General features: G+C 41.8%; 53 protein-coding genes and 1 pseudogene (2 of these 54 running past the window's edge). 53 read left to right on the top strand and 1 reads right to left on the bottom strand.

The features are described 5' to 3' along the window. The 42 genes and pseudogenes from trmD to FYJ75_RS00835 form a co-directional block, all read left to right on the top strand. A pseudogene (gene trmD / locus FYJ75_RS14985) lies at positions 1–417 on the top strand (tRNA (guanosine(37)-N1)-methyltransferase TrmD) (its annotated part extends 273 nt beyond the left edge of the window); the annotation flags it as partial. 441 nt (positions 418–858) lie between these two features. After that, entirely contained in the window at positions 859–1,182 is a 324-nt protein-coding gene (locus FYJ75_RS14990) for a GNAT family N-acetyltransferase (protein WP_456300121.1), read from the top strand. A gap of 116 nt (positions 1,183–1,298) precedes the next feature. Continuing rightward, the gene (gene rplS, locus FYJ75_RS00640) at positions 1,299–1,652 is read left to right on the top strand and encodes a 50S ribosomal protein L19 (protein WP_154427796.1); all 354 of its coding nucleotides are present in this window, start codon (positions 1,299–1,301) and stop codon (positions 1,650–1,652) included. Positions 1,653–1,753: 101 nt separating this feature from the next. Beyond that, positions 1,754–2,338 carry a signal peptidase I gene (gene lepB, locus FYJ75_RS00645; RefSeq protein ID WP_328596800.1) on the top strand — a complete coding sequence of 195 codons (585 nt, stop codon included), beginning with the start codon at positions 1,754–1,756 and terminating at the stop codon, positions 2,336–2,338. 16 nt (positions 2,339–2,354) lie between these two features. Further along, a complete protein-coding gene (gene ylqF, locus FYJ75_RS00650) occupies positions 2,355–3,197 on the top strand; it encodes a ribosome biogenesis GTPase YlqF (protein ID WP_154427798.1) in 843 nt (280 codons plus the stop codon). Positions 3,198–3,222: 25 nt separating this feature from the next. Further along, complete coding sequence (gene lepB, locus FYJ75_RS00655) at positions 3,223–3,768, top strand: signal peptidase I (RefSeq protein ID WP_154427800.1); 546 nt, start codon at positions 3,223–3,225, stop codon at positions 3,766–3,768. 10 nt (positions 3,769–3,778) lie between these two features. Then, entirely contained in the window at positions 3,779–4,552 is a 774-nt protein-coding gene (locus tag FYJ75_RS00660; RefSeq protein WP_154427802.1) for a ribonuclease HII, read from the top strand. Between the two features lie 6 nt (positions 4,553–4,558). After that, the gene (gene fliK, locus FYJ75_RS00665; RefSeq protein WP_154427804.1) at positions 4,559–6,241 is read left to right on the top strand and encodes a flagellar hook-length control protein FliK; all 1,683 of its coding nucleotides are present in this window, start codon (positions 4,559–4,561) and stop codon (positions 6,239–6,241) included. 4 nt (positions 6,242–6,245) lie between these two features. Next, positions 6,246–6,530, top strand: coding sequence for an EscU/YscU/HrcU family type III secretion system export apparatus switch protein (locus tag FYJ75_RS00670; RefSeq protein WP_154427806.1), 285 nt, complete (start codon positions 6,246–6,248; stop codon positions 6,528–6,530). Between the two features lie 19 nt (positions 6,531–6,549). Beyond that, on the top strand, positions 6,550–6,906 hold the full coding sequence (locus tag FYJ75_RS00675) for a YraN family protein (RefSeq protein ID WP_154427808.1): 357 nt from the start codon (positions 6,550–6,552) through the stop codon (positions 6,904–6,906). A 24-nt stretch (positions 6,907–6,930) separates the two neighbouring features. Beyond that, positions 6,931–7,806: a peptidoglycan editing factor PgeF gene (gene pgeF, locus FYJ75_RS00680; RefSeq protein ID WP_154427810.1), complete on the top strand. Its 876-nt coding sequence runs from the start codon at positions 6,931–6,933 to the stop codon at positions 7,804–7,806. A gap of 16 nt (positions 7,807–7,822) precedes the next feature. Further along, the gene (locus FYJ75_RS00685; RefSeq protein WP_154427812.1) at positions 7,823–8,860 is read left to right on the top strand and encodes a M42 family metallopeptidase; all 1,038 of its coding nucleotides are present in this window, start codon (positions 7,823–7,825) and stop codon (positions 8,858–8,860) included. A gap of 107 nt (positions 8,861–8,967) precedes the next feature. Next, complete coding sequence (locus FYJ75_RS00690; protein ID WP_154427814.1) at positions 8,968–9,351, top strand: GntR family transcriptional regulator; 384 nt, start codon at positions 8,968–8,970, stop codon at positions 9,349–9,351. Then, positions 9,335–10,240, top strand: a complete 906-nt coding sequence (locus FYJ75_RS00695; RefSeq protein ID WP_154427816.1) for an ABC transporter ATP-binding protein — start codon at positions 9,335–9,337, stop codon at positions 10,238–10,240. The genes FYJ75_RS00690 and FYJ75_RS00695 overlap by 17 nt, the downstream gene beginning before the upstream one ends. Continuing rightward, positions 10,215–12,188, top strand: coding sequence for an ABC transporter permease (locus tag FYJ75_RS00700; RefSeq protein WP_154427818.1), 1,974 nt, complete (start codon positions 10,215–10,217; stop codon positions 12,186–12,188). Before FYJ75_RS00695 ends, FYJ75_RS00700 begins: the two co-directional genes overlap by 26 nt. Before the next feature lie 67 nt (positions 12,189–12,255). After that, complete coding sequence (gene der, locus FYJ75_RS00705) at positions 12,256–13,581, top strand: ribosome biogenesis GTPase Der (protein ID WP_154427820.1); 1,326 nt, start codon at positions 12,256–12,258, stop codon at positions 13,579–13,581. Then, positions 13,582–14,226: a glycerol-3-phosphate 1-O-acyltransferase PlsY gene (gene plsY / locus FYJ75_RS00710; protein WP_154427822.1), complete on the top strand. Its 645-nt coding sequence runs from the start codon at positions 13,582–13,584 to the stop codon at positions 14,224–14,226. A 4-nt stretch (positions 14,227–14,230) separates the two neighbouring features. Beyond that, positions 14,231–15,244, top strand: coding sequence for an NAD(P)H-dependent glycerol-3-phosphate dehydrogenase (locus FYJ75_RS00715; RefSeq protein WP_154427824.1), 1,014 nt, complete (start codon positions 14,231–14,233; stop codon positions 15,242–15,244). 9 nt (positions 15,245–15,253) lie between these two features. Continuing rightward, positions 15,254–15,688 (top strand): dUTP diphosphatase, encoded by a 435-nt coding sequence (locus FYJ75_RS00720; protein WP_154427826.1) that lies wholly within the window; start codon positions 15,254–15,256, stop codon positions 15,686–15,688. 195 nt (positions 15,689–15,883) lie between these two features. Continuing rightward, entirely contained in the window at positions 15,884–16,996 is a 1,113-nt protein-coding gene (locus tag FYJ75_RS00725; protein ID WP_154427828.1) for an ABC transporter ATP-binding protein, read from the top strand. A gap of 147 nt (positions 16,997–17,143) precedes the next feature. Then, positions 17,144–18,232 carry a PucR family transcriptional regulator gene (locus FYJ75_RS00730; RefSeq protein ID WP_154427830.1) on the top strand — a complete coding sequence of 363 codons (1,089 nt, stop codon included), beginning with the start codon at positions 17,144–17,146 and terminating at the stop codon, positions 18,230–18,232. A gap of 20 nt (positions 18,233–18,252) precedes the next feature. Further along, complete coding sequence (locus tag FYJ75_RS00735) at positions 18,253–20,175, top strand: DNA gyrase/topoisomerase IV subunit B (protein ID WP_154427832.1); 1,923 nt, start codon at positions 18,253–18,255, stop codon at positions 20,173–20,175. Between the two features lie 13 nt (positions 20,176–20,188). Then, positions 20,189–22,426, top strand: coding sequence for a DNA gyrase/topoisomerase IV subunit A (locus FYJ75_RS00740; RefSeq protein ID WP_154427834.1), 2,238 nt, complete (start codon positions 20,189–20,191; stop codon positions 22,424–22,426). Beyond that, the gene (locus tag FYJ75_RS00745; RefSeq protein WP_154427836.1) at positions 22,426–23,736 is read left to right on the top strand and encodes a bifunctional folylpolyglutamate synthase/dihydrofolate synthase; all 1,311 of its coding nucleotides are present in this window, start codon (positions 22,426–22,428) and stop codon (positions 23,734–23,736) included. The genes FYJ75_RS00740 and FYJ75_RS00745 overlap by 1 nt, the downstream gene beginning before the upstream one ends. Beyond that, positions 23,715–24,269: a GTP cyclohydrolase I FolE gene (folE, locus tag FYJ75_RS00750; RefSeq protein ID WP_154427838.1), complete on the top strand. Its 555-nt coding sequence runs from the start codon at positions 23,715–23,717 to the stop codon at positions 24,267–24,269. The genes FYJ75_RS00745 and folE overlap by 22 nt, the downstream gene beginning before the upstream one ends. A gap of 20 nt (positions 24,270–24,289) precedes the next feature. Beyond that, positions 24,290–25,099: a dihydropteroate synthase gene (gene folP, locus FYJ75_RS00755; RefSeq protein WP_154427840.1), complete on the top strand. Its 810-nt coding sequence runs from the start codon at positions 24,290–24,292 to the stop codon at positions 25,097–25,099. 24 nt (positions 25,100–25,123) lie between these two features. Then, on the top strand, positions 25,124–25,951 hold the full coding sequence (gene folK, locus FYJ75_RS00760; RefSeq protein WP_154427842.1) for a 2-amino-4-hydroxy-6-hydroxymethyldihydropteridine diphosphokinase: 828 nt from the start codon (positions 25,124–25,126) through the stop codon (positions 25,949–25,951). Positions 25,952–25,986: 35 nt separating this feature from the next. Beyond that, positions 25,987–26,634 (top strand): HAD hydrolase-like protein, encoded by a 648-nt coding sequence (locus tag FYJ75_RS00765; RefSeq protein ID WP_154427844.1) that lies wholly within the window; start codon positions 25,987–25,989, stop codon positions 26,632–26,634. A 19-nt stretch (positions 26,635–26,653) separates the two neighbouring features. Continuing rightward, the gene (locus tag FYJ75_RS00770) at positions 26,654–27,439 is read left to right on the top strand and encodes a CPBP family intramembrane glutamic endopeptidase (RefSeq protein WP_154427846.1); all 786 of its coding nucleotides are present in this window, start codon (positions 26,654–26,656) and stop codon (positions 27,437–27,439) included. A gap of 370 nt (positions 27,440–27,809) precedes the next feature. Continuing rightward, positions 27,810–32,363, top strand: a complete 4,554-nt coding sequence (gltB, locus tag FYJ75_RS00775; RefSeq protein WP_154427848.1) for a glutamate synthase large subunit — start codon at positions 27,810–27,812, stop codon at positions 32,361–32,363. Positions 32,364–32,378: 15 nt separating this feature from the next. Further along, a complete protein-coding gene (locus tag FYJ75_RS00780) occupies positions 32,379–33,872 on the top strand; it encodes a glutamate synthase subunit beta (RefSeq protein WP_154427850.1) in 1,494 nt (497 codons plus the stop codon). Between the two features lie 174 nt (positions 33,873–34,046). Next, positions 34,047–35,699, top strand: a complete 1,653-nt coding sequence (locus FYJ75_RS00785) for a carbohydrate-binding domain-containing protein (RefSeq protein WP_154427852.1) — start codon at positions 34,047–34,049, stop codon at positions 35,697–35,699. 127 nt (positions 35,700–35,826) lie between these two features. Continuing rightward, positions 35,827–36,624, top strand: coding sequence for a Cof-type HAD-IIB family hydrolase (locus tag FYJ75_RS00790; RefSeq protein WP_154427854.1), 798 nt, complete (start codon positions 35,827–35,829; stop codon positions 36,622–36,624). 214 nt (positions 36,625–36,838) lie between these two features. Further along, entirely contained in the window at positions 36,839–37,123 is a 285-nt protein-coding gene (gene groES / locus FYJ75_RS00795; RefSeq protein WP_154427856.1) for a co-chaperone GroES, read from the top strand. A 49-nt stretch (positions 37,124–37,172) separates the two neighbouring features. After that, complete coding sequence (gene groL, locus FYJ75_RS00800; RefSeq protein ID WP_154427858.1) at positions 37,173–38,798, top strand: chaperonin GroEL; 1,626 nt, start codon at positions 37,173–37,175, stop codon at positions 38,796–38,798. A 211-nt stretch (positions 38,799–39,009) separates the two neighbouring features. Further along, positions 39,010–39,477, top strand: coding sequence for a methylglyoxal synthase (locus FYJ75_RS00805; protein ID WP_154427860.1), 468 nt, complete (start codon positions 39,010–39,012; stop codon positions 39,475–39,477). Between the two features lie 12 nt (positions 39,478–39,489). Then, positions 39,490–40,359 carry a DegV family protein gene (locus FYJ75_RS00810; protein WP_154427862.1) on the top strand — a complete coding sequence of 290 codons (870 nt, stop codon included), beginning with the start codon at positions 39,490–39,492 and terminating at the stop codon, positions 40,357–40,359. After that, complete coding sequence (locus FYJ75_RS00815; protein ID WP_154427864.1) at positions 40,359–41,252, top strand: LysR family transcriptional regulator; 894 nt, start codon at positions 40,359–40,361, stop codon at positions 41,250–41,252. The genes FYJ75_RS00810 and FYJ75_RS00815 overlap by 1 nt, the downstream gene beginning before the upstream one ends. A 158-nt stretch (positions 41,253–41,410) precedes the next feature. Beyond that, positions 41,411–42,703, top strand: a complete 1,293-nt coding sequence (locus FYJ75_RS00820; RefSeq protein WP_154427866.1) for an adenylosuccinate synthase — start codon at positions 41,411–41,413, stop codon at positions 42,701–42,703. A gap of 183 nt (positions 42,704–42,886) precedes the next feature. Continuing rightward, on the top strand, positions 42,887–43,831 hold the full coding sequence (locus FYJ75_RS00825; protein WP_328596802.1) for an ABC transporter ATP-binding protein: 945 nt from the start codon (positions 42,887–42,889) through the stop codon (positions 43,829–43,831). Continuing rightward, positions 43,831–45,966 (top strand): Gldg family protein, encoded by a 2,136-nt coding sequence (locus FYJ75_RS00830; RefSeq protein WP_154427868.1) that lies wholly within the window; start codon positions 43,831–43,833, stop codon positions 45,964–45,966. The genes FYJ75_RS00825 and FYJ75_RS00830 overlap by 1 nt, the downstream gene beginning before the upstream one ends. Then, the gene (locus FYJ75_RS00835; protein ID WP_154427870.1) at positions 45,966–46,562 is read left to right on the top strand and encodes a DUF4340 domain-containing protein; all 597 of its coding nucleotides are present in this window, start codon (positions 45,966–45,968) and stop codon (positions 46,560–46,562) included. Before FYJ75_RS00830 ends, FYJ75_RS00835 begins: the two co-directional genes overlap by 1 nt. A gap of 39 nt (positions 46,563–46,601) precedes the next feature. On the opposite strand, the gene FYJ75_RS00840 is transcribed toward FYJ75_RS00835, so the two are convergent. Further along, positions 46,602–46,835: a hypothetical protein gene (locus tag FYJ75_RS00840; protein WP_154427872.1), complete on the bottom strand. Its 234-nt coding sequence runs from the start codon at positions 46,833–46,835 to the stop codon at positions 46,602–46,604. Positions 46,836–46,962: 127 nt separating this feature from the next. Between FYJ75_RS00840 and FYJ75_RS00845 the strand changes: the two genes are divergently transcribed. From FYJ75_RS00845 to FYJ75_RS00890, 11 genes are all read left to right on the top strand, one after another. Continuing rightward, positions 46,963–47,463, top strand: coding sequence for an SEC-C metal-binding domain-containing protein (locus FYJ75_RS00845; RefSeq protein ID WP_154427874.1), 501 nt, complete (start codon positions 46,963–46,965; stop codon positions 47,461–47,463). 340 nt (positions 47,464–47,803) lie between these two features. After that, positions 47,804–49,771, top strand: a complete 1,968-nt coding sequence (gene thrS / locus FYJ75_RS00850; RefSeq protein ID WP_154427876.1) for a threonine--tRNA ligase — start codon at positions 47,804–47,806, stop codon at positions 49,769–49,771. A 157-nt stretch (positions 49,772–49,928) separates the two neighbouring features. Continuing rightward, on the top strand, positions 49,929–50,243 hold the full coding sequence (locus FYJ75_RS00855; protein ID WP_154427878.1) for a DUF1540 domain-containing protein: 315 nt from the start codon (positions 49,929–49,931) through the stop codon (positions 50,241–50,243). Between the two features lie 119 nt (positions 50,244–50,362). Next, positions 50,363–50,980: a zinc dependent phospholipase C family protein gene (locus tag FYJ75_RS00860; RefSeq protein ID WP_154427880.1), complete on the top strand. Its 618-nt coding sequence runs from the start codon at positions 50,363–50,365 to the stop codon at positions 50,978–50,980. Positions 50,981–51,090: 110 nt separating this feature from the next. Next, a complete protein-coding gene (gene lgt / locus FYJ75_RS00865; protein WP_154427882.1) occupies positions 51,091–51,957 on the top strand; it encodes a prolipoprotein diacylglyceryl transferase in 867 nt (288 codons plus the stop codon). A 23-nt stretch (positions 51,958–51,980) separates the two neighbouring features. After that, positions 51,981–52,142, top strand: coding sequence for a hypothetical protein (locus FYJ75_RS14275; RefSeq protein WP_195838916.1), 162 nt, complete (start codon positions 51,981–51,983; stop codon positions 52,140–52,142). 223 nt (positions 52,143–52,365) lie between these two features. Further along, a complete protein-coding gene (gene mraZ, locus FYJ75_RS00870; RefSeq protein ID WP_154427884.1) occupies positions 52,366–52,797 on the top strand; it encodes a division/cell wall cluster transcriptional repressor MraZ in 432 nt (143 codons plus the stop codon). Then, a complete protein-coding gene (rsmH, locus tag FYJ75_RS00875; protein ID WP_154427886.1) occupies positions 52,797–53,744 on the top strand; it encodes a 16S rRNA (cytosine(1402)-N(4))-methyltransferase RsmH in 948 nt (315 codons plus the stop codon). Before mraZ ends, rsmH begins: the two co-directional genes overlap by 1 nt. Before the next feature lie 70 nt (positions 53,745–53,814). Further along, a complete protein-coding gene (locus tag FYJ75_RS00880; RefSeq protein ID WP_154427888.1) occupies positions 53,815–54,315 on the top strand; it encodes a hypothetical protein in 501 nt (166 codons plus the stop codon). An 11-nt stretch (positions 54,316–54,326) separates the two neighbouring features. Then, positions 54,327–56,303: a peptidoglycan D,D-transpeptidase FtsI family protein gene (locus FYJ75_RS00885; protein WP_328596804.1), complete on the top strand. Its 1,977-nt coding sequence runs from the start codon at positions 54,327–54,329 to the stop codon at positions 56,301–56,303. A gap of 77 nt (positions 56,304–56,380) precedes the next feature. Beyond that, positions 56,381–57,671: the 5' portion of a peptidoglycan D,D-transpeptidase FtsI family protein gene (locus FYJ75_RS00890; RefSeq protein WP_154427890.1), read on the top strand. 470 nt of this gene lie beyond the right edge of the window; the window shows 1,291 of its 1,761 coding nt (coding positions 1–1,291); it begins with the start codon at positions 56,381–56,383; its stop codon lies beyond the right edge, outside the window.

Here is a 57,671-nt window from a genome sequence, read left to right on the forward strand (position 1 = left end):
CAGGGAACACCGTTTAACCAGGATATGGCAGCGGAACTGGCAGAAAATGATGATCTTGTTTTTCTCTGCGGTCATTATGAGGGAATTGATGAACGTGTGCTTGAGGAAGTCGTCACAGACTATGTATCCATTGGTGACTATGTGCTGACTGGGGGTGAGCTCGCTGCGATGGTCATGGTGGATGCCGTTGCAAGACTGGTTCCAGGGGTCTTAAATAATGAGATGTCGGCAGAAACGGAATCGTTCCATCAGGATCTTTTGGAATATCCACAGTATTCAAGACCGGAAATCTGGCATGAAAAGAGTGTGCCAAAGGTTTTGCTGTCCGGAAATCAAAAAGAGATCGATGCATGGAGACTGCAGGCGTCAATCGGGCGTACAAAAGACAGAAGGCCTGACCTGTATAAGCGTTATGAAGAACTTCAGGAATGCAAAGACATTCTGATGAAACAGAAGCTTCTGCATATTGATATGATTGAGGCAATCAACAGAGGACGGGCAAAACTGGTTGCACGTGAAGGGGCAAACATTCTTCTTATGGAACCTAAGAGCCATGTGTATTATTTTACAGCGCTGGATGAAACCGCAGATCCGATGGAGGTTTTCCGCGGACTTTCTGAGAAGAAGAGAGAAGATATTGATCTTTTGGTGCTTCATCAGGAGCAGCCGGTAGACGATCTTTCCGATTTCCTTGGGATGAATCTTCTGTTCGGATGTAGACAGGTTGTTTATACGAGACGGGAACAACTGCCAATCAGTGGTCTTTACAGAGGAGATGGACAGCCAACGGAGCAGGGGTTAGTGATTCGTCCGCTCACGTTTGCACACCTGAAAACTGTTTGCGACCATTATGAACATATGGATGATGCGGTATACATAAAGAACCGGATTGCAAGTGGTGAAATGTTTGGAGCATTTGTAGATGGACAGCTTGCAGGTTTTATTGGAACCCATGAAGAAGGCAGTATCGGTCTTCTGGAGGTTCTTCCGGAATATCGCGGCCGGAAAATTGGAAAAGCACTGGAAACTTATATGATCAATTATTCACTCAGACTGGGACACATCCCTTACGGACAGGTAATTGAGGGGAATGACCGCTCGATGAAACTGCAGGAATCATTGGGACTTTATACTTCAAAGAGTACTGTATACTGGATGGAAAAGCCGGAAGAAAATAATTAAAAAACAGCTTGCTTTTGCAGTTGATTTATGATAGATTATTAATGTTGTGAATAAAAGTGATGGTCCTCTGTTGCACAGATTGCATTAAGAACATCAAAATAATAGGAGGTCACAAAATGAACGCAAGTGAAATTATTAAGAACATTGAAGCAGAACAGTTAAGAGCAGACGCTCTTGAGTTCAACGTTGGTGATACTGTAAAAGTTTACGGTAAAATCAAAGAGGGAAACCGTGAAAGAATCCAGGTTTTCGAAGGCGTTGTATTAAAGAAACAGGGCGGAAGCAACCGTGCTACTTTCACTGTTAGAAAAATCTCTAACGGTGTAGGTGTTGAGAAGACATGGCCATTACATTCTCCAAACGTAGAGAAAGTTGAAGTTGTACGTAAAGGTAAAGTAAGACGTGCAAAACTTTACTACTTAAGAGATCGTATCGGTAAAGCAGCAAAGGTTAAAGAGTTAGTAAAATAAGACTGGCTTCAAAGGGTGGATGCTTCGGCATTCGCCCTTTTTTTTTCACCTGAATTATAGTACAATAGACAATGTAATTTACGCAGTTAGGAGATAAAACCGTGAGCAGACGAAGCAATGGACTGAACTTTAACCGGAGGAGAAGAAAGTTTAATCTGCCTCTTTTCAAGGAAATCATAACATGGACGATTGCAATCGCAATTACCGTTTTTCTGGCATTTGTAACGGTATATTTCTTTGGACTTCGGACAACCGTTGTAGGACAGGCGATGGAAAGTACCCTGTCTAACGGGGATAATATTCTGATTAACCGTTTTGGATATATGCTTGGAAAACCAAAGCAGGATGATGTTGTGGTGTTTTTGCCGAACGGCAATGAAAAATCACATTATTACGTGAGACGTGTTGTTGCGGTTCCGGGAGATACAGTTCAGATCAAAGATGGTGCAGTATACGTGAATGATGAACTTTATAACGTGCCGTCAGGAGTAGCATCCATTGATGATCCGGGGCTTGCCGCAGATCCGATTACTTTAGGGGATGATGAGTATTTTGTACTTGGAGATAACCGGAACAATAGTGAAGACAGCAGATATGCCAATATTGGCAATATCAAAGAAGAATATGTTATAGGAAAAGCCTGGTATCGTATCACGTCATTTGGCGATATGGGGCGGATCCACTAGAATAAAGGAGACAATTATGAATTTTCAATGGTACCCGGGGCATATGACAAAGGCAAAACGTCAGATGCAGGAAGATATGAAACTGATCGACCTTGTGATCGAACTTGTGGATGCAAGAATTCCGCTTAGCAGCCGCAATCCGGATATTGATGATCTTGGGAAAAATAAATATCGTCTGATTCTGATGAACAAATCCGATCTTGCAGACAGAAAACAGACAGAAGCCTGGAGCAGCTATTTCCGAAGCAGGGGCTTTTTCGTGGTATGCCTGGATGCAAGAAGTAAAAACGGTATGAAAAATGTTACAGACGTAATTATGGAAGCATGCAAAGAAAAGATGGAGCGTGACAGAAAGCGTGGAATAAAGAACCGTCCTGTCCGGGCTATGGTTGTAGGAATTCCGAATGTCGGTAAGTCGACATTTATTAATTCGTATGCAGGAAAGGCATGTGCAAAAACAGGAAACAAACCAGGTGTGACCAAAGGAAAACAATGGATCCGCCTGAATAAGAATGTAGAACTTTTAGATACGCCGGGAATTCTCTGGCCAAAATTTGAAGATCAGATGGTAGGACTTCGTCTGGCACTGATCGGTTCCATCAAGGATGAGATCCTGAATACAGACGAGCTTGCAATTGAACTTATCCATATACTGACAGGTATGTATCCGGGTGTCTTAAAGGATCGTTATGGCGTTGACGAAGAACAGAAAGATACAGATATTCTCTGTGAGATAGCGGAGAAACGAAACTGTCTTTCAAAAGGAAATGAACTTGATTACAGTAAGGCAGCAACGCTTTTGATTGATGAATTTCGTAGTGGAAAACTCGGAAAAATCACATTGGAAATAGTAAAATAACGGAAATCGCAGATGGGGGAAGGCAATGGGACTTCGGACAATTCGTAAAATTTTAGGGACGATATTGTATTTTCTTGGTATTTTTGTGGCAGCATGGCTGATCGTGCATTTTGTTGCCCAGCGTACGGTTGTGGATGGTCCGTCGATGGAGACAACCTTATATGATGGAGACAATCTGATCATCGATAAGATCAGTTATCGTTTTGAAGATCCAAAACGCTTTGATATTATTGTTTTTCCATTTCAATATAAAGAAAACACGTTCTATATCAAAAGAATTATCGGACTTCCGGGAGAAACGGTATCGATCACTGAAAATGGAATCATCATGATCAACGGAGAACCACTTCAGGAATCTTACGGAAAAGAAGTGATCCGTGATCCGGGAATGGCGAAAGATCCGATTACATTGAGTGATGGAGAATATTTTGTTCTGGGAGACAATCGGAATAACAGCAGTGACAGCAGGGATCCATCGGTTGGTATTATAAAACGTTCTGATATAGTGGGCAGGGCATTTATGCGGTTATATCCGTTTGACCGAATTGGATTTTTGAATAAGAATGCATGAGGAGCAGGAAATGGAACAAAAGACAATCGGAGAGATCAGGGAGTTGTTTGCCGGGACAAAAACAGAGCAGCTTCCTGATATCATAGAAGCGTATCAGGAGGATAAGAGGAGCGGAGTACAAAAGCTTGTAGAACAGGCGAAGAAGCGTATTCATAAGCTTGAGGCGGAAAAAGAACGCATCTGGAATCTTCAGAAGTTTGAAAGAGAATACAGTGATTATCATTACATCTGTGGAATAGATGAGGTGGGACGTGGACCGCTTGCAGGTCCGGTAGTGGCAGGAGCCGTGATTCTTCCAAAAGACTGTGATATTTTGTATATCAATGATTCCAAAAAACTGTCTGCAGCAAAAAGAGAAGAACTGTATGACGAGATCATGCAGAAGGCAGTGGCAACAGGAATTGGAATGGTCTCACCAGCAAGAATAGATGAGATTAATATTCTGCAGGCAACCTATGAGGCGATGCATCAGGCTATTATGCAGCTGAAAACGGCACCTGATCTGCTTTTGAACGATGCGGTTACCATACCGGGGATTAAAATTAGACAGGTTCCGATTATCAAAGGAGACGCGAAAAGTATTTCCATTGGTGCGGCGAGCATTATTGCAAAGGTAACAAGAGACCGGTTGATGGAGGAATATGATAAAATCCTTCCTGGATATGGGTTTGCATCCAATAAAGGATATGGATCTGCAGAGCATATAGAGGCTTTAAAGCGCCTGGGACCGACACCAATCCACAGAGCAACCTTTATCCGGAATTTTATCGAAACGGGAGCGTGATAGAATATGCAGATATCCGATTTGTTGGGACAGTATACACAAAATACGCAGACTGCAGTTTCTGATTCATCAGGCGTAAAGAGTGTGGAACAGCTTGTTTCCACAATCCGGGAGATGGCAGCAGGAACTATTTTTGAAGGTACGATCAACGAAATCCAGAATGGACAGGTTCTTCTTGGACTGTCAAATGGAGAACAGATTTCTGCAAGAATGGATGGTCAGGTTGCACTTATGAAAGGGCAGTCTATGTTCTTTCAGGTGAAAGCAAACGATGGGACGACTGTAGCAATCCGGCCTTTTATGATCGACGGACAGTCTGGTAATCTGACACTATATGATGCTCTGAAAGCGGCTGGTCTTCCGGCTGATTCCAGAAATCTGAACATGGTCAATGGGATGATGCAGGAACAGCTCCCAATCGATAAGGGACATCTTTGGGATATGGCAAGACTGGTTCAGAAATATCCGGATGCAGATTTGCAGACAATCATCCAGATGACAAAATTAAATCTTCCGGTCACAGAAGAGAATCTGTCCCAGTTTGAAAATTATCGTATGGACGAACGAAATATTCAGACAAAGATGGAACAGGTCATAGAACAGCTTCCGGAAGTAATGGATCATCCCAATACTGCAACTGGAAAGTTAGCTGACCAGAGTGCTAAGATCCTTATGGTTATTGCGGGAAACGAAATGCAGGAAACGGAAACGATGACATCAGCCCCGCAGAACAATCATACACAAACACAGACGGCAGTCATGCAGCAGGCAGCAGCACAGCAGGAATACATATCAGAACCGCTGGTATCCAGGGATGTTTTACAAAAACTGATTCCACAGCTGGAAAACATCGGTATGGATTGTACGGAATTTGAAAATATGCTGGAAGGAAAAACGGATGTCACAAATTCAGATGTTGTAAATCCAGATATTGTAAATATGGATACTGCAAGTGCAGATACTGGTATGTCAGATACGGATTTTCTGCGACAACTGGCTGAATTTTTGAAATCTCCGGATACGCAGAGTGCAATACCACGAAAGGCATTGCAGGCACTTTGGAGTGGCAGGGAACTGCAGGGCATTTTGAAAGAAACATTGGAGAGCCAGTGGGAACTGCGCCCGCAGGATCTGACAAAAGAACATTCAGTGAGACAGTTATATGAAAGACTGGACAGACAGATGCAGCAGTTGGAAGAAATGGTGAAAGCACAGGGAAACACACATTCCGGACTGGAACAGACGGTTGCTGATATCCGCGCAAATGTTAATTTTATGGACCAGATCAATCAGGTATATCACTATGTCCAGCTTCCTCTCAGAATGTCAGGACAGAGTGCAAACGGTGAATTATATGTATATACAAATAAAAAGGCATTACAGGAGTCAGATCGGGAGATTACTGCGTTTTTACATCTGGATATGGAACATCTTGGTTCTACAGATGTTTCACTTCGACTGTGGCAGAAGGAGATAACAACCAATTTTTACATAGAAGATGATCTGTCGTATGCGGTGCTGTGCGAACATCTTCCGGAACTTGAGAAGCGCCTCGAAGAAAAGGGATATACGTGTAATCTTAAAGTGACGAATGAGGCAAAGAAGATTGAATTTGTGGATGATTTTCTGAAAAAAGATCAGCCACCGACAGGAAAACTGAGAAGATATTCATTTGATATGAGGGCGTAGAGCAATGGAAGAGAAAAAAGACAGAACTGCGGTTGCAATTGCATATGATCCGGATGACGCGGCACCTAGAATTCTGGCAGCCGGAAAAGGGCAGGTTGCGGATCGGATTATTGAGAGCGCAAAAGAAAATGAAGTTCCATTATATAAAGATCATAAGCTGGCAGATACATTATCCAGACTGAAAATCGGAGAAATGATCCCGCCAGAGCTATATTCGGTTGTTGCGGAGATACTGGTATTTGTAGATGATATGGATCGGATGAAGGAAAAAATCGAGCATAAAATGTAAGAAATGCAATGGGGGATAAATGAATAAAAGAAGGATCGGGGCAGAATATGAACAGATTGCAGCAGATTATCTGACGGAAAACGGATATCAGATTGTAGAACGGAATTTCAGAAACCGGTTTGGAGAGATTGACATTATTGCGAAGGACGCAGAATATCTGGTGTTTGTAGAAGTGAAATTCCGTGGCAGCCAAAGCTTTGGAACTCCGGTGGAAGCTGTGGATTTCAGAAAACAGAGGATCATAACCAAGGTAGCATGGTACTATTTGCTGACACATGGAGGGAATGAATGGACACCGTGCAGGTTTGATGTACTCGCAATCACAGGAAATACGATCAGACTGTATCAGAATGCATTTGAGGCATATCATAAATAGAAATAATAAGGAACAGGAAGTAAAATGCAATATCAGGATTTTAAGAAAAAGAATAGCGGTGAGCCACTCATGCTTGTGAAAAAAGAATTGAAATGTGGTGGAAATCTGCCACTTTTAAAATTTCGCATGCTTGAAGAGTGTGGAATTGTAGAGCATTGCTTTACAACAAGAGAGGGAGGCGCAAGCAACGGAATTTTCTCCTCGATGAATCTTAGCTTTACACGGGGGGATAACGAGGAAGCCGTACGTGAGAATTATGAGAGGCTGGCTGAGGCACTCTCTGTTTCCGTCGGGGATTTTGTACTTACGGAGCAGACACATACGACAAATGTGATAAGAGTTGGTGCACAGGATAAAGGAAAAGGAATTTTAAAAGAAAGAGATTATCATGATGTGGATGGACTTGTAACAAATGAACCAGGAGTTGTGCTTTCCACTTTTTTTGCAGATTGTGTACCGCTTTATTTTGTGGACCCGGTTCACAGAGCAATCGGAATGAGCCATTCCGGATGGCGTGGAACGGTAAAACGTATGGGACTTGCTACAATCCGGAAAATGCATGAGGAATTTGGCACAGATCCGGAATCGGTTCTTGCAGTAATTGGACCGTCAATCTGCCAGGATTGTTACGAGGTGAGTGAAGATGTGGCAGAAGAATTTAAACGCGCATTCCCTGGAAAAGAGGATGTGATCCTGTTGGATAAACAGAATGGAAAATATCAGCTGGATCTCTGGAAAGCGAATGAAATTGTACTTTTAGAGGCAGGCGTTTGTCCGGCGCATCTTGCGGTAACGAATGTTTGCACCTGCTGCAATCCGGATCTGCTGTTTTCACATCGTGCAAGCCATGGAAAACGTGGCAATCTTGGTGCATTTATGTATATAAAGAAGAAATCATAAGAAATGAGGTAAGAATATGAATCAGGAAAAATATTTAGATTATATCGTGGAAGAAACACAGAAGGTACTGGCCATTGACAGCCCAACCGGTTATACAGCTAATGCGGCGGAATTTGTTATGGAGGAATATCGCAAACTTGGTTATGAGCCACAGATGACAACAAAAGGTGGCGTATTTGTTGATCTTGGAGGAGAAAACAAAGATGATGGACTGGTTCTTGCAGCGCATATTGATACACTGGGAGCAATGGTCTGTGAGGTAAAGAGCAATGGAAACTTAAAAGTATCTCCGTTAGGCGGAATGAATCCGAACAATGCGGAGGCTGAGAACTGCCGCATCGTAACCCGTTTTGATGGTGTATATTCCGGAACATTCCAGCTGAATAATGCATCGATCCATGTGAACGGAGAATATAATGATACCCAGAGAAAATATGACGACATGGAAGTGGTTCTGGATGAGAATGTTTCATCCGCTGAGGAAACCAGAAAACTTGGTATCATGACAGGCGACATTGTCTGCTTTGATCCGCGTACCGTGATCACGGAATCTGGCTATATCAAGAGCCGTTTCCTTGATGATAAGCTGAGTGTTGGAATTCTTCTTGGATTTGCAAAGTATCTGAAAGAGGAGCATATCACGACAAAACAGAGAATTTATCATCATGTAACTGTTTATGAAGAGGTGGGACACGGCGGCGCTGCTTCTATGCCAGATGGTGTAAAAGAGATGATTTCGGTAGATATGGGATGCGTGGGAGAAGGTCTTGCATGTACGGAACGTCAGGTTTCTATCTGTGCGAAAGACAGTAATGGTCCGTACAATTATGATGTGGTAACGAGACTCATCAAAGCTGCAAAAGAAGAGGATATTGATTTTGCTGTAGATGTATATCCACATTATGGATCGGATGTGGATGTTGCCCTGGGAGCAGGTTATGACATCCGACATGGATTGATAGGTTCCGGGGTTTATGCGTCTCATGGCTATGAGAGAAGCCATAAAGATGGGGTATTCAATACATTCCGCCTGCTCTGTGCATACGTAAAATAAGGAAATCTTAAGAAAATATTTGATAGAAATACATTTATTCAAGCGGCGCTTCTGGTATAGTATGTGTATGAAGAATGATAGTACACTTATTAGAAGGAGGTGGCCGCTTGATTCAGGTAAATTATCGGGATGTAAGACCAATCTATGAACAGATCATAGACAGCGTACAAAAACTTGTAATCACAGATGCCCTCTTACCGGATGAAAAGCTACCATCCGTGAGGGAACTTGCGTCAAAGCTTGCAATCAATCCGAATACGATCAGCCGTGCATATCGTGAATTGGAAAGGGAAGGATATGTATATTCTGTATGCGGCAGGGGAACTTTTGTGGCGGATAACCGTACACTGAAAACAGAGCATGTCAGGGCACTTTTGCAGAATTTTGATGAGACTGCTGCAGAATTGATGGATTTATCTGTAGGAAAAGAAGTCTTGCAGAAAAGACTCGACAGGATTGAGAAAGGAGTTTGGAATGATACAGGTAAATAATGTAGTCAAGGATTTTGATGGATTTCGTGCTCTGGATGGCGTGAATATGAAGGTGGAAAAGGGAAGCATCTATGGACTGGTGGGACCAAACGGTGCTGGAAAATCAACATTGATCCGTCATTTGACGGGCGTGTATCGTCCGGATCAGGGAGAGATCCTGATTGAGGGCGAACCAATCTATGAGAATCGTGAGGTTAAGGCGAGAATCTCTTATATACCGGATGATCTGTTTTATTTTCTTCAGGCAGATACGATGGTTATGATGAAATATTATCGTGGAATATATCCGAATTTTGATGAGAAGATGTTTTTTCGTATGCAGGAATTTTTCCCTTCGATTGATGTAAAACGGAATATTCGTCGTTTGTCGAAAGGAATGCAAAAGCAGGTGGCATTCTGGCTTGCAATCTGCTGTCGTCCGGAGCTGATAATCCTGGATGAGCCGGTGGATGGACTGGATCCGGTTATGAGAAGACAGATCTGGAGTATTCTGATGTCGGAAGTGGCAGAACATAAGATGACAGTTCTTGTTTCATCGCATAATTTAAGAGAACTGGAAGATGTATGTGACCATGTTGGAATTATGAACAAAGGAAGTATTATGATCGAACGGTCACTGATGGAACTTCAGGGAAATATCTCAAAGGTCCAGATCGCATGCCAGACGGGAATGCCGAAAATGCCAAAGGAATTTGAAGTGTTACATATGTCCAATTCGGGAAGGGTATATACGATGATTGTGAAAGGAAATCCAAAAGAGGTCGCACGGGCAGTTTCCGCAGAGGAAGACAATCTTGCAATTGTGGATATCCTTCCACTTACCCTGGAAGAAATTTTTATATATGAGATGGGAGGTGCGGATTATGAAGTCAAAGACATTCTCTTTTAGTAAGACCATTTTTCACAAAAATGCGACATTATACTGGCCTTTATGGGGGATTTATACATTAATCCTTCAGTTGATACTGCCGTTGAGTCTGTGGGGAGGATTTCGCAATGCTTCACGCACTTTTCAGGGTGGACCGACAGTAGATGAGGCAAGGTTTGAAGTATTGGCGAATGTATTGGAATTACAGCTCCCGATGTTTTTGGTGTTTGTAATGGCAGTTGTATTTGCAATGGCTTTTTTCAGTTATCTTTTTAATGGAAGAAGCTCGAACATGATCCATGCACTTCCGGTTACAAGAGCAGATCTTTATGGAACCAATCTGATTACAGGTCTTGTGTTTCTGATCGTTCCGCAGGTGATCGCATTTATGCTGAGTGTACTGGTATGTCTCGCTTATGGGGTGTCCAATGTACAATATCTGGGAATCTGGATTCTTGTAATGGCAGGTTTTTCCATTGCATGCTATGGAATGGCTGTTCTTTGTGTAATGCTTACCGGACAGATGCTTGCAGTAGCAGCGTATTACGTGATCGGCAATTTTTTATATGTCGGAGTGAGAACAATTGTTTCACTGATCATTTCAATATTTGCATTTGGAATTGACTATTCGGATGTGGTACAGGCGATTCATCTGGAGTTTTTATCTCCATTTTATTATGCGTTTCGTCTGGTTAATTTTCACAAGAAAACAGAATGGGTCAATAACACTTATACCGCAGTAAGGGGAATCAGTTTCAGCGGTGCACATATCGTGGCTGGTTATACGCTCATGGGAGTAATGCTTTTTGTCCTGTCTTATTTCTTATATAAGAAAAGACAACTGGAATCCGCAGGAGACTTCCTGACATTTCCTGTTTTAAAACCAATTTTCCGTTGGGGTGTTGGTTTTTGCGGAAGTTTTTCTCTTGCATGCATGACAGCAGGAATTCTTATGACTATGAATATTGGTGAAGAATTGCCAATATTTATTGTAGGTATTATGATATATGGAATTGTGTTCTTTTATGTGGCAGAGATGCTGGTCCGCAAATCTTTTAGGGTATTCTGTAAAAAAAGATGGGGCGAATGTGCGATATATACGGTATTTTTACTGGCGTCTTTTGGCTGTATGATGCTGACAGCTGGAAAAATTGAGAGTTTTTGTCCGGATCAGGACGATGTTCAGACCGCATTTGTATATCTGGATTATCCAATCGAATATGAAACTGAAGATGTAAAACAGGTACTGGATCTGCAGAAACAGATTTTAAGTGACAGCAGGGAACTTAAGAAACAGGAGAGAGAATCGGATGAACAGGCAGTCATAGATATTCTTTATCGTACCAGTAAGGGAAACTGGATATCCCGTGAATATACGGTACCTCTTGATAGCGAACAGTTTGATTACGCAGCGCAGATCCAGAAAAAGGAGTTGGAAAAGGATCCGTTTATGAAACAGCTGGTGTGCTATGATTATGAGAATATTCAGATCAAAGGAGGCACACTGGAACGGTATGATCAGGATATGAACTATCAGGGAGACCGGGAGATCAGCCAGGAACAGGCGCAGAGCATTTATGATGCACTTTGCAAAGATGCGGAAGAGGGAAGCCTGCAGAAGTATAATATGCCATATTGTGAAGAAGATGGTGAAGATGACGAAACACCGTATTCCTATCAGCTATATCTTGAATACCAGCTTCCGGAAGGGGCTACCTATGAAAATATCTATGAGCGCTGTCAGAAAAATTCTGGATATTCCACCTCTGTTATGGAGACCGCAAGAAAAGGGATTTATTCCAGCAGAACTGTTTATGATGCCGATGAAGACTCCGGTGGTTATGGACCGGTGCCATATTCTTACAAGAGAGATGGAACGTGGACAATTCCTGTTTCAATTGGAAAAGAATGTACAAATACAATGCGGGCATTGATTGAAAATGGTGTCATCAGTTCAGAAGAACAATAGTTGTTATTCCTCTGCTTTTATAGTATTATATATGGGAATCGCTGAAAAATTAGAAAGGGAGAGCAGAATGAGTAAACCAGTTGTGGCTATAGTTGGCCGCCCAAACGTTGGAAAATCAACCCTCTTTAATACACTTGCAGGAGAACGTATTTCAATCGTGAAAGATACTCCGGGTGTAACAAGGGACCGTATATATGCAGATGTAACGTGGCTGAATTATAATTTTACCCTGATTGATACCGGTGGTATCGAACCGGAAAGCGGGGATGTAATTCTGTCGCAGATGAGAGAACAGGCAGAGATCGCAATTGCAACAGCAGATGTTATCATGTTTATTACCGATGTACGTCAGGGATTGCAGGATGCAGATTCCAAAGTCGCAGATATGCTGCGCAGATCAAAGAAACCGGTTGTGCTTGTAGTCAATAAAGTAGACAGTTTTGAAAAATACATGGCAGATGTCTATGAATTTTATAATCTTGGAATCGGAGATCCGCATCCGGTATCGGCATCATCCATGCTCGGACTTGGAGATATGCTGGATGAAGTTGTAAAAAACTTCCCGGAAGGAGCCGGTCTTGAGGAAGAGGACGAAAGACCAAAGGTTGCGATCATTGGAAAACCAAATGTTGGAAAATCATCTCTGATCAACAGACTGGCGCAGGAAGACAGGGTAATCGTATCTGATGTTGCGGGAACAACCAGAGATGCCATTGATACAGATATTAAATATAATGGAAAAGAATATGTTTTCATTGATACGGCTGGATTACGGCGCAAGAATAAGATTAAAGAAGAAATTGAGCGTTACAGTATTATCCGTGCGGTGACAGCAGTTGAGAAATCCGATGTAGTCATTATTGTGATCGACGCAACAGAGGGTGTTACAGAACAGGATGCAAAGATCGCAGGAATTGCGCACGAAAGAGGAAAAGGCATTATTATTGCAGTAAATAAATGGGATGCGATCGAAAAGGATAATACAACTGTGAAGAAGCACACAGAGAAGATCCGGCAGATCCTTAGTTTTATGCCATATGCGGAGATCCTTTTTATCTCTGTAAAGTCAGGTCAGCGTGTGAACAAATTGTTTGATCTCATTGATGTTGTGATCGAGAACAATTCTATGAGAGTCCAGACCGGTGTATTAAATGAGATCGTAGCAGAGGCAGTTGCAATGCAGCAGCCACCATCCGATAAGGGAAAACGTCTGAAGATCTATTACATTACACAGGTTGCGGTGAAACCACCGACATTTGTTATTTTTGTAAACGATAAGGAACTGATGCATTTTTCATATACCAGATATCTGGAAAACCGTATCCGGGATACCTTTGGTTTTCGTGGAACAGCACTAAAGTTCATAATCAGGGAACGAAAGGAAGATAAATAAATGATAGCTGCACGTTTGATCGTACTTGTAATTGGTTATTTTCTTGGGACATTTCAGACGGGATACATTTATGGAAAGAGCAAGGGGGTAGATATCCGTCAGCATGGAAGCGGTAATTCGGGAACAACAAATACGCTTCGTACCCTCGGCTGGAAGGCGGGAGCAATTACATTTGCAGGGGATTTGTGTAAGGCAATCCTCGCAGTTGTAATTGCGCATTTTCTATTTGTCAACCGTTATCCGGATGCGGTGAAGGTACTTGAAATGTACGCTGGATTTGGTGCGGTTCTTGGACATAATTTTCCTTTTTATCTGAAGTTTAAGGGTGGAAAAGGAATCGCATGCACAGCTGGTGTGATACTGACCGTGTGTCCTCTGGCAGTACCGGTGTGCCTGGGATTATTTATTGTCCTTGTCGGAATTACGAGATATGTGTCTCTTGGTTCAATCTGTATGCTGATTGCATTTTTGATTCAGGTCATATTGTTTAATCATATGGGAATGTTACATATTGGAGCAGACTGGATTATGGAGTTTGACATTCTGACCGTTTGTTTTGCAGCAATGGGAATCTGGAGACACCGTGCAAATATTGTACGTCTGTTAAACGGAACAGAAAATAAATTTGGACAGAAAGCGAAATAATGAAATGGAGAAGATAGGTGTAATTGGAGCAGGCAGCTGGGGAACCGCATTATCCCTTGTCCTTGCGAATAACGGAAAAAAGGTCACATTGTGGTCAATCGTTGAATCAGAGATCGCAATGTTAAAGGAAAAACATGAACACGCAGATAAGCTTCCGGGAGTTATTTTGCCGGAAAGCATTACATTTACCACAGAATTGAAAGAGACAATTGAAGCGTCTGAGATGCTGATCCTTGCGGTCCCTTCGGTATTTACCCGGAGCACGGCTAAGATGATGGCTCCTTTTGTAAAAGAAGGGCAGATCATAGTCTGCGTGGCCAAAGGCATTGAAGAGGATACTTTGATGACACTCTCGGATATTGTAGAGGAAGAGATTCCGTGTGCGGATGTTGCTGTTATGTGTGGACCTTCTCATGCAGAGGAAGTTGGAATCGGACTGCCGACAACCGTTGTTGCGGGAGCGAAGACAAGAAAGACGGCAGAATGCATACAGGATACATTTATGAATGAAGTGTTCCGTGTATATACGAGTCCGGATATTCTTGGAATGGAACTTGGTGGTGCTTTAAAGAATGTTATCGCACTTGCAGCGGGAATGGCAGACGGTCTCGGATATGGAGATAATACAAAGGCGGCGCTGATTACAAGAGGAATCACTGAAATCGGACGGCTGGCTATGAAAATGGGCGCAAGAAATGAGACAATCTTCGGACTTACCGGAATCGGGGATCTGATCGTTACCTGCGAAAGCAAACACAGCAGAAACCGGAAAGCAGGAATGCTGATGGGACAGGGATATACCATGGAAGAAGCAACCAAAGAAGTGAAGATGGTTGTAGAAGGCATTTATTCAGCAAAAGCAGCTCTGGCACTTGCTGACCGGTGTGATGTGGAACTCCCGATTATTCGGGAAGTGAACCGGGTATTGTTTGAAAACAAACCGGCGAAAGAAGCAGTTTCGGATCTTATGCTCCGCGACAAGAGAGTGGAAAATGAGATCCTTGACTGGGAGGTATAGGAGATACAGATGGAAACAATTCGCATCAAATATTTTACAGACGCAATCGAAAAGCTGGATTATATTGAAGGAAAATCAGACTGGATCGATCTGCGTGCATCAGAGGAAGTAGAACTGAAAGCGGGAGAGTATAAGATGATCCCGCTTGGGGTGGCAATGGAACTGCCAGAGGGATATGAGGCACATATTGCACCAAGAAGTTCAACATTTAAGAACTGGGGATTACTTCAGACAAACAGCGTCGGAGTGGTTGATGGTTCCTACTGCGGAGACAATGATATGTGGAGAATGCCGGTTTATGCGACAAGAGATACGGTAATCCATGTAAATGACAGGGTAGCACAGTTTCGGATTGTGGAAAATCAGCCAAAGATTATATTTGAGGAAGTAAAAAGCCTTGGTCATGCTGACAGAGGCGGATTTGGAAGCACTGGTGTAAAATAAACGAAAGAAAAACAGGGCTGATCCGGGAATATATCCGGGATCAGCCCTGTTTCGTTAAAATGACAAAGAAGAGGAAAAAATCTTTGGCACTTTGCCAATAGGCAAGATGGGGCATGTCATGTATTATAAATATATCAAATGAGTCCGGCAGGACGAACAATACTACAAGAAAGACACTCAGGGAGGTTTTTTAAAATGGCAAGTTTATCATTAAAGAACATTTGCAAAGTATACTCTAACGGTTTTGAAGCTGTTAAAGATTTCAACCTTGAAGTTGAAGACAAAGAATTCATCATTTTCGTAGGACCATCAGGATGTGGTAAATCTACTACATTACGTATGATCGCTGGTCTGGAAGAGATTTCTTCCGGTGAACTGATCATCGACGGAAAACTTATGAACGATGTTGAGCCAAAAGACAGAGATATCGCAATGGTATTCCAGAACTACGCATTATATCCACATATGACTGTATTTGATAATATGGCATTCGGATTAAAATTAAGAAAAGTACCAAAGGATGAGATTAAGAAAAAAGTTGAGGAAGCAGCAAGAATCCTTGACCTTGAGAAATTATTAGATCGTAAACCAAAGGCTTTATCTGGTGGACAGAGACAGCGTGTTGCCATGGGACGTGCAATTGTACGTAATCCTAAAGTATTCCTTATGGATGAGCCTTTATCAAACCTGGATGCAAAACTTCGTGTACAGATGAGATCTGAGATCGCTTCATTACATAACAGATTAGGTGCTACAATCATTTACGTAACACATGATCAGACAGAGGCTATGACACTGGGAACAAGAATCGTTGTATTAAAAGATGGTGTTATCCAGCAGGTTGATTCTCCACAGAAATTATACAATGAGCCAGATAACTTATTCGTTGCTGGATTCATCGGATCTCCACAGATGAACTTCATTGATGCTGACTGCATCGTTGAAGGAGCAAAAGCTTCCCTGAAATTTGACAAACATGTTGTTGAATTACCAGAAGAGAAAGCTAAGAAATTAATCGATGGCGGATATGCTGGAAAGAAAGTTGTTTTAGGTATCAGACCAGAAGATATCAGCGATGATCCGGAAGTAATCGAGAAAGCTGGAGACAACACAGTTGATGTTGAGATTACAGGATATGAGTTATTAGGTGCAGAAGTATTACTGTACTACACAATTGCTGGTGCAAACATGACAGCAAGAGTTGCTTCTAATACTCCAGCTCGTATGGGTGACAAGGTTAAACTTGCTTTCGATCCTAAGAAGATTCATGTTTTCGACAAAGAAACAGAATTGACAATTACAAACTAGTCAGATAGAATTAAATAGTTGTAAATAATGAAACTGGGTGTGAGTATTTACACCCAGTTTTCTAGTGTAAAACTTGCAAACAAATGTTCGGTATGTTATAAATAAAAGTAATGGTTGCAATCAGATGGATTAACAGGAGAGGTCGATATGCTATCACATCAGAAATTACAAAATACCTTAGATGAAATGAAAGAAATTACCAAGATGGACATGCTGTTATTTAACAGCAAAGGAAAAGAGGTTGCTGCGACAGCTGATACAGAAGTGCAGCTGGAGACGGTCGTACAGGATTTTTGCCATTCGATGGCAGATCAGCAGACATTTCAGCAGTATCAGTTTTTTAAGATCGTGATCGAGAACGATACCGAGTATGTACTCATTCTGCAGGAAACAGGCGAGATCGCGTACACGATAGGAAGAATGGCTGTGTGTCAGATCCGGAATCTTGTTATGAGTTCGGTAGAACAGTTTGACCGTAATAATTTTATTCAGAATGTTCTCCTTGGAAATATGTTGATTGTGGATATTTTTGCAAAAGCAAGAAAGCTTCATATTGAGCAGAGTCCAAGGGTTGTATTTGTGATTGATACCGGAAGGAAAGGGAATGATGATGCAATGGAGCTTGTCAAGAACCTTTCCAATGTAAAAACTAAGGATTTTGTTACCAGCGTAGATGAACACAGTGTCGTTCTGGTGAAGGATGTTTCGGATATCCCGGAAGGCGAACTGGAAGAAGGGCTGGATGAGATTGCAAAGCTCCTTGTGGATAATCTTCACATGGAGGCGATGATCAAGGTACGTGTGGGTTATGGCAATGTGGTAACCCAGATTCCAGCGATCACAGATTCTTTCCAGGAAGCAAAGATGGCACTTGAAGTAGGAAGAGTATTCTATGCAGAATGTGATACAATCTCCTATGGCAGACTTGGAATCGGACGTCTGATCTATCAGCTTCCGATGAGTTTATGTGAGATGTTTATCAAAGAAGTATTTGGAGATAAGATTCCCGAAGTACTGGATGATGAAGAGGCGATGTCCACAATCAATAAGTTTTTCGAGAATAACCTGAATATTTCTGAAACAGCGAGACAATTATATGTACATAGGAATACACTTGTGTACAGACTGGAACGGATTGAGAAGTCTATCGGACTGGATATCCGTACATTTGATGATGCTATGACGTTCCGTATTGCGGTAATGGTTCTGGCACATATGAGAGACCAGAAGAAGTAGAAAAGGAGCAACAGGTAAGTATGGCGAATAAACAATCATACGATGCAAATAGTATTGCGGTACTGGAAGGACTTGAAGCAGTCCGGAAACGTCCGGGAATGTATATCGGAAGTGTGTCCAGAAAAGGTCTGAATCATCTGATCTATGAGATCGTAGACAACTCTGTCGATGAACATCTGGCAGGAGCATGTGATACAATCTATGTCACCCTGGAGAAGGACGGTTCCTGTACAGTGGAAGATAACGGACGAGGAATTCCGGTTGGAATGCATGCAAAAGGAGTATCCGCTGCCCGCGTTGTATTTTCTACACTTCATGCTGGAGGTAAATTTGACAATGCTGCATATAAAACGAGCGGAGGTCTGCATGGAGTAGGATCTTCGGTTGTAAATGCGCTTTCCACTTATCTTGACGTACAGATTAGCAGGGATGGATATATTCACCACGATCGCTATGAACAGGGCAGACCTGTGGTTGATCTTGTGGATGGTCTGCTTCCTGTCATCGGCAAGACCAAAAAGACCGGAACAAAAATTAATTTTTTACCGGATCCGGAGATTTTTGAAAAAACCAGATTTAAGGAAGATGAGGTAAAAAGCCGTCTTCATGAGACTGCATATTTAAATCCGGCACTTACGATCGTATATGAAGACCGCAGAGGAGATGAAACAGAGCATATTGAGTATCATGAGCCGGATGGAATTGTTGGTTTTGTGAAGGATATGAATAAAGACCTTGAAGTACTTCATGAAGTCATCTATTTTAAAGGGGAAAGTGAAGGAATTACGGTTGAAGCTGCAATTCAGTATACCAACGAGTTCCATGAGAATATTCTTGGATTTTGTAATAATATTTATAACGCAGAGGGCGGTACTCATATCACGGGATTTAAGACGATATTTACAACCGTTATTAATTCCTATGCGAGAGAGCTGGGAATCCTGAAAGAAAAGGACCCGAACTTTACCGGCGCTGATGTAAGAAATGGAATGACTGCAGTGATTTCCATTAAGCATCCAGACCCGAGATTTGAAGGTCAGACGAAAACAAAACTGGATAATCAGGATGCTTCACGTGTAACTTCCAAGATTGTCGGTGAAGAGATCCAGCTTTATTTTGATAAGAACCTGGAAGTTTTAAAAACAGTGATCGGATGTGCAGAAAAGGCTGCAAAGATCCGCAAGACAGAGGAAAAGGCCAAAACCAATCTTCTGACAAAGCAGAAGTTTTCATTTGATTCCAATGGAAAACTCGCAAACTGTGAGAGCAGAGATGCTTCCCAGTGCGAGATTTTTATTGTGGAGGGAGATTCTGCCGGTGGCTCTGCCAAGATGGCAAGAAACCGTATGTTCCAGGCAATCATGCCAATTCGAGGTAAAATTCTGAATGTTGAGAAAGCAAGTATTGACAAGGTACTCGCCAATGCTGAAATCAAGACCATGATCAATGCATTTGGCTGCGGCTTTTCGGAAGGATATGGCAATGATTTCGATATCACAAAACTCCGCTATGATAAGATTATTATTATGGCAGATGCCGACGTCGATGGTGCACATATTTCAACCCTTCTTCTGACATTGTTTTACCGTTTTATGCCGGAACTTATTTTTGAGGGACATGTATATGTGGCGATGCCACCGCTTTACAAGGTGATTCCGTCTAAGGGAGAAGAAGAATATCTTTATGATGATGCGGCATTAGAACGTTATCGGAAGACGCATACAGGTAACTTTACGTTACAGAGATATAAAGGTCTGGGTGAAATGGACGCGGAACAGCTTTGGGAAACCACATTGAATCCCGAGACCCGTATGATGAAACGAATTGAGATTGAGGATGGAAGACTTGCGTCTGATGTCACTGCAATGCTCATGGGAACAGATGTTCCGCCAAGAAAAGCATTTATCTATGATCACGCCCGTGATGCAGAGTTAGACGTATAGGAGAGGACAGAGTATGCAGGAACAAAGCAATATTATTCAGACCGAATATTCGGAACTGATGCAAAAATCATATATTGACTATGCGATGAGCGTTATTATCGCCCGTGCGTTGCCGGATGTCAGGGACGGACTGAAACCGGTACAAAGAAGAACGCTTTATGATATGTATGAACTTGGCATTCGCTATGACAAGCCATATCGTAAGAGTGCCCGTATTGTCGGAGATACCATGGGTAAATATCATCCGCATGGAGATTCGTCTATTTATGATGCGCTGGTCGTTATGGCGCAGGATTTTAAAAAAGGGCTTCCTCTTGTTGACGGACATGGAAACTTTGGATCGATCGAGGGCGATGGCGCCGCTGCGATGCGTTATACAGAGGCAAGGCTTCAGAAGATCACGCAGGAAGCATACCTTGCAGATCTGGACAAAAATGTCGTGGATTTTGTTCCAAACTTTGATGAAACAGAAAAAGAACCGGCAGTTCTTCCGGTAAAAGTTCCGAATCTTCTGATTAACGGTGCAGAAGGAATTGCGGTTGGTATGGCTACAAGCATTCCGCCGCATAATCTTACAGAGGTGTTAAACGGTGTCATTGCATACATGAAAAATCCGGACATTAATACCGAGCAGATGATGGAATATATTCCGGGACCGGATTTTCCAACGGGAGGAATTGTGGCTAATAAGGACGATCTGCTTGCAATCTATTCCACCGGGGCCGGTAAGATCAAAGTGCGTGGAAAAGTCGAAGTAGAACAGATGAAGGGTGGAAAGACCCGCCTTGTCATAACAGAGATCCCGTATACGATGATCGGAGCGAACATCGGAAAGTTCTTAAATGATGTCTACAGCCTTGTTGAAACAAAAAAAACAAGTGATATTGTAGATATTACAAACCAGTCTTCCAAAGAGGGAATCCGTATTGTTCTGGATCTGAAAAAAGGTGCAGATGTGGAAGCTCTGGAGAATCTGCTGTACAAAAAAACAAAGCTTGAAGATACGTTTGGTGTAAATATGCTTGCGGTTGTGGATGGAAGACCAGAGACAATGGGCATTGTTCCGATCATAAGACATCACGTAAATTTCCAGTATGAGATCGCGACGAGAAAATATACAACACTTCTTGCCAAGGAAAAGGATAAAAAAGAGATTCAGGAAGGTCTGATCGCAGCATGTGACGTCATAGATCTGATCATTGAAATACTTCGTGGCAGCAAGAATGTCAAAGATGCAAAAGCATGTCTGATGACGGGAGAAACTGGAAATATCCGGTTTAAATCCAAAGAATCCGAAGAAATGGCATCGAAACTCCGCTTTACGGAGAGACAGGCCAGTGCCATTCTTGAAATGCGTCTGTATAAGCTGATTGGACTGGAAATCGAAGCCCTCATGAAAGAACATGAAGAGACACTTGCAAAGATTGCACAGTATCAGGATATTCTGGAACACCGTTCTTCCATGGCAAAGGTGATCATCAAAGAACTGAAACAGTATATCAAAGAATACGGAACTCCTAGAAAGACCGCAATCGACAATCTGAAAGAAGCAGTTGTTGCGGAAAAGAAGATCGAAGAAAAAGATGTTGTATTTTTAATGGATCGCTTTGGATATGTCCGTACCATCGATGTATCGACTTACGAACGCAACCGGGAAGCTGTTGAATCTGAAAATAAAACCTTCTTTATCTGCCGTAATACAGATAAGATCTGTATTTTTACGGATACCGGTAATATGCATTTGTTAAAAGTGCAGGACATTCCGTTTGGACGATTGCGTGACAAGGGAACTCCGATCGATAATTTAAGTAATTATGACAGCCGGGAAGAAAATGTGATTGGATTGTACAGCCTTTCAGCACTTGCAGACAGAAAAGTCCTTTTTGGAACGAAGCAGACGATGCTGAAACTGGTAGATGGAACAGAGTTTGATGTCGCAAAACGTACGACGGCTGCAACGAAGCTTTCAGAAGAAGATAAGCTTCTTATTGTGTACCCGCTTACCGGTGGAGAGACGATCGTAATGCGGTCTGGCAGGGATATGTTTTTACGGATCGAAGCGGACAGTATTCCAGAGAAGAAGAAAGGTGCTGTTGGCGTAAGAGGAATGAAACTTGCTCTTGACGATGCCCTGACAGATATTTATATGCTGCCAGAAGGAAGCGAACAGAGCGTAGAAGTAAAAGGCAAAGAAGTGGCACTTCATCGGCTTCATGTTGGAAACCGTGATACAAAAGGGGTTAAGAAATAATGATGACATATAGCGAAGCCAGAGATTATATACAAAATGTATCCAGATCAGGAAGTGTTCTTGGGTTGGAAAGTATCCGCGCGCTGATGGCGGAACTTTCTAACATTCAGGACGAGCTTCCAATCATACATATTGCCGGTACAAACGGAAAGGGATCGGTAGGTGCTTATCTTGCATCCATGTTCCGGGAAGCTGGACTACATGTGGGGAGATATTGCTCACCGGCTGTTTTTGTGCCACTTGAAGTATGGCAATATGATGGCAGTCATATGTCGGAAACCGAATATGCACAGATTATGTCACAGGTAAAAGAGGCCTGTGACATTGTCGTATCCAAAGGTGGAAGTTATCCGACTGTTTTTGAAGTGGAGACAGCAGCTGCATTTTTATACTTTTACCAGAAGAAACCGGACGTTGTACTTTTAGAAACCGGGATGGGTGGTTTGACAGACGCTACGAACCTGATCAGAAAACCAGTCGCATCTGTGCTTACGACAATCAGTATGGATCATATGCAGTTTCTTGGAGATACGTTAGAGCAGATCACAACTGTGAAATGTGGAATACTGAAAGAAAACTGCCCGGCTTTTTCAGCAGGGCAGGAACCGCAGGTGCGGAAGGTGATCGAAGAACAGGCGAAAGAGAAGAAATGTCCGCTTGTTTTTGCGGATTCGCAGCACATCCGTATTCTGGATGAACAGCCTGGAAAAATGAGTTTTACATACAAAAGAAAAGAATTTCAAACAACGATGGCGGGCGCTTATCAGGTCAGAAATGCAACGCTTGCGATCGAGGTTTTTCTTGGAATACAGGAGCAGCTCTGGAAGGAGCCGTTCCAAAAGGATGACGGAAGGATCTGGCAGGTGATCCGGGATGGCATTGCAAAATGCAGATGGGCCGGTCGTTTTGAAGTGATCAGTACGGATCCGCTTATCGTAATCGATGGAGCGCATAATGAGGACGCGGCAAAGCAGCTGGCAAAAACAGTGGAAAATTGTTTTACAAATATTCCGATAACTTATATAATAGGGGTACTTGCTGATAAGGAACATGAGAAAATGCTTCGTATTATGTCCCCTTACGCAAAGTGCGTATATACAGTCACTCCAGACAATGGAAGGGCAATGGAAGGAAGCAGACTTGCAGAGGAAGCATGTCAGTATTATGAGAATGTGACATGCTGTGAGACGATAAAAGAAGCGGTTTCAAAAGCTGTGGCACAGAAAAGACCTGTACTTGCATTTGGGTCTCTTTCCTATCTGGGGCAGCTGAAACAGGAGGTACAACAATGGTTGATAGAACAAAAGTAGAAGAGGGCGTACGCCTGATATTAGAAGGCATCGGAGAAAATCCCCAAAGAGAAGGACTGGTTGGTACACCGGATCGTATCGCAAGAATGTATGAAGAAATTTTTGCCGGACTTGAGATGGATGCAAAGGAGCCGCTGTCAAAGACTTTTTCTACAGACAATTCAGAGATGGTGATCGAGAAAGATATACCATTTTATTCGACATGTGAACATCACTTTATGCCATTTTATGGAAAAGCACACGTGGCATATATTCCGGATGGCAGAGTAGTTGGAATCAGTAAGCTGGCGCGTACTGTGGAGGTGTATGCGAGACGTCCGCAGATTCAGGAGCAGCTTACAGAACAGATCTGCGATGCGCTTATGGAGAATCTGCACCCGAAGGGAGCAATCGTGATGATCGAGGCAGAGCATATGTGTATGACAATGCGTGGAATCAAAAAGCCGGGCAGCAAAACAGTGACGTTTGCAATGGGCGGTCAGTTTAAAGAAGATGAAAAACTGCAGAACAGATTTTTCCAGATGGTGAGATAGAAAGAAATAGGAGTAATAAAATGAAGATCGGTAATCGAGTATTTGACACAGAAACACAGACATACATTATGGGAATCCTGAATGTGACACCGGATTCCTTTTCGGATGGTGGAAAGTTCAACCATCTGGACGCTGCATTGGCTCATGCAGAAGAGATGATCCGGGATGGCGCAGATATTATTGATGTTGGCGGAGAATCCACAAGACCTGGATATACGAAGATCTCAGATCAGGAAGAAATCGAACGTACGGTGCCGGTAATCGAGGCTTTGAAAAAAAACTTTGACGTGCCGGTGTCTATTGACACATATAAAAGCGAGGTCGCAAAAGCAACCGTTGCAGCTGGTGCAGATCTTGTGAATGATATATGGGGACTGAAATACGATGAACAGATGGCTCAGGTGATCGCGGATCATCACGTTGCATGCTGTCTGATGCACAACAGAAAGAATGCAGAATACAAGAGCTTTATGAAGGACATGTTAGATGACCTCAGCGAGACGATTTCAATTGCAAAAAATGCAGGTATTGAGGATGATAAGATTATTCTTGATCCAGGTGTTGGATTTGCCAAAAGTTATGAGAATAATCTCGAAGCAATCGCAAAAGTAGACAGACTGATGGAACTTGGTTATCCGGTTTTACTTGGAACATCCAGAAAATCCGTGATCGGTCTTACACTGGATCTTCCCTCTGATCAGAGAGTAGAGGGAACGATTGTTACATCTGTTTATGCGGTTCAGAAAAAGTGTGCATTTGTCCGGGTTCATGATGTGAAAGAAAATGCACGTGCGATCCGTATGATGAATGCAATACTGGCATACAAATAACCGGACCACAGAAAGGCACAGGATATGGATTATATTACAATTACCGGACTTAAGGTATTTGCACATCATGGAGTACTGGAAGAAGAAAAGAAAAACGGACAGGATTTTTATCTGAATGCAAAGCTTTTTGTGGACTGTCATAAGGCTGGGGTAAGCGATGAACTTCGTGATGCGTTAAATTATGCGGAAGTCTGCCAGTTTATGACAGATGAATTTAAAAGCGATTCCTATGATCTGATTGAAAAAGCGTGTGAAGAACTTTGCCGGAAACTTTTACTTCGGTATGAACAGCTTGAAAAAGTAGAACTTAAGCTGGATAAGCCACATGCACCGATCGGACTTCCTTTTGAAAACGTTTCGGTTACCATGGAGAGAGCCTGGCACAGGGCATATCTGTCTTTTGGTTCGAACATGGGAGACAAAAAGGCATATATTGAAAAAGGAATTCAGGAGATAAAAGAACATCCGCTTATTCGAAATGTAAAGGTGTCACAGTTATTGGAGACGAAACCATATGGTTATGTAGACCAGGATGTTTTTCTGAACGGATGTCTTTTCCTTGAGACATTGTTACTTCCGGAGGAACTTCTTGCATTTTTGCATGAAGTGGAGCAGCATGCAGACCGGAAACGTGTCATTGTGTGGGGACCAAGAACTTTGGATATGGACATCGTATTTTACGACCGGGAGGTCTATGACAGCGAAGACCTGATCATTCCACATGTGGACATGCAGAACCGGGAGTTTGTTTTAAAGCCGTTAGCCGAGTTATGTCCGAATTACAGACATCCAATCCTTGGACAAACGGTAAAACAGCTTTTAGACCAAGTCCAGAGCATACCACAGGAATAGAAGAAAAATACAGCAGAACATATAAAAGGAGCCATATGAAAGCAGTTTTGTTTGATCTCGATGGAACACTGATCGATTCCTCGGAGGGAATTACCAAAAGTGTAAGATATGCACTGGATTATTTTGAAATGGAAGAACCGGATGAGCAGGTGCTGCGCACGTTTATCGGGCCGCCACTGATTGATTCGTTTGAAAAGATCTATGGGTTTCCGCGTGAAAAAGCGCGAAAGGCGGTTGAAAAATACCGGGAACGATATAATGCAATTGGTATTTTTGAGTGTTCTTTATATCCCGGGGTACGGGAAACATTAAGGAAATTAAAAGAGCAGGAATATCGGATCGGAATGGCTTCCTCCAAACCGGAGATTTCCTGCAGAAGGATTCTTGCGCATTTTGATATTTTGAAATATTTTGATGATGTTGTCGGTGCGACAATGGATGGAAAGATTAATTCGAAAGAAGAAGTACTTGCAGAAGTATTTCGCAGATGGAATGAACTTTCCGCAGATGAAATGTGTCTGATCGGGGATACGATGTTTGATGTAAACGGGGCAAATGCATATAAGATTCCGTGCATTGCGGTATCTTTTGGATTTGGAGATGTGGAGGAGATGACAGCAGCAGGAGCTGTACTCTGCAATCATTTTTCTGAAATCCCAGAGCTGGTCCATAAGTTATCATAGAAAGAAAGCAGGAGAAGATATGAAGAAAACACTGCCAATTCAAATATGGGAGATTGTATATCCCCTTGGTATTTACTTTGTTGTTGCCAATATTGCAATGTTTCTGGCACAGATGCTGTTTGGTCCGTCAAATGAATCGTATATGCTTTGTCAGATCGTTGCCAGCTGTTTTACAATTCCGTTTGTATATCGGTTTTTCCGACAGGATCAGATCATGATGGGAATATTAAAGCCCAAGCCATGGATATCAAAGGAACACATGGTAAATGTGTTTTGGATCATTCCGATTGCGGCATTAATTGGAATCGGCCTGAACAATATCATTCAGATGTCACCACTGGTACATTTATCAGAAACGTATCTTCAGATGAACCAGGCATTTTATGCAAGCTCAATGGGACTTGAACTTTTAGGGTCTGCATTTGTGACGCCTCTTTTAGAGGAACTTTTATACCGCGGTGTCATCTATGGAAGACTGCGCAGGATGATGAATCTGGTGCCGGCTATCCTGATTTCAGCAGTGATATTTGGAGCTGTTCATTTTAATGTTGTACAGTTTGTTTATGCATTTTTGCTTGGAATTGTTCTTGCACTGTGCATGGAAAAAAGTGGACATATGTACGGAGCGGTTGTTGCGCATATGACAGCGAACGGGATTGCAGTTATCCGTACAGAGACCGGATTTTTACAACAGACTGCGGAAGTTGGAGTTGGAAATATCTTGTTTTCAATTGGATGCCTTGCGTCAGGGATCATACTTCTTGTTTTTTATCTGCGAAGAAAAAACAGTAATATCGATCAATAAAATAATATGAAAAAGACATCAGATCAGTTCGAAGGAAAGGAAAAGGTCTGGTGTCTTTAATTTTGCCATTCACTGAGTAACAAAACACGATTTGACCATGAAAATCAGATACACAATTTAGACACAATTTTAAAAACAAGGCTATATTTGCACGAAAGAAAGAAAAAAGTTTAAAAAATATTTTGATGAAATTGTTTGTATGAAGATTAAAATAACAAAAAACACATGAAATAGACAGAAAATAAGCTTTAATAAATGAAGTTAATAAATAATCTGACAATAGCGAGAAAAAAGCTCTTTACTTTACTAAAGCGATGGGGTATGATTTTAATTAATAAAAATAATCATTTAATCAGGAAAGGATAAAGCGATGAAAGAACAGTGGAATGAAAGCACAGCAAAAGCTGTTGGCATGTACGATCCAAAATTTGAGCATGACAACTGTGGTATCGGTGCTGTCGTTAATATCAAAGGTATTAAGACACATCAGACAGTAGAGAATGCTTTGAAGATCGTAGAGAACCTGAAGCACAGAGCTGGTAAAGATGCAGATGGTAAAACGGGTGATGGTGTTGGTATCCTTTTACAGATTTCCCATAAATTCTTCTCAAAGGCAGTTAAGCCTTTAGGAATTGAACTTGGAGAAGAAAGAGATTACGGTGTTGGTATGTTTTTCTTCCCACAGGATGAGTTTAAGAGAAATCAGGCCAAGAAAATGTTCGAGGTCATTATCGAAAAAGAGGGAATGGAATTCCTGGGTTGGAGAGAAGTGCCGATCCATGCCGACAAGATTGGAAAGAAAGCCCTTGACTGTATGCCATATATCATGCAGGCATTTATCAAACGCCCTCATGATGTAAAGAAAGGCCTTGACTTTGATCGCAAATTATACATTGCAAGACGTGTATTTGAACAGTCCAATGATGATACTTATGTGGCATCTCTTTCAAGCAGAACAATCGTATATAAGGGAATGTTCTTAGTAGAACAGTTAAGACAGTTTTTCGCAGATCTTCAGGATCCGGATTACGAGTCAGCAATTGCAACGGTACATTCCAGATTCTCAACCAATACAAATCCAAGCTGGGAGAGAGCTCATCCAAACAGATTTATTGTACATAATGGTGAGATCAATACGATCCGTGGTAATGCAGATAAGATGTTAGCACGTGAAGAAACCATGGAATCCGACTCATTGGCAGGAGAATTCCAGAAGATCCTTCCGGTAATCAATACAGAGGGTTCTGATTCTGCAATGCTTGATAATACACTGGAATTTCTGGTTATGAGTGGAATGGAGCTTCCGCTTGCAGTTATGATCATGATTCCGGAACCATGGGCAAACAACAAGATGATGAGTCAGAAAAAGAAGGACTTCTATCAGTATTACGCAACAATGATGGAGCCTTGGGATGGACCTGCATCTATTCTGTTTTCCGATGGTGACATTATGGGAGCGGTACTTGACCGTAACGGACTTCGTCCTTCCCGTTATTACATCACAGATGATGATCAGCTGATTTTATCTTCCGAGGTTGGTGTACTTGATGTTGATCCGACAAAGGTTGTTGTAAAAGACAGATTAAGACCTGGTAAGATGCTTCTTGTTGATACCGTGAACGGAAGAGTGATCGATGATGATGAACTGAAAGAAAAATATGCTGGCAAAGAGCCTTATGGTGAATGGTTAGACAGAAATATCGTAATGCTTGAGGATTTAAAGATCCCGAATGAGCGAGTTCCGGAGTACAGCAAAGAAGAACGTCAGAGAATGCAGAAAGCTTTTGGATATACCTATGAGTCATTAAAAGACAATGTTCTTCCGATGGCTGCAAATGGAGCAGAAGGAACCGCGGCAATGGGTACGGATACACCGCTTGCAGCACTTTCTGGCAACCAGGAACCGTTGTTTAACTACTTCAAACAGCTGTTTGCACAGGTAACCAATCCTCCAATCGATTCCATTCGAGAGGAAGTCGTTACATCAACAACTGTATATATTGGATCAGGCGGAAACCTGCTTGAGGACAAGCCGGAGAACTGTAAAGTACTTCGTGTAGAGAATCCGATCCTGACGAATACCGACCTGATGAAGATCCGTTCCATGAAGGTTCCGGGATTTAAGGTAGAGACGATTCCGATTGTATATTATAAGAACACAAGCCTTGAAAAAGCAGTAGAGCGTCTGTATGTCGAAGCCGACCGTGCATTCCGGGATGGCGCGAATATTATCATCCTTTCCGACAGAGGTGTGGATGAGAACCATGTGGCAATTCCGTCACTGCTTGCAGTATCTGCGCTTCAGCAGTATCTGGTTAAGACGAAAAAGAGAACTTCGCTCTCTCTGATCTTAGAGTCCGGAGAACCAAGAGAAGTCCATCATTTTGCAACACTGCTCGGTTTTGGTGCAAGTGCAATCAACCCATATCTTGCACAGGATACCGTAAAACAGCTGATTGATGAGCATATGCTCGACAAGGATTATTATGCAGCAATCAATGACTACAACCGTGCAATCATTAACGGAATCGTTAAAATTGCAGCTAAGATGGGTATTTCAACGATCCAGTCTTACATGGGCTCAAAGATTTTTGAAGCAATCGGTATTGATAAGAGTGTAATTGATAAATACTTTACGAATACAGTAAGCCGTATCGGCGGTATCACAATGAAAGACATTGAGAATGATGTCAATACACTGCATTCAGCAGCGTACGATCCACTCGGACTTGAGACGGATCTTACATTAGACAGCAAGGGTCGTCATAAGATGAGAAGCGGTGCAGATGCACATCTTTACAATCCTGCAACAATCCATCTTCTCCAGCAGTCTACACAAAAAGGTGATTATGAACTGTTCAAACAGTATACAAATCTTGTGGATGAAGAAGAGAAGAATACCAATATCCGTGGTCTGATGGATTTCAATTATCCGAAGAAAGGTGTTCCGATCGAAGAAGTTGAAAGCGTGGATTCCATTGTAACCAGATTTAAAACCGGTGCAATGTCATACGGATCAATTTCAAAGGAAGCACATGAGACACTTGCAATCGCAATGAACCATCTGCATGGTAAATCCAATACCGGTGAAGGTGGTGAGGATAAAGACCGTCTTACAATTGGACCGGACGGACTCAACAGATGTTCCGCAATCAAACAGGTTGCATCCGGACGTTTTGGCGTAACAAGCAGATATCTGACCAGTGCACAGGAGATTCAGATCAAGATGGCACAGGGAGCAAAACCTGGAGAAGGAGGACATCTTCCAGGAAAGAAAGTATATCCTTGGATTGCGAAGACAAGACTTTCCACACCAGGTGTGTCTTTGATCTCGCCTCCACCACATCATGATATCTATTCAATCGAAGATCTGGAACAGTTGATCTACGATCTGAAAAATGCAAACAGAGATGCACGAATTTCTGTAAAACTGGTATCTGAAGCTGGTGTTGGTACAGTCGCTGCCGGTGTTGCAAAAGCCGGTGCACAGGTTGTACTGATTTCCGGATATGATGGTGGTACCGGAGCTGCACCAAGCAGTTCTATCCATAATGCCGGACTTCCATGGGAGCTTGGACTTGCAGAGACACATCAGACACTGATCATGAACGGACTTCGTAATAAAGTTCGTATCGAGACAGATGGTAAGCTTATGAGCGGACGTGACGTTGCAATTGCAGCAGCACTTGGAGCAGAGGAATTTGGTTTTGCAACAGCACCGCTTGTAACAATGGGCTGCGTTATGATGCGTGTATGTAACCTGGATACCTGTCCGGCAGGCATTGCAACACAGAATCCGGAGCTTCGTAAACGTTTTGCGGGTAAACCGGAGTATGTCGAGAACTTCATGCGCTTTATCGCAGAAGAATTAAGAGAGTACATGGCTAAACTCGGATGCAGAACTGTAGATGAGCTTGTAGGAAGAAGCGATCTCTTAAAGGTACGTGATGAATTATCCGAGCGTGAAGAGAAGCTGGATCTTACAAAGATTTTAAGTAATCCGTTTGCCGGACCGAAGGAAAAGGTTATTTTTGATCCGAAACATGTATATGACTTCGAACTTGAAAAGACAAAAGATATCACAGTTCTTCTGAAACAGTTAAAACCGGCGCTTGAGAAGAAACAGAAGAGAATGATCGAGACAGAGGTAACGAATACAGACCGGTCATTTGGTACAATCTTTGGATCTGAAATTACAAAGAGATATGATGATACTCTGGATGAGGACACATTCCTTGTAAAATGTAATGGTGCAGGAGGACAGTCCTTCGGTGCATTCATTCCAAAGGGACTGACACTCGAACTGATCGGTGATTCCAACGATTATTTCGGTAAGGGATTATCCGGCGGTAAACTGATTGTTTATCCGCCAGCAGGTGTGAAGTTCAAAAAAGATGAAAACATTATCATTGGTAACGTAGCACTTTACGGTGCAACAAGTGGTAAGGCATTTATCAATGGTGTTGCAGGTGAGCGTTTCTGTGTACGTAACTCCGGAGCAACAGCAGTTGTCGAAGGTGTTGGTGATCATGGATGTGAATACATGACAGGTGGACGTGTTGTTGTACTTGGTAAGACTGGAAAGAATTTTGCAGCAGGTATGAGCGGTGGAGTTGCCTATGTTCTGGATGAAGATAATGACCTTTATATGAGAACCAACAAATCCATGGTATTTACCGAAGAAGTAACTAATAAGTATGATGTCCTGGAACTGAAAGACATGATCAAAGAGCATGTGACACTGACCAATTCCGAAAAAGGTAAAGAAATCCTGGATAACTTCAGTGAATATCTGCCAAAATTCAAGAAAGTAATTCCATATGATTATAATCGTATGCTGATGGCAATTGTTCAGATGGAAGAAAAAGGATTGAATGCAGAACAGGCTCAGATTGAAGCATTTTATGCAAATACAAAAAATTAAGGAGGGAAAAGCACAATGGGAAAACCAACAGGATTTTTAGAATATGAGAGAGAGACAGCAAAATCGGTTGAACCAAAGGAACGAATCTGCAATTACAATGAGTTCCACACTTTTCTCTCAGAAGAAGAACAAAGAGAACAGGCTGCACGCTGTATGGCGTGCGGAGTTCCGTTCTGTCAGTCTGGAATGACACTGGCAGGAATGACATCCGGATGCCCGCTTCATAATCTGGTTCCGGAATGGAATGATCTGGTTTATACAGGCAACTGGGAGCAGGCTTATAACCGTCTGCACAAGACCAACAACTTCCCGGAATTTACGTCAAGAGTATGTCCGGCACTTTGCGAAAAGGCTTGTACCTGTGGACATTGGGGAGAATCTGTTACAGTCCGTGATAATGAGCATGGTATTATTGAGACAGCATATGAAAAAGGATATGCAGCTCCGAAGATACCAAGAGTACATACTGGCAAAAAAGTAGCGGTTATCGGTTCCGGACCATCTGGTCTTGCAGCAGCTGACCAGCTGAATCAGAGAGGACATTCAGTTACGGTTTTTGAAAGAGAAGATCGTGTCGGAGGACTTCTGATGTATGGTATTCCGAATATGAAGCTTGAAAAGCATATCATTGACCGGAAAATCAATGTAATGAAAGCAGAAGGTGTGGTATTTAAGACTGGTGTAAATGTTGGCGTGGATGTAAAAGCCAAAGATCTCTTAAAAGATTTTGACCGTGTGATTCTTTGCTGTGGTGCGAAAAATCCACGTGATATCAAGGCAGTCGGAAGAGATGCAAAAGGAATCTATTTTGCAGTGGATTATCTGACCCAGACAACAAAGAGTCTTTTGAATTCCAATCTGAAAGATGGAAAATATGTTTCAGCAAAAGGAAAGAATGTTGTGATCATCGGTGGTGGTGATACCGGTAATGACTGTGTTGGTACAGCAATCCGCCAGGGCGCTAAATCGGTAACACAGCTTGAGATGATGCCGCAGCCTCCAGTAGAGCGTGCTGCAAACAATCCATGGCCGGAATGGCCGAAAGTCTTAAAGACAGACTATGGTCAGGAAGAGGCAATTGCAGTATTCGGACATGATCCTCGTATTTATCAGACTACCGTTAAAGAGTTCCACAAAGATAAAAACGGCAATCTGAACGGGATTACAATTGTCAAGCTTCAGAGCAAAAAAGATGAAGCAACCGGTCGCATGACAATGGTTGAAGTACCGGGATCAGAAAGCAAGATTGCAGCAGAACTTGTTTTGATCGCCGCAGGATTTCTTGGAACAGAGAAATATGTTTCCGATGCATTCGGTGTTTCGATGACTCAGCGCACCAATGTGGCAACAAAAGAAGGTTCTTATGCAACAAATGTGAAAAATGTTTATGCAGCTGGTGACACACATCGTGGACAGTCTCTGGTTGTATGGGCAATTCGTGAGGGAAGAGAAGTTGCACGTGAGGTTGATGAAAGCCTGATGGGTTACTCTTATCTTTCTATCCAGTAGAATACAATGATAAAACAGGCCTTTTGGAAAGTGAAAAAACATTTTCCAAAAGGTTTTTTTGTTCTGAAAATAGAAAATATTCAGATGATGTTCACATAACCGTCAGATGAAACCTTTACCATGAAACGCAGCAAGGGAGTAGCAGAATCCCGGACAGAAAGGTAGAGATTCAATATGAGTAAGAAGAAAAAGCAGGCTGTCATAGTGGTTACGATCAGTATACTTGTGGCAGCAGTAATCATACTTATGATGCAGATTGGGCAGAATACATCAAAGACAGCCGAAAAAAGTGCTGTGATCAGCCTGGCAGATGACGGTATAAAGATAAAAGGCGGTGGAGTGACCGTAAAAGATCAGGTGATCACAATTACGAACCCGGGAGATTATACGTTCAGTGGAAGTCTTTCCGATGGAAGGATTGTAATCGATGTTTCAGAAGGTACGGTTAATGTGACATTAAATGGCGTTGATATCACAAGCAGTGAAAGAGATGTGATATTTTCAAAAGACAGTGCAGAGGTCAATGTGATTGTTGCCGATGGAACCGACAATACTCTGGTGAGCGGAACAGAGGACTTTACTGCTGATGAAGACGATCTGGACGAAGATGGAACCTATAAAAATAAACAGAAGGCTGTTATTTTTACAAAAGGAAACCTGACGATCAGTGGTACCGGTTCTTTGAATGTGACCGGAAATATTTATAATGGAATCCAGACAAAAGGAACTCTGTCACTTCAGGATGTGCAGCTGACAGTAAATGCGGTGCATCATGGTGTGAAATCGAAACAGGAAATGAGTCTGATCTCCGGAACATATGATGTGACATCAGGAGAGGATGGATTTCATTCGGATCTGAACATTACAGTTTCAGATGGAAGCTATGCAATCGCAGCCGGTGATGATGGTATCCATGCAGATGGAGAACTTACCGTAGATAATGGAAGTATTACAATTTCAGAATCTGTTGAGGGGCTTGAAGGGCATATGATTACGATCAATGATGGACAGATTGATATCACATCCAGTGATGACGGAATCAATGCAAACGGAGGCAGCCAGAATGGATTTGGTATGGGCGGTGGAATGCAGCAGCCGCAGAATGCGGATGGCTCAGCCGAACCGCCACAGAAGCCGGATGATTCGGATACAGCGGGCTCTTCAGAGAATATGCCACAAATGCCGGATAATTCAGATGGTTCGATGGGAGACATGCCACAGATGCCGGAAGGCACAGAGATGGGAGAAGCCCCGTCTGACATGCCGCAGGAACAGGAAGAAAACAAGGACAGTGATTCGGAAGAATCGGATTCACAGGTAGATACAACAACGACTCCGGAGCTTACCATTAATGGAGGCAGCATCCATGTCAATGCACAGGGGGACGGAATTGATTCAAATGGAAACATTACAATCAATGGCGGAACTGTTTACGTAGATGGACCATCCGGAGGGGGAGATTCTGCATTGGATTATGGTACGGAAAATGGGGGAATTCTTACGATTAACGGTGGTAATGTGATCGCAATCGGAATGTCAGATATGCTGGAGGCAGTTGATGCATCTTCGACACAGACTTCCATTATGTACGTATTTTCACAGACGGTAACAAAAGGAACTGAGGTGACGGTAAGTGACAGTAATGGAAATACCGTATTCACGTATACCCCGGTGAAGGATGCAGACAGTGTGATCTTAAGCTCTGCAGATCTTACAGAAGGAGAAACCTATACGTTTACTTATGGTGAGCAGTCGGAGAGTATTACAGTAGATTCGGTTAATACAACGAATTATACAAGAAGTGCCATGGGACCTGGAAAACGTTAAAAATATGGTTGTGAAATACAGGGAAGAACGATATAATAGAACATAAGCGTTAGAGAAAGGGCGTTAAAGGTAGCGGATACTTTTAACACCCTTTTTATCTGCTTATGGAAGGAGCATATATATTAAGATGCAGAAGATAATCTTTTTTGATATTGACGGAACAATCTGGGACAATCGCATGAATATACCGGAAAGTACAGTATGGACGATACAAAAGTTAAAAGAGAAGGGATATAAAACATTTATCTGCTCAGGAAGAGGAAGGGCGAATATCCGCTCGCCGAAACTGCTGTCTTTGGGATTTGATGGAATTATAGCAGCGTGTGGCAACCATATTGAGATGGATGGAAAAGTGTTATATCAGAATCTGCTTTCCCAGGAGCTGGTTCAAAAAGCACTTGGACTTCTGGAAGCAAACCGTATGCCGGTAATTCTGGAGGGACCGGTCTATCACTGGACAGATGAGGACGCTTTCGCGGATGATCCGTTTGTTGAGATTATTCGAAAGGAAATGGGCGAATATCTTGTTCCAATCACGGGTTATGGAAAAGACTATGTCATCAATAAATTCAGCGCAGACATTATGCCGGACAGCAATTTTGAAGCAGTTCGGAAAGAGCTGGAAGATGAGATGGATTTTCTGGTACATCCGGGAGACAAATTTCAGGTAGTAGAATTTATCCCAAAAGGCACTTCGAAAGCAACGGGAATTCATAAATTATGCGAAATGCTTGGTGTGGATGTGAAGGACACCTATGCGCTTGGTGACAGCGTTAATGATCTGGATATGATCGAAGCAGTCGGACACGGAATTGCAATGGGAAACGGAACAAAACAGATCAAGGAGATTGCAGAATATGTGACTGCACCGCTTCATGAAGATGGGGTAAAACAGGCAATGGAACATTACGGACTTATTTTATAAAAAAAGTATAAAAATAAGATAATAATGAAAAAACGAGAAAACGAGAGTATAAAAGAGAAAATGAGAGAATAGATTTAAAATACATAACAAATATCCGGTTGCGATTCACGGTGGAAAAATCTATTATAAGACCATCGGTTAGCACTCGATGAAAATGAGTGCTAATAACTACAGAAAATATGATTTCTAATTATAGAACAAGGAGGCAGCAATCATGAAATTAGTACCATTATCTGACAGAGTTGTTTTAAAACAGGTGGAAGCAGAAGAGACTACCAAATCTGGTATCATCTTAACAAGTGCAGCTCAGGAAAAGCCACAGGAGGCAGAAGTTATTGCAGTAGGACCTGGCGGAATGGTTGATGGCAAAGAAGTTACAATGCAGGTTAAAGTTGGACAGAAAGTAATCTACTCCAAATATGCAGGAACAGAAGTTAAACTTGACGGAGAAGAATACATTATCGTAAGACAAAATGATATTCTTGCTGTTGTTGAATAATACAGAGATTTGTGATTATTAAAATTAGAAAAGAAAGAGGTCGTTAAATATGGCAAAAGAGATTAAATATGGATCAGAAGCAAGAGCAGCATTAGGCGCTGGTGTTGACAAATTAGCAAATACAGTACGTGTTACAATCGGACCAAAAGGAAGAAACGTAGTTTTAGACAAATCTTTCGGAGCTCCACTTATTACAAATGATGGTGTTACCATTGCAAAAGAGATTGAGCTTGAGGATGCTTTCGAGAATATGGGAGCACAGCTTGTAAAAGAAGTTGCAACCAAGACAAACGATGTTGCCGGTGATGGTACAACAACAGCAACCGTTCTGACACAGGCTATGGTTCAGGAAGGAATGAAGAACCTGGAAGCAGGTGCTAATCCAATCGTATTAAGACGTGGTATGAAAAAAGCTACAGATGCTGCTGTATCTGCATTAAAAGAAATGAGCCAGAAGGTAAAAGGCAAAGATCAGATCGCAAAAGTTGCAGCTATCTCAGCTGGAGATGAAGAAGTTGGTAATCTGGTTGCGGATGCTATGGAGAAAGTATCCAACGATGGTGTTATCACAATTGAGGAATCCAAGACAATGCAGACAGAACTTGACCTTGTAGAAGGTATGCAGTTCGATCGTGGATATCTGTCCGCATATATGTGCACAGATATGGATAAAATGGAAGCAACCTTAGATGATCCATATATCCTTATTACAGATAAGAAGATTTCAAATATTCAGGAGATTCTTCCACTGTTAGAGCAGATCGTACAGTCTGGTTCCAAATTACTGATCATTGCTGAGGATGTAGAAGGCGAAGCACTTACAACACTGATCGTAAACAAATTACGTGGAACATTCAATGTAGTAGCTGTAAAAGCTCCTGGATATGGTGACAGAAGAAAAGCAATGCTGGAAGATATCGCCGTATTGACAGGTGGTCAGGTAATCAGCTCTGATCTTGGTCTGGAACTGAAAGATACTACAATGGATCAGTTAGGACGTGCAAAATCTGTTAAAGTTGGAAAAGAAAATACGGTTATCGTTGATGGTGCTGGTGATAAAGATGCAATCCAGGGAAGAATCAAACAGATCCGTGGACAGATTGAAGAGACAACATCTGAATTTGACAAAGAGAAACTTCAGGAGAGACTTGCAAAGATGGCAGGTGGTGTAGCTGTTATCCGTGTAGGTGCAGCAACAGAGACAGAGATGAAAGAAGCAAAACTTCGTATGGAAGATGCTTTGAATGCAACAAGAGCAGCAGTCGAAGAAGGAATCATTGCAGGTGGTGGATCTGCATACATCCATGCTTCCAAGAAAGTATCTGAGCTGGCTGATACATTAGAAGGCGATGAGAAGACCGGTGCTAAGGTTATCTTAAAAGCTCTGGAAGCTCCATTATTCTATATTGCAGCAAACGCAGGACTTGAAGGTGCTGTTATCATTAACAAAGTAAAAGAATCCAAACCAGGCGTTGGATTTAATGCTGCAACAGAAGAATATGTTGATATGGTAGAGAACGGAATCCTTGATCCTGTAAAAGTGACAAGAAGTGCTCTTCAGAATGCAACATCCGTAGCATCTACTTTACTGACAACAGAATCAGCAGTTGCAAACATCAAAGAAGATACTCCAGCTATGCCAGCAGGCGGAGCCGGAATGGGCGGAATGATGTAAAATCTGCATGTGCAGGAATAAGGCATAAATGAACAGTTGAAGTGGTATTAAAAACCACAACAAATAAGATGAAAAGCCATGACATAAAACCTTGAAAAACCAAGGAATGTTAAGGCTTTTCATTTTTTTTTCGCTATGTTATACTCATATCCATAAGCGGATTTTTCCATTTGGGGAACCCCTTAAAAAGGAGAAGACAGGAGATAAAAATATGGACGATTTTATCACATTAACAATTGGTAAAAAGAAAAATATTGCACTGATTGCACACGATGGTAAAAAGGCAGAACTGATACAGTGGTGCCAGAATCATAAATCAATTTTAGAGAAACACTTCCTTTGCGGAACAGGAACAACCGCCCGGATGATTACAGATAAAACAGGACTTCCGGTGCGTGGATATAACAGTGGTCCGCTTGGTGGAGATCAGCAGATCGGAGCAAAGATCGTAGAAGGAAAGGTTGATTTTGTGGTATTTTTCTCAGATCCGCTTACTGCACAGCCACATGACCCGGATGTAAAAGCATTGATGAGAATTGCACAGGTGTATGATATTCCGATGGCTGTCAACAAAGCATCTGCAGATTTTATGATCACATCCATTTACATGGAGAAAGAGTATGATCATGATGTGATCAATTTTCATAAAAATATCAAAGAGCGTTCCGAGACGCTGTAGTTGGAGGAGAATATGAGTAAGGTTATCGTAGTAACAGACAGTAATAGTGGCATCACGCAGAATGAAGCGAAAGATCTTGGTGTTGTTGTAATGCCAATGCCATTTTATATCAATGGACAGATGTATTATGAAGATATTGATCTGACACAGGAACAGTTTTATGAGAAACTGGAGCAGGGTGGAGAAATCAAGACCTCTATGCCGTTAGTTGGAGATGTAACAGATAAGTGGGACGAGCTTTTGAAGGAATATGATGAGATTGTATATATTCCGATGTCGTCCGGACTCAGCAGCTCCTGCGAGACAGCCTATATGCTTTCTCAGGATTATGATGGAAAAGTACAGGTTGTCAATAACCAGAGAATTTCTGTAACACAGAGACAGTCTGTACTGGATGCAAAACAGCTTGCAGAGCAGGGAAAAAATGCAGAAGAGATTAAAAACATCTTAGAAGAAAAGAAATTTGATTCTTCCATCTATATCATGGTAGATACGCTTGATTATCTGAAAAAAGGCGGACGTATTACTCCGGCAGCGGCAGCCCTTGGTACACTTTTGAAATTAAAACCGGTATTGCAGATCCAGGGAGAACGTCTGGATGCTTTCGCAAAGGCACGTACTGTGAAACAGGCAAAGAATATTATGATCGAAGCCATGAAAAAAGATATGGAAACAAGATTTGGAAGTGCAGATGGTGCAAAGATAAATCTGGAGATGGCATATACCAAAGATCTTGATGCGGCACTTGCATTCAAGGAGGAGGTGCAGGCTGCATTCCCGAATAATGAGATCGTGCTGAATCCGTTATCTTTAAGCGTGTCCTGTCATATCGGACCTGGAGCACTTGCAATTGCATGTTCTAAGAAAATAGATGCAGAATGATGGATATTAATTTAGAATATTATAAAATTTTTTATTACGTAACAAAACATCAGAGTATTACACAGGCAGCAGAGGTGCTTTCCATCTCACAGCCTGCGGTATCACAGGCAGTCAAGAATCTGGAAAAGGCTCTTGGCTGCAAACTTTTTGTGCGAATGGCAAAAGGAGTCCGGCTGACCAGCGAAGGAGAGGTTTTATATTCATTTGTTTCAAAAGGCTATGAAAGTATACTTGCAGGAGAACGGAAGCTGAGTGAGATTCTGGATCTGGAAGGTGGAGAGATCTGTATTGGAGCGAGTGATATGACGCTGCAGTTTTATCTTTTGTCTTATCTGGAACAGTTTCATGAAAAGTATCCGGATATCAAGGTTACGGTGACAAATGCTCCGACACCGGAGACATTAGGGTATCTGGAGGACGGAAGAATTGACTTTGGAGTTGTCAGTACACCGGTCATAACAAAACATGGATGCATACAGATCCCGGTACGGAAAATTCGGGATATTTTTGTCGCTGGGCATAAATTTGAATATCTGAAAGGCAAAAAACTCCGCTATCGGGAATTATCGGATCTTCCGGTCATGTGTCTTGAGGGAGATACTTCCACACGCAGATATGTGGCAGAGTTTTTGGAAAAAGAGCATGTAATGCTGCAACCGGAGTTTGAACTTGCAACAAGTGATATGCTGATCCAGTTCGCCAAAAGAAGTCTTGGAGTTGCGAGTGTTGTGGAAGATTTTGCAAAACAGGCAATCGAAGAAGGGGAACTGTTTGAACTTCAATTCGACAAAGAGATTCCAAAGAGAGAGTTTTGCATTGTTTATAACGACAAAATTCCAATGTCCACAGCTGCCAGAAAACTCTTCCAAACGCTGACAAAACAAGAGATATAATATAGACTTATACCACACATAAAAAACATTGATTTTACTTATGCCATTTTTTACTCTATAATCAGAAAGTAAAAACGGACAGGTTTTTACAGCCTGTCCGTTTTTGTGTCTAAATGATGACATGAATATGATGAATGATCTAGGAGGTCGTAAGTACAATGGTTAAAGCAGTAGTCGGTGCCAACTGGGGCGATGAAGGAAAAGGTAAAATTACAGATATGCTTGCAGAGGAAGCGGATATTATCGTTCGTTTTCAGGGAGGAGCAAACGCAGGACATACCATCGTGAATAACTATGGTAAATTTGCCTTACATTCTCTGCCATCCGGTGTGTTTTATAGTCATACCACAAGCATTATCGGAAATGGTGTTGCACTTAATATTCCGGTTCTGTTCAATGAAATAAAGTCAATTACGGACAGAAATGTTCCGATGCCTAAGATTCTGGTATCTGACAGAGCACAGATTGTTATGCCGTATCACATTTTATTTGATCAGTATGAGGAAGAACGTCTGGGAGGAAAATCTTTCGGTTCTACCAAATCAGGTATTGCGCCTTTCTATTCAGATAAATATGCAAAAAATGGTTTCCAGGTAAGCGAGTTATTTGATGATGACAGATTAAAACAAAAGATCGAACGTGTTTTAGTACAGAAGAATGTTATTCTTGAACATTTATATCACAAGCCACTGATCGATCCGGATGAACTGTTAAAGACTTTACATGAATACCGTGATATGGTAGCTCCTTATGTATGTGATGTATCTGCATATCTGGATAAAGCATTAAAAGAAGGCAAGACTGTACTCTTAGAGGGACAGCTTGGAACATTAAAAGATCCGGATCACGGAATTTATCCAATGGTTACTTCTTCATCTACATTAGCAGCATATGGTGCAATTGGAGCTGGTCTTCCTCCATATGAGATCAAAGAGATTGTAACTGTATGTAAAGCTTATTCTTCAGCAGTAGGAGCAGGTGCTTTCGTAAGTGAAATCTTTGGAGATGAAGCTGATGAATTAAGACGTCGTGGTGGCGATGGCGGAGAATTCGGAGCAACAACAGGACGTCCGAGACGTATGGGATGGTTCGACTGTGTTGCGTCAAAATATGGATGCCGTCTTCAGGGAACAACAGACGTTGCCTTTACAGTTCTTGATGTACTTGGATATCTGGATGAGATTCCGGTATGTGTTGGATATGATATTGATGGTGAGGTTACAACAGATTTCCCTGTAACATATAAGTTAGAGAAAGCAAAACCTGTAATTAAAAAGCTGCCGGGATGGAAATGTGATATCCGCGGAATCAAAAAATATGAGGATCTTCCGGAAAACTGCAGAAAATATGTTGAATTTATTGAAGAGCAGATCGGATTCCCAATCACAATGGTTTCAAATGGACCAGGAAGAGAAGATATCATCTTCCGTGAGTCTCCACTTAAAAAATAATAAGCGGTATTGGATGAAACAGTCCACTGTACACAATCGGGTGTGCAGTGGACTGTTTTTGCTTTAGAAGAAAAGGTTTTCCCCTATGTGTGTTCACAATTTGGTCACAATTTTACCACTTTTTCACCATGATTATTCCGTAAACTATCTGTTGGGAATGAAAAAATAAAGGAGGAAATCACTGTGATTGAAATTAACAATCTTGTTAAAAAATACGGTGATCATGTAGCAGTTGATAATCTGAGCCTGACCGTAGAGCCGGGCAGGATTTATGGCTTCTTGGGACCAAATGGTGCGGGAAAATCAACTACCATGAATATCATTACCGGATACCTTGGTGCAACAAGCGGGGAAGTCAAAATCAATGGATACGATATATTTGCCCAGCCGGAAGAGGCAAAGAAATGTGTCGGATATCTTCCGGAACTGCCGCCATTATATATGGATATGACAGTAAAGGAGTATTTGAATTTTGTGGCTGATCTGAAGAAACTGGAGCGCAGTCTGAGAGCCAATTATGTCAAAGAGGCCATGCAGACAACAAAAATACTCGATGTACAGAACCGTATGATACGGAATCTGTCGAAAGGATATCGGCAGAGAGTTGGATTTGCCCAGGCTATTCTGGGTTACCCGGAAGTAATCATTCTGGATGAGCCTACCGTAGGACTTGATCCGAAGCAGATCATCGAGATCCGAGATCTGATCAAAGAACTCGGGAAAAAACATACGATCATTTTGAGTTCACATATTTTAAGTGAGATCAGTGCTGTGTGTGATCATGTATTTATTATTTCAAAAGGAAAACTGGTAGCAAGTGATTCTACCGAGAATCTGGTTAACCTGATGTCAGGAGCCCAGGAGATTGAACTTACGATCAAGGGAGAGACGGAGAAGGCAAAGCAGCTGCTGAAAGAAATTCCACAGGCTGTCAAAGTAGAAGAAAAGACGTCACAGGAGCCACAGACGAGTGCGTTCCTTGTTACAGCAGAAAAGAACTGCGATATCAGGGAAGATATCTTCCATCAGTTCGCAAATAATGGAATGCTGATCCTGCAGATGCAGGCAGTTGTGAAGTCTCTGGAAGATGTATTCCTTGAACTGACACAGGAAGGAGGACAGAAATAATGCTTGCAATTTTTAAACGTGAATTTAAATCTTATTTCCAGAATATTATTGGATGGTTATTTGTAGCAGCTGTCCTTGCAGTGTTTGGACTTTATTTTTATGTATACAATCTGGCGAACGGATATCCGTACCTGTCATACAGTCTGTCATCCATTGCATTTATCATGGTAATTGCAGTTCCAATCCTGACCATGAGATGTTTTTCGGAAGACCGGAAAAATAAAGTGGATCAGCTTGTACTGACTGCGCCGGTTTCGGTAGGAAAAATTGTTATGGGCAAGTTCCTTGCAATGGCAGCCGTATTTACAATCGATGTAGCAGCCATCTGTCTTGCTCCACTTATTTTATCCAGATTTGGAACAGTTCCATTCGGAGAATGCTATATCTCAATTCTTGGGTTCTGGCTGTTTGGCTGTGCGATGATCGCAATCGGTATGTTTATTTCATCGATTACGGAAAGCCAGGTGATAGCGGCAGTCATTTCCTTTGCGGTACTTTTCGCCGGATATATGATGAAATCGATCGAAGGGCTGGTTTCCTCAAGCGGAAATATCGTTACAAAAATCATGAGTGCATTCGATCTGTATTCGCCGTTTGACGGATTTAACAGTGGCTGTTTAAATCTGACAGGAGTGGCATATTACCTGACGGTAATTCTTCTTTTGTCATTTCTGACAACACAATCGATTCAGAAGAGAAGATGGAGTATCAGTTCAAAAAAGATCTCAACGGGTGTGTTTTCCGCAGGTCTTGTAGTAATCGCAATTGTGGTTTCGGTTGTGTTTAATATGTTTGTGAATACGTTACCATCCTCTGTCACATCACTGGATTTTTCGTATGCCAAATTATATGCTTTGACAGATGATACCAAAGATTTTATGAAATCACTGGATCAGGATGTCACGATTTACGTGTTGAGCAAAGAATCTTCCAAAGATGATCAGCTGGATGAAACGCTGACCAGATATGAGGATCTTTCCAGACATGTAACGGTAAAATACATTAATCCTTCTACCAATCCATATTTTTATAAGGATTATACCGATAAGGCACCAACCACAAACAGCCTGATCGTGGTCGGAGCAGACCGTTCAAGAGTGGTTGATTTTAATGATATTTATGATTATCAGACGAGTATGGATTATTCTACATATTCCTATAACCAGGAATTAAAAGGATATGATGCAGAGGGACAGATTACCAGCGCAATCGAGTATGTAACAATGAGTGCAGATCAGCTTCCGGTTGTATATCAGGTTACCGGACATGGGGAAACAGAGCTTTCCAGTGCATTTACTTCCGCATTGGAAAAAGCAAATATTACACTGGAGAGCCTTGAACTTTTGAAACAGGATGCAGTGCCATCGGACGCTCAGGCAATCATTATCAATGCGCCAACTTCAGATTTTAATGCGGATGATGCACAAAAAGTGATTGATTATCTGCAGAATGGTGGAAAGGCAATTATCGCCGGCAATTATGGATATCAGGATCTTACGAACTTTAATTCGATCCTGGCAGCATATAATGTAAGCTTTGTAAACGGTGTTGTCGGAGAGAATGATTCGAACTATTACTATAATAACAATCCATTTTATCTGCTTCCAAAGGTTGATTCCTCTGACTATACGTCAAGTGTGGCAAACAGCTATATCTTTTCACCTGTAAGTGAGGGAATCAGTTATCCGGACAGTACGGATGATGTCACATATACGCCATTACTTGAAACAACGGATTCAGCAGTGTCAAAGACTTCAACGGACGAAATCACAACCTCTGAATTTGAAGACGGAGATGTGCAGGGACCATTTGCAGTTGCACTTGCAATTGAGCAGACGGTAGATGACAACAAACAGACACAGATCGCAGTACTTGGAAGTGCTTTATTCTTAAGCGATGAATGTGATCAGGTGGTATCCGGAAACAACTCGGCAATGTTTACCGGCATGATTTCCAAGATGGTAGGGGATACCGAACTGAAAGCAGGCGTAATCCCTGAAAAAGAATATACTCTGAGCAATCTGACAGTAGCAACACTGTCCGCAGTTGCGCTTGGACTTTGCATTGCAATCTTTATCCCAATCATCCTGATCATTTGCGGTATTGTAATCTGGGCAGTAAGGAGAAAGAAATAATGAAAAGACAGAAAAAACAGTTTATTGTTCTTCTGATATTGCTTGTTGTATGCGTTGCGGCGTATTTAGGCGTGACGATGAATAACAAAAAGACAAAGCAGGAAGAGGAAGCAAGTGAAGAGGCTGCAAAGGTCTATATCACAGATTTTGACAAAGATGATGTGACGGCATTTTCCTATGTACTGAATGGAACGACACTCGCATTTCATAAAGATGGAGATAACTGGCTGTATGATGGAGATTCATCGGTTGATATTGATGAGGACAGTGTGAGTGATCTGTTGTCACAGGCTTCGAAAATGACGGCTGCAGAACAGCTGGATGAAGTGGGGGATCTGTCTGATTATGGTCTGGATGCTCCGACCAATACAATTACAATTGAAACAAAAGACGATAAGATCACGCTTTTGGTTGGAAATTGCAATGATATGCTTTCGGAATATTACATGAAAGAAGAGGGAAGCGATGCAGTTTACCTTGTGGATTCGACAACAGCAAAGCTTTTCCAGAAGAGCGTTGAGTCGCTTACTGCTACAGAGGATACAGAGAGCACAGAAGCGGCAGAACCGGAAGCAACGGAAGAAAATGCAGATTGACATAAAAAACGGTTATGGGATAAAACCCATAGCCGTTTTCTACTTATCCGGATTTTGCTTATCTGAGGACTTATCATCTTTTCTGGAAACCAGTTTATAGATGAAAGTGTAAGCCCAGATCAGAACCGGAATAACGATCGTTGCAAAGACAGAAGCAGCGAACATGTTCATGGACTGACTGTTATCGGTGATTGCGCATACCAGAGTGGTGACATAAAGTCCGACGAGCAGCACGATACCGACGATCGCCATAACCTGTTTTACTTTTTTCATGGAAAGATCCTTTCTGTTGTGGATATGTTAAAAATACTTTGAAATATAGTTTGTTTTTTGGTATAATAACATATGCGTATAATATTCGCAAGAAATCAATAGCAAAAACGATAAAGGTGGTATAGAAATGGCTTTATTACAGGAATGGCAGAAAATTGCCTATAACGAAAAAGCAAATAAAGGAGAGCTTCAGAGATTCTGGCAGAGATATTTCCTTTTGGAAAAAGGAGTATATGAGAAATTATTGACAAATCCTGATGAAGTTGTTGAGGGAACCGTGAAAGAATTAGCAGAGAAATATAATCTTTCTGTTCTTGAGATGGCAGGATTCTTAGACGGAATCAATGAAAGCCTTGTGACTCCGAATCCAATCGATACAATGGAAGAGGACACAAAAGTAAGCCTTGCATTCGATAAAGAAAAATTATACAAGAACATGGTTGACGCAAAGGCAGAGTGGTTATATGAACTGCCAATGTGGGATGATATCTTCGATAAAGAGACAAAGAGAAAACTGTATCTGGAACAGAAGAAATCCGGAACCGTTGTTGTTGGTAAGAAAGTAGGACGTAATGATCCATGTCCATGCGGATCCGGCAAGAAATATAAATATTGCTGCGGAAGATAATTTCTGTTTGACATCTATGGATAATGGGTATACAATACGTTCAGATATCGAGATACAGACATTGTGAATACGTAGATGAGACGAGTAGAATACTTACAATGTTTCAGAGAGAGATGCATATGGTGCGAGCATCTTAACGGACAAGTATTTGAAGACCAGCTCTGAGTGACCCCAATCCGGTCCGGTGACTCCGTTATCGTCGGAATGAGATTTTCTTCATGATTACATACAGGTGGAGAAGATGAAACAGGGTGGAACCGCGATATAGCTTAATCGTCCCTGACACATAGAAATATGTGTCAGGGACTTTTTTAATATTATAAAAAGGAGACTGATAAGTATGAAAATCACATTAAAAGATGGCTCTGTAAAAGAGTACAGTGAAGCAAAATCTGTATATGAAATTGCCGCAGATATCAGTGAGGGACTTGCACGTGTCGCATGTGCAGGAGAAATTGATGGCAAAGTGGTAGATCTTCGAACTATCATTGATGCTGACTGCGCACTTAATATAGTAACAGCAAACGATCCGGAAGGATTACAGGTAATCCGTCATACCGCATCTCATATCATGGCACAGGCTGTAAAACGCCTTTTCCCAGATGCAAAGATCGCAATCGGACCTGCAATTGAAGATGGTTTTTATTATGATTTTGATTCACAGCCATTCTCAAGAGAAGACCTGGATAATATTGAGGCTGAGATGAAGAAGATTATCAAAGAAGGCCATGAAATCACCAGATTTACACTTCCAAGAGAAGAGGCAATCGCATTCATGAAGGAAAAAGAAGAGCCTTACAAAGTAGAACTGATCGAGGATCTTCCGGAAGATGCAGAAATCTCCTTCTATGATCAGGGTGGATTCGTAGATCTGTGTGCAGGTCCTCATCTTATGAGCACGAAAGGTGTAAAGGCATATAAACTGATTTCTTCTTCTATGGCATACTGGAGAGGCGATTCTGAAAAAGCACGCCTTCACAGAATTTATGGTACTGCATTTAACAAGAAAGACGAATTAAAAGAACATCTTGCAAAACTGGAAGATGCAAAAATGAGAGACCATAACCGTCTTGGACGTGAAATGGGATTGTTTACAACGGTTGATGTAATCGGACAGGGACTTCCACTTTTTACACCAAAGGGAACAAAGATGATCATGAAACTTCAGAGATGGATCGAGGATCTGGAAGATAATGAGTGGGGATATCGCCGTACAAGAACACCGCTCATGGCCAAATCAGATCTTTATAAAATTTCCGGACACTGGGATCATTATAAAGATGGCATGTTTGTTCTTGGCGATGAAGAGAAGGACAAAGAAGTATTTGCACTTCGTCCGATGACATGTCCATTCCAGTATTATGTATACAAGAATGAACAGCATTCTTATCGTGATCTTCCTTATCGTATGAGTGAGACATCAACATTATTCCGTTCTGAGGATTCCGGCGAGATGCATGGCCTGACACGTGTACGTCAGTTCACAATCACAGAAGCGCATAACGTTATCCGCCCGGATCAGGCAGAAGAGGAATTAAAGAGCTGCTTTGACCTTGCAATGTATGTATTAAAGACATTAGGACTTGAAGACGATGTAACATTCCGTCTTTCAAAATGGGATCCAAATAATAAAAAGAAATATCTTGGCGATGACAATTACTGGGAAAGCACACAGGGAAAATTGCGTGAGATTCTGGTAGAGTCTGGAAAACCATTTGTTGAAGCCGATGGAGAGGCCGCTTTCTATGGTCCAAAGATTGATATTCAGGCGAAGAACGTATATGGCAAAGAAGACACCATGATCACAATCCAGCTTGACTGTGCAATTGCCGAGAACTTTGATATGTATTATATCGATCAGAACGGAGAGCGTGTTCGTCCATATATTGTACACAGAACATCTATGGGATGCTATGAAAGAACACTTGCATGGCTGATTGAGAAATATGCAGGTAAATTTCCGACATGGTTATGCCCGGAGCAGGTAAGAGTGCTTCCAATTTCTGAAAAATATATGGATTACGCACAGAAAGTTGCAGCAGAACTGAAAGCAAATGGTGTGGATGTAACGGTAGACAGCCGTGCTGAGAAGATCGGATATAAGATCCGTGAAGCAAGACTGGATAAACTTCCTTATATGCTTGTTGTAGGACAGCAGGAAGAGGCAGATGGTACAGTATCTGTAAGAAGCCGCTTTGCCGGTGATGAGGGCGTGAAACCTCTGTCTGAATTCATTGATCAGATCTGCAAGGAGATCCGTACAAAGGAAATCCGTAAGGAAGAAGTTCCGGCAGAAGAACAGAAATAATTTTCACAAAAGCAAGATGAGGCAGGAGCGGAAACTCCTGCCTTTTTTGAAAGGAGTTTTATCTGAAAATAAAAAATGCCAGAATATACCTGTTTTACGATTGCACAATTGAACATAATAGGAATGTTACAAATTTAAAAGCAGGAGGATAACATTCATGACAGTATTGGATTGTACCGTTTCAAATTGCGCGTATAACAGAGACAGAAGCTGCAGAAAAGACAATATACAGGTGGAAGGCAGCGAAGCTCATGTAACGTCTGACACATGCTGCGGCAGCTTTGAGCTGAAAGGCTGTGGCTGTTCAAACGCAGATTGTGGATGCCCGTCCAAGGAAACCGATGTATTTTGCAAAGCGGAAGAATGCGTGTTTAATCATTCAATGAAATGTGGCGCGGATCATATCAGTATTTCCGGTGGAAAAGCGGATACATCTGCGGAGACAGAATGCGCAAGTTTTGACTGCAGGTAACTGGAAAAAGGTGGTACAGGGAATTTGTACCACCTACTTGAAAGGCAAAATGAACCGTAGTAAAATATAGGAGGTTAGAACTATAAATTGTGTTTTTTACTCTGAAAGGAGTCATAGAAATGCGTAAGAAATCACATGTTTCACTTGCAAGATTTATTGTTCGCAACACGGACAACGAAGAACTGAAAAAACATCGTTATTCATTTTATATCGGGAGTATTCTGCCGGATATAAAACCATCGTTTGTATATCGAAAGCACGAGATTGACGGTACGTTTCCGGATCTGCAGGAACGAATGAAAAAGATGCTGGAACGGATTCCGGGAAAAGAAAAATATACAAGAAGAGACATTTGCAGAATGGGAGAGATCAGCCACTATCTGGCAGATTATTTTACATTCCCGCATAACAAGGAATATCCGGGAAGTCTGAAAGACCATTGTACCTATGAAGAAGAATTAAAACAGAAACTCAGGACGTATCTCAATACACATGAGGCAAAAGAGAATCTGAGACCAAAGAAATTTTTTACTTCTACAGAATCATTGTTTGAGTTTATAAACAGGAGTCATCGTGAGTATCTGGATGGAAAGCATGGGGTAAAGCATGATATTGAATCGATTGTCGAGGTAAATCATCAGGCTTTGGAAGGCTTTTTTGATCTTTTAAAGAGAAAAGAACATAAGAAACGTTATATTGACACAACGGGCAAAAATCTGCATCACGGAGCGGCATAGGTGAGAGTCTTTGTCGAAATATGCTGAAAAGAGACGGTGTTTTTTGATTGCTTTTTACCTGTCTGTGGCGTAAAATGTAGAATGAACACAAAAGGAAAAGAGGAATTCACTTGGACTATAACATTAATTTTCCGAAACTACATATTTATCTGCACCATGTAGGACAGAGCATCAATATTGGAAGCTACCGGATCGCATTTTACGGGATTATTATTGCAATTGGCATGCTTGCAGGAATTGCAATTGCCTGTTATGAAGCAAAGAGAACCGGACAGAATCCGGATGATTATATTGACCTTGCAATTATTGCAATCATCTGTTCGCTGATTGGAGCGAGACTTTACTATGTTGCATTCCGATGGGATATTTATAAGGATGACCTCATCAGTATTTTTAAGATCCGTCAGGGAGGACTGGCAATTTATGGTGGTGTGATCGCCGCAATATTGACAACATTCATTTTTGCAAAAGTGAAAAAGCTGTCTTTTGGCCAGTTGTGTGATACTGCAGGTCTTGGACTGGTACTTGGGCAGATCATAGGAAGATGGGGAAATTTCTTCAACCGGGAAGCTTTCGGTGGATATTGCAACAATCTTCTGGCAATGCAGATTCCGGTATCAGCAGTTCGTTCAACTTCGGATATCACGCAGGAACTGATGGAACATGAAGTCTGGGTTGATGGGATTCAATATATTCAGGTTCATCCGACTTTTTTATATGAATCTTTATCCAATCTGGTCCTTTTGATTATTCTGCTTTTGTTCCGCAAACACAAGAAGTTTAACGGAGAAGTATTTCTCTGGTATCTGTTTGGATATGGAATTATTCGTTTCTGGGTAGAAGCACTCAGAACAGATCAGCTTTTGATACCAGTGATTGGATATCCGGTATCCAGAGCACTTGCGGCAGTGCTTGTAGTGGTCTCTGCAATCTGGATTGTGATCGGACGGAGGAAAAAGGCAAAAGAAACAGTGTGAATCGGTTTTAGGGAGGATTCATAATGAGAGAACTGAAAGAATTACAGCACCTAATCGAGAAAGCACGGCTGGAACTGGACCAGGCACTGGAGTCAGACAGCTATGAAATATACTATCAGAAAAGTGTTTATCTGGACAAACTGATTGAAGAGTATTTGGAGATCACGGAAACGGTTGTCGGATAACAAAACATGTGGAGGGAAATCCCATTTGGGATTTCCCTCCATTTTTTTGATTTATTGGAAATAAAAATTAAGGAATCCGGGAAAATCGAAAAAGAAATTTTCCCGGATTTCTTGATTTTAAGGGGCTAATGGGGTATTATATATAAAAAGTGGTGAAAAGTGGTGGGTTTTGCCTATCATGTGGAGGAAAGTGGTGAAGAATTAGGAAGGGAGGTGTGCGGACATGTTCATGGGCGAATACAACCATACGATCGATGCAAAAGGGCGTCTGATCGTACCGTCGAAATTCAGGGAACAGCTTGGAAACGAGTTTGTTGTTACAAAAGGACTGGATGGTTGTTTGTTCGTATATTCCAATGAAGAATGGAAGCACATCGAAGAAAAATTCCGTGAAATACCACTTACGACGAAAGATGCAAGAAAATTCTCCAGATTCTTCTTTGCAGGAGCAGCTTCCTGTGAAGTGGACAAGCAGGGAAGAATCCTTTTGCCGGCGAATCTGAGAGAATATGCAGGCATTGAGAAAGAAGTTGTCTCTGTTGGCGTGCTGAGCAGGGTAGAGATCTGGAGCAAAGACAGATGGCAGGATAACGGCGATTATGATGATATGGATGAGATCGCAGAACATATGGCAGAAATGGGGCTTGGAATTTAATGGAATTTAAACATTACTCGGTACTGTTAGAGGAAACAATCGATAATTTGAATATCAAGCCGGATGGTGTCTATGTGGATGGAACACTTGGCGGAGGCGGTCATTCTTATCAGATCTGCAAACGGCTTACAGATGGCGGAAGACTGATCGGTATTGATCAGGACAAAGATGCGATTGCAGCAGCGGGAGAACGGCTCAAAGAATTTGAAGATCAGGTGACAATTGTAAGAAGCAATTATTCCAATATGAAGAATGTGCTTCAGGATCTTGGAATTGAAAAGGTAGATGGAATTGTTCTTGATCTTGGCGTATCTTCTTTTCAGCTGGATACACCGGAAAGAGGTTTTACTTACCGCTCAGAAGATGCACCACTTGATATGCGGATGGATGACAGACAGAAACTGACAGCAAAAGACATTGTAAACGAGTATAGTGAGGCAGAATTGTTTCGTATCATTCGTGACTATGGAGAAGATCGTTTTGCCAAAAATATTGCAAAACATATTGTTGCAGCGAGAAAGGACAAGCCGATAGAGACAACCGGAGAATTGAATCGGATCATAAGTGGTGCGATTCCAATGAAGGTTCAGGCGACAGGAGGACATCCGTCCAAAAGAACGTATCAGGCGATCCGCATCGAGTTAAACCATGAACTGGATGTTTTAAAGGATACTTTAGATGATATGATCGATCTTTTAAACGAGGATGGGAGATTATGCATCATTACATTCCATTCACTGGAAGACCGCATTGTAAAAAGTAATTTTAAGAAAAATGAGAATCCATGCACCTGCCCGAGCAGTTTTCCGGTTTGTGTATGTGGTAAGAAATCTAAGGGACGTGTGGTAACAAGAAAGCCGATTCTTCCATCGGAGGAAGAACTGGAAGAGAATTCAAGATCAAAAAGTGCCAAATTGCGTGTCTTTGAAAAACACCAGGAGCAATAGTCAAAAGAAAAAGGGATAATGAAAACACCAGATGAGAATCTGATTACAGGAAATAAAGGAGTTTGTTAGGATGGCAGACAGTACCAGAAAAACATATAACAGCAGAAGATATTATGTTGATGGAAATACAGTGCGCGAGATCAATCCGGAGGAGGAGAGAAGACAGCGCAGACTTCGCCGTGAACGGGAAGAACAGAGAAAAAAGAGAACAAGAAGAAACGCTGCAAAGCGCAACCGCGAAAAAGCACTGCATATGAGCAAAGCCTATGTGGTTTTTCTTACAACCTGTGTGATCATCAGTGCGTTTGCAGCCGGATATTATATTCAGGCACAGGCGCAGGTGACAAATCGTATGCACGAAGTCGCAGCATTGGAAAGCCAGGTAACCGATATTAAGACGGACAATGATGCAAGATTAAAAAGAATTGAAACTTCGGTGGATCTGGATTATATTAAAGATGTAGCAATGAATCAGCTTGGAATGAAATATGCACAGGAGGGACAGATTGTATACTATACGGTAGATAACAGCAATTACATGAACCAGTATAGTGATATCCCTCAAAAGTAGGAGTATTTTCAGTGGCAAAAAGAACAAAAAGAGCAAAAAAGCCTGCTGCAAAATTTTCCAGAAAAATGCGTGGTAAACTGGCATTTCTCTTTACAGGAATGCTGGTACTCGTATGTGGATTGATCGGCAGGCTTATGTATATTAACTATACGAGCAGTGACAAATATAAAAAAATTGTTTTATCACAACAGTCATATGATAGCTCAATTATCCCGTTTCAGAGAGGCGATATTGTCGACACGAAAGGGACGGTTTTAGCTACCAGTGTGGCTGTTTATAACGTTATACTGGATTGTTCCATTATGACGAGTGACACGAAATATGTAGAACCGACGATAGATGCGCTTATGGAATGCTTTCCGGATATCATGAACCGGGATCAGCTGGAAGATTATGCGGCAAACTCCAAGGACAGCAAGTATATTGTTCTTGCCAAAAAACTTCCTTATGACCAGATCCAGCCGTTTATAGAGAAACAGGATGATACGGATAATAATCCAAACATCAAAGGCGTATGGTTTGAAAAGGAATACCAGAGAGAATATCCATATCATACACTGGCAAGTTCACTGATCGGGTTTACAGCAAGTGGAAATGTAGGTAACTCCGGACTGGAAAACTATTATAATGATACATTAAACGGAATCAATGGACGGGAATATGGCTATCTGAATTCTGACAATGATTTTGAGAAGACTGTTATTGATGCAAAAGATGGAAATACACTTGTGACAACGATCGATGCAAATATTCAGTCTATTGTGGAAGAAAAAATCAAAGAATACAATGATATGTATACGGACAACAGCAGGGAAGGTGCGGGAAGCACAAATACAGGCGTGCTCGTGATGAATCCGAATAACGGAGAGATCCTTGCGATGGCAAATTATCCGAATTTTGATCTGGATAATCCAAGAGATCTGACACCGTATTATTCGCAGGAACAGATCGATGCAATGTCCGATGACGAGAATATGGATGCATTGAATAAACTCTGGCAGAATTATTGCATTACCAGTACATTCGAGCCTGGATCCGTACAAAAACCATTTACCATTGCAACGGGACTTGATACTGGAACTGTCACCGATGATATGACGTTTGACTGTGACGGTGGTGAGATGTTCGATGGAAGAATCATTGGATGTGTGAAGCGGTCGGGACATGGGCTTGAAACGGTTCGGCAGGCTCTTATGAACTCCTGTAACGATGCGTTAATGCAGATGTCGTATAAGATAGGGATTGATAATTTCGTGAAATATCAGTCTGCATATGGATTTGGGCTGAAGACGAATATTGATCTGCCGGGAGAAGCAAATACATCAACACTTGTGTATACACTTGATAATATGAAACCGGTAGATCTTGCAACAAACTCATTCGGACAGAACTATAATACAACGATGATCCAGCTGGGAAGCGCATTCTGTTCGCTTGTAAATGGTGGAACCTATTATCAGCCGCATGTTGTGCGAAAAATCACAGATGCTGATGGAAATACCATTTCAACGATTGATCCGACCGTTGTAAAAGAGACAATCTCAAGCTCTACCAGTGATCAGATCAAAGATTACATGTATAGTGTTGTGTCGGAAGGAACTGGTAAAATGGCAAAACTGGATGGCTATTCCATGGGAGGAAAGACAGGAACAGCAGAAAAACTGCCTCGTGGAAATGGTAATTATGTAGTTTCTTTTATTGGTTATGTTCCACAGGAGAACCCGCAGCTTGTAATTTATGTTGTTGTGGATGAACCAAATGTTGACGATCAGTCTCATGGTGCATTTGCCATGAATATTTCCAGAGAGATTTTAAAAGAAGTTCTGCCATATCTGAACATTTATCCGGATGAAGAGCAAAACGGAACGAATGCAGAGTATGGAATTTTAGGAACGGATGTAACCAAAAAGAGCGCAGAAGCGGCTGCAGCAGCGGGACAGGAAGCACAGAATGCAGATGTACCGCAGGATGAGAATGCTGGACAGTAAATGATAGACAAAACAGAATCGAATAACCTCATAAATGCTTACATAAGATATTATAAGGCGTTTATGAGGTTATTTTTATGGAACGGAACAAAACTGGAATTCGCAGGAAAATTCTGGTCTTTTTTGTAATGGTAATTCTGATGATTGGAATACTGATCGGGCGGCTGGTGTATCTTATGATATTTTGTTCCGATTATTATACACAAAAAGCGGTAGATCTGCATCAGAGAGAGCGCGATATTAAAGCGGCAAGAGGACGGATTCTTGATGTAAATGGTCAGGTTCTGGCATCCAATACTTCTGTCTGCACCATTTCCGTGATTCATAATCAGATCCAGGATCCGGAAGGTGTAATTGCAATGTTAGTAAAAGAACTGGACATTCCGGAAGAAAAAATACGAAAAAGAGTTGAAAAGGTAACTTCAATCGAACGAATAAAAAGTAATGTAGACAAAGAAACCGGAGACCGTATTCTGGCGTATGGAATGTCTGGCGTGAAAGTAGACGAAGATTATAAGAGGGTATATCCATATGGAAGTCTTGCATCGAAAGTACTTGGATTTACCGGAGGCGATAATCAGGGAATTATCGGACTGGAAGTAAAGTATGATGATGTACTTCAGGGGACGAATGGTAAAATATTAACCGTGACAGATGCCCGTGGAATTGAAGTAGATAAAGAGGGAGAAGTAAGAAAAGAACCTGTCAGTGGTTATGATCTGTATATCTCAATGGACTATAATATTCAGGCATTCTGCGAACAGGAGGCAGAAAAGGCGTTCATTCAGAAACAGGCAGACAGTGTCAGCATTATCGTGATGAATCCTCAGAATGGAGAACTTCTTGCGATGGCGGATTATCCGGAATTTGATCTGAATCAGCCATTTGCGCTGACGAAAGATGCAGGATCCATTCAGGGAACAGATTCGGAGATGGAGCAGTTAAATAACATGTGGAGAAACCATTGTGTGTCTGATACTTATGAACCTGGTTCGACTTTTAAAGTGATTACTGCGGCAGCAGCGTTAGAATGCGGAGCAGTAAAACTGGAGGATCAGTTCAGTTGTCCGGGATTTATTATGGTAGAAGACCGGAAAATCCGGTGCGCAAAGACAACCGGACATGGAGCAGAAACATTTGTCCAGGGAATTGAGAATTCCTGTAACCCGGTATTTATAACGGTTGGACTGAGAATCGGATCAGAGCGGTTTTATAAGTATTTTGACCAGTTTGGACTTTTTTCCAAAACCAATATTGATCTTCCGGGCGAGGCTGCAACAATCATGCACAGTCTGGATCATATCGGACAGGTGGAACTTGCAACAATATCTTTCGGACAGTCGTTTCAGATCACTCCGATCCAGCTTG

This window comes from Roseburia porci (assembly GCF_009695765.1).
Taxonomy (GTDB): Bacteria; Bacillota; Clostridia; order Lachnospirales; family Lachnospiraceae; genus Roseburia; species Roseburia porci.

What these genes read in the sequence shown, in the direction of transcription:
- groL (WP_154427858.1), top strand. Translation starts at nt 37,173, where the DNA reads ATGGCAAAAGAGATTAAATATGGATCAGAAGCAAGAGCAGCATTAGGC.
- folE (WP_154427838.1), top strand. Translation starts at nt 23,715, where the DNA reads ATGGTTGATAGAACAAAAGTAGAAGAGGGCGTACGCCTGATATTAGAA.
- ylqF (WP_154427798.1), top strand. Translation starts at nt 2,355, where the DNA reads ATGAATTTTCAATGGTACCCGGGGCATATGACAAAGGCAAAACGTCAG.
- FYJ75_RS00745 (WP_154427836.1), top strand. Translation starts at nt 22,426, where the DNA reads ATGATGACATATAGCGAAGCCAGAGATTATATACAAAATGTATCCAGA.
- FYJ75_RS00740 (WP_154427834.1), top strand. Translation starts at nt 20,189, where the DNA reads ATGCAGGAACAAAGCAATATTATTCAGACCGAATATTCGGAACTGATG.
- folK (WP_154427842.1), top strand. Translation starts at nt 25,124, where the DNA reads ATGGATTATATTACAATTACCGGACTTAAGGTATTTGCACATCATGGA.
- FYJ75_RS00855 (WP_154427878.1), top strand. Translation starts at nt 49,929, where the DNA reads ATGACAGTATTGGATTGTACCGTTTCAAATTGCGCGTATAACAGAGAC.
- FYJ75_RS00765 (WP_154427844.1), top strand. Translation starts at nt 25,987, where the DNA reads ATGAAAGCAGTTTTGTTTGATCTCGATGGAACACTGATCGATTCCTCG.
- FYJ75_RS00730 (WP_154427830.1), top strand. Translation starts at nt 17,144, where the DNA reads ATGCTATCACATCAGAAATTACAAAATACCTTAGATGAAATGAAAGAA.
- fliK (WP_154427804.1), top strand. Translation starts at nt 4,559, where the DNA reads ATGCAGATATCCGATTTGTTGGGACAGTATACACAAAATACGCAGACT.
- FYJ75_RS14990 (WP_456300121.1), top strand. Translation starts at nt 859, where the DNA reads ATGGATGATGCGGTATACATAAAGAACCGGATTGCAAGTGGTGAAATG.
- FYJ75_RS00685 (WP_154427812.1), top strand. Translation starts at nt 7,823, where the DNA reads ATGAATCAGGAAAAATATTTAGATTATATCGTGGAAGAAACACAGAAG.
- FYJ75_RS00785 (WP_154427852.1), top strand. Translation starts at nt 34,047, where the DNA reads ATGAGTAAGAAGAAAAAGCAGGCTGTCATAGTGGTTACGATCAGTATA.
- pgeF (WP_154427810.1), top strand. Translation starts at nt 6,931, where the DNA reads ATGCAATATCAGGATTTTAAGAAAAAGAATAGCGGTGAGCCACTCATG.
- FYJ75_RS00660 (WP_154427802.1), top strand. Translation starts at nt 3,779, where the DNA reads ATGGAACAAAAGACAATCGGAGAGATCAGGGAGTTGTTTGCCGGGACA.
- thrS (WP_154427876.1), top strand. Translation starts at nt 47,804, where the DNA reads ATGAAAATCACATTAAAAGATGGCTCTGTAAAAGAGTACAGTGAAGCA.
- mraZ (WP_154427884.1), top strand. Translation starts at nt 52,366, where the DNA reads ATGTTCATGGGCGAATACAACCATACGATCGATGCAAAAGGGCGTCTG.
- FYJ75_RS00780 (WP_154427850.1), top strand. Translation starts at nt 32,379, where the DNA reads ATGGGAAAACCAACAGGATTTTTAGAATATGAGAGAGAGACAGCAAAA.
- FYJ75_RS00720 (WP_154427826.1), top strand. Translation starts at nt 15,254, where the DNA reads ATGGAAACAATTCGCATCAAATATTTTACAGACGCAATCGAAAAGCTG.
- FYJ75_RS00790 (WP_154427854.1), top strand. Translation starts at nt 35,827, where the DNA reads ATGCAGAAGATAATCTTTTTTGATATTGACGGAACAATCTGGGACAAT.
- FYJ75_RS00675 (WP_154427808.1), top strand. Translation starts at nt 6,550, where the DNA reads ATGAATAAAAGAAGGATCGGGGCAGAATATGAACAGATTGCAGCAGAT.
- rsmH (WP_154427886.1), top strand. Translation starts at nt 52,797, where the DNA reads ATGGAATTTAAACATTACTCGGTACTGTTAGAGGAAACAATCGATAAT.
- FYJ75_RS00880 (WP_154427888.1), top strand. Translation starts at nt 53,815, where the DNA reads ATGGCAGACAGTACCAGAAAAACATATAACAGCAGAAGATATTATGTT.
- lepB (WP_154427800.1), top strand. Translation starts at nt 3,223, where the DNA reads ATGGGACTTCGGACAATTCGTAAAATTTTAGGGACGATATTGTATTTT.
- FYJ75_RS00725 (WP_154427828.1), top strand. Translation starts at nt 15,884, where the DNA reads ATGGCAAGTTTATCATTAAAGAACATTTGCAAAGTATACTCTAACGGT.
- folP (WP_154427840.1), top strand. Translation starts at nt 24,290, where the DNA reads ATGAAGATCGGTAATCGAGTATTTGACACAGAAACACAGACATACATT.
- FYJ75_RS00835 (WP_154427870.1), top strand. Translation starts at nt 45,966, where the DNA reads ATGAAAAGACAGAAAAAACAGTTTATTGTTCTTCTGATATTGCTTGTT.
- FYJ75_RS00820 (WP_154427866.1), top strand. Translation starts at nt 41,411, where the DNA reads ATGGTTAAAGCAGTAGTCGGTGCCAACTGGGGCGATGAAGGAAAAGGT.
- der (WP_154427820.1), top strand. Translation starts at nt 12,256, where the DNA reads ATGAGTAAACCAGTTGTGGCTATAGTTGGCCGCCCAAACGTTGGAAAA.
- FYJ75_RS00805 (WP_154427860.1), top strand. Translation starts at nt 39,010, where the DNA reads ATGGACGATTTTATCACATTAACAATTGGTAAAAAGAAAAATATTGCA.
- FYJ75_RS00860 (WP_154427880.1), top strand. Translation starts at nt 50,363, where the DNA reads ATGCGTAAGAAATCACATGTTTCACTTGCAAGATTTATTGTTCGCAAC.
- FYJ75_RS00700 (WP_154427818.1), top strand. Translation starts at nt 10,215, where the DNA reads ATGAAGTCAAAGACATTCTCTTTTAGTAAGACCATTTTTCACAAAAAT.
- FYJ75_RS00695 (WP_154427816.1), top strand. Translation starts at nt 9,335, where the DNA reads ATGATACAGGTAAATAATGTAGTCAAGGATTTTGATGGATTTCGTGCT.
- plsY (WP_154427822.1), top strand. Translation starts at nt 13,582, where the DNA reads ATGATAGCTGCACGTTTGATCGTACTTGTAATTGGTTATTTTCTTGGG.
- FYJ75_RS00715 (WP_154427824.1), top strand. Translation starts at nt 14,231, where the DNA reads ATGGAGAAGATAGGTGTAATTGGAGCAGGCAGCTGGGGAACCGCATTA.
- gltB (WP_154427848.1), top strand. Translation starts at nt 27,810, where the DNA reads ATGAAAGAACAGTGGAATGAAAGCACAGCAAAAGCTGTTGGCATGTAC.
- FYJ75_RS00840 (WP_154427872.1), bottom strand. Translation starts at nt 46,835, where the DNA reads ATGAAAAAAGTAAAACAGGTTATGGCGATCGTCGGTATCGTGCTGCTC.
- FYJ75_RS00770 (WP_154427846.1), top strand. Translation starts at nt 26,654, where the DNA reads ATGAAGAAAACACTGCCAATTCAAATATGGGAGATTGTATATCCCCTT.
- rplS (WP_154427796.1), top strand. Translation starts at nt 1,299, where the DNA reads ATGAACGCAAGTGAAATTATTAAGAACATTGAAGCAGAACAGTTAAGA.
- groES (WP_154427856.1), top strand. Translation starts at nt 36,839, where the DNA reads ATGAAATTAGTACCATTATCTGACAGAGTTGTTTTAAAACAGGTGGAA.
- FYJ75_RS14275 (WP_195838916.1), top strand. Translation starts at nt 51,981, where the DNA reads ATGAGAGAACTGAAAGAATTACAGCACCTAATCGAGAAAGCACGGCTG.
- FYJ75_RS00735 (WP_154427832.1), top strand. Translation starts at nt 18,253, where the DNA reads ATGGCGAATAAACAATCATACGATGCAAATAGTATTGCGGTACTGGAA.
- FYJ75_RS00815 (WP_154427864.1), top strand. Translation starts at nt 40,359, where the DNA reads ATGGATATTAATTTAGAATATTATAAAATTTTTTATTACGTAACAAAA.
- FYJ75_RS00810 (WP_154427862.1), top strand. Translation starts at nt 39,490, where the DNA reads ATGAGTAAGGTTATCGTAGTAACAGACAGTAATAGTGGCATCACGCAG.
- FYJ75_RS00845 (WP_154427874.1), top strand. Translation starts at nt 46,963, where the DNA reads ATGGCTTTATTACAGGAATGGCAGAAAATTGCCTATAACGAAAAAGCA.
- FYJ75_RS00670 (WP_154427806.1), top strand. Translation starts at nt 6,246, where the DNA reads ATGGAAGAGAAAAAAGACAGAACTGCGGTTGCAATTGCATATGATCCG.
- FYJ75_RS00830 (WP_154427868.1), top strand. Translation starts at nt 43,831, where the DNA reads ATGCTTGCAATTTTTAAACGTGAATTTAAATCTTATTTCCAGAATATT.